Source organism: Vibrio sp. Vb0349 (assembly GCF_033338975.1).
On the sequence record NZ_JAWOTS010000002.1, the window covers coordinates 173015 to 230685 of the forward strand.

The 57671-nt window shown below is 44.2% G+C and carries 43 protein-coding genes and 1 pseudogene (2 of these 44 running past the window's edge); 20 read left to right on the forward strand and 24 right to left on the reverse strand.

Annotated features, from left to right (window positions below; translation table 11 throughout):
* The 8 genes from R7Q47_RS04095 to fabV all read left to right on the forward strand — a co-directional run.
* Window positions 1-223: the end of an MATE family efflux transporter gene (locus R7Q47_RS04095; RefSeq protein ID WP_213901083.1), read on the forward strand. 1154 nt of this gene lie to the left of the window's left edge; only the last 223 of its 1377 coding nucleotides appear in the window; its start codon lies off the left edge, out of view; the stop codon is at window positions 221-223.
* Between the two features lie 187 nt (window positions 224-410).
* A complete protein-coding gene (locus R7Q47_RS04100) occupies window positions 411-1082 on the forward strand; it encodes an ABC transporter ATP-binding protein (protein WP_005378040.1) in 672 nt (223 codons plus the stop codon).
* Entirely contained in the window at window positions 1063-3516 is a 2454-nt protein-coding gene (locus R7Q47_RS04105) for an ABC transporter permease (protein WP_005378038.1), read from the forward strand. The genes R7Q47_RS04100 and R7Q47_RS04105 overlap by 20 nt, the downstream gene beginning before the upstream one ends.
* Window positions 3516-4640: a lipocalin-like domain-containing protein gene (locus R7Q47_RS04110; protein WP_213901084.1), complete on the forward strand. Its 1125-nt coding sequence runs from the start codon at window positions 3516-3518 to the stop codon at window positions 4638-4640. The genes R7Q47_RS04105 and R7Q47_RS04110 overlap by 1 nt, the downstream gene beginning before the upstream one ends.
* Before the next feature lie 330 nt (window positions 4641-4970).
* Complete coding sequence (gene nhaA, locus R7Q47_RS04115; protein WP_005378034.1) at window positions 4971-6122, forward strand: Na+/H+ antiporter NhaA; 1152 nt, start codon at window positions 4971-4973, stop codon at window positions 6120-6122.
* 717 nt (window positions 6123-6839) lie between these two features.
* A complete protein-coding gene (locus tag R7Q47_RS04120; protein ID WP_005378033.1) occupies window positions 6840-7475 on the forward strand; it encodes a TetR/AcrR family transcriptional regulator in 636 nt (211 codons plus the stop codon).
* Between the two features lie 71 nt (window positions 7476-7546).
* Entirely contained in the window at window positions 7547-9829 is a 2283-nt protein-coding gene (locus R7Q47_RS04125) for an acyl-CoA dehydrogenase (RefSeq protein ID WP_130546677.1), read from the forward strand.
* A 174-nt stretch (window positions 9830-10003) separates the two neighbouring features.
* Window positions 10004-11206, forward strand: a complete 1203-nt coding sequence (fabV, locus tag R7Q47_RS04130; protein ID WP_154204677.1) for an enoyl-ACP reductase FabV — start codon at window positions 10004-10006, stop codon at window positions 11204-11206.
* A 78-nt stretch (window positions 11207-11284) separates the two neighbouring features.
* Here the strand turns inward: fabV and R7Q47_RS04135 are convergent, their stop codons facing one another.
* The gene (locus R7Q47_RS04135; protein ID WP_005378028.1) at window positions 11285-12967 is read right to left on the reverse strand and encodes an aspartate:alanine antiporter; all 1683 of its coding nucleotides are present in this window, start codon (window positions 12965-12967) and stop codon (window positions 11285-11287) included.
* A 175-nt stretch (window positions 12968-13142) separates the two neighbouring features.
* On the reverse strand, window positions 13143-13409 hold the full coding sequence (locus tag R7Q47_RS04140; protein ID WP_005378026.1) for a GrxA family glutaredoxin: 267 nt from the start codon (window positions 13407-13409) through the stop codon (window positions 13143-13145).
* Window positions 13410-13786: 377 nt separating this feature from the next.
* On the opposite strand from R7Q47_RS04140, the gene R7Q47_RS04145 reads away from it, so the two are divergent.
* Complete coding sequence (locus R7Q47_RS04145; protein WP_154204676.1) at window positions 13787-15031, forward strand: iron-containing alcohol dehydrogenase; 1245 nt, start codon at window positions 13787-13789, stop codon at window positions 15029-15031.
* A 76-nt stretch (window positions 15032-15107) separates the two neighbouring features.
* Here the strand turns inward: R7Q47_RS04145 and R7Q47_RS04150 are convergent, their stop codons facing one another.
* The 5 genes from R7Q47_RS04150 to R7Q47_RS04170 form a co-directional block, all read right to left on the reverse strand.
* On the reverse strand, window positions 15108-15962 hold the full coding sequence (locus R7Q47_RS04150) for a MurR/RpiR family transcriptional regulator (RefSeq protein ID WP_005378021.1): 855 nt from the start codon (window positions 15960-15962) through the stop codon (window positions 15108-15110).
* 311 nt (window positions 15963-16273) lie between these two features.
* Window positions 16274-17920, reverse strand: a complete 1647-nt coding sequence (gene panP, locus R7Q47_RS04155; protein ID WP_005378019.1) for a pyridoxal-dependent aspartate 1-decarboxylase PanP — start codon at window positions 17918-17920, stop codon at window positions 16274-16276.
* A gap of 211 nt (window positions 17921-18131) precedes the next feature.
* Window positions 18132-18644: a hypothetical protein gene (locus R7Q47_RS04160; protein WP_017634875.1), complete on the reverse strand. Its 513-nt coding sequence runs from the start codon at window positions 18642-18644 to the stop codon at window positions 18132-18134.
* Window positions 18645-18852: 208 nt separating this feature from the next.
* Window positions 18853-19758 carry a lysine exporter LysO family protein gene (locus tag R7Q47_RS04165; protein WP_005378011.1) on the reverse strand — a complete coding sequence of 302 codons (906 nt, stop codon included), beginning with the start codon at window positions 19756-19758 and terminating at the stop codon, window positions 18853-18855.
* A 146-nt stretch (window positions 19759-19904) separates the two neighbouring features.
* Window positions 19905-20825 (reverse strand): HDOD domain-containing protein, encoded by a 921-nt coding sequence (locus tag R7Q47_RS04170; RefSeq protein WP_005378009.1) that lies wholly within the window; start codon window positions 20823-20825, stop codon window positions 19905-19907.
* A gap of 369 nt (window positions 20826-21194) precedes the next feature.
* Here R7Q47_RS04170 and R7Q47_RS04175 point away from each other — a divergent pair, with 369 nt between their 5' ends.
* On the forward strand, window positions 21195-21782 hold the full coding sequence (locus R7Q47_RS04175) for a TfoX/Sxy family DNA transformation protein (RefSeq protein ID WP_005378007.1): 588 nt from the start codon (window positions 21195-21197) through the stop codon (window positions 21780-21782).
* A 192-nt stretch (window positions 21783-21974) separates the two neighbouring features.
* Here the strand turns inward: R7Q47_RS04175 and R7Q47_RS04180 are convergent, their stop codons facing one another.
* The 3 genes from R7Q47_RS04180 to R7Q47_RS04190 form a co-directional block, all read right to left on the reverse strand.
* Complete coding sequence (locus tag R7Q47_RS04180) at window positions 21975-22523, reverse strand: hypothetical protein (RefSeq protein ID WP_005378006.1); 549 nt, start codon at window positions 22521-22523, stop codon at window positions 21975-21977.
* A 291-nt stretch (window positions 22524-22814) separates the two neighbouring features.
* Window positions 22815-23312: a response regulator gene (locus R7Q47_RS04185; RefSeq protein ID WP_017820839.1), complete on the reverse strand. Its 498-nt coding sequence runs from the start codon at window positions 23310-23312 to the stop codon at window positions 22815-22817.
* Window positions 23309-25249: an ATP-binding protein gene (locus tag R7Q47_RS04190; protein ID WP_248487513.1), complete on the reverse strand. Its 1941-nt coding sequence runs from the start codon at window positions 25247-25249 to the stop codon at window positions 23309-23311. The genes R7Q47_RS04185 and R7Q47_RS04190 overlap by 4 nt, the downstream gene beginning before the upstream one ends.
* A gap of 186 nt (window positions 25250-25435) precedes the next feature.
* Here R7Q47_RS04190 and R7Q47_RS04195 point away from each other — a divergent pair, with 186 nt between their 5' ends.
* The 3 genes from R7Q47_RS04195 (at window position 25436) to R7Q47_RS04205 (ending at window position 29351) form a co-directional block, all read left to right on the forward strand.
* Window positions 25436-26704, forward strand: a complete 1269-nt coding sequence (locus tag R7Q47_RS04195) for a DUF945 family protein (RefSeq protein ID WP_318088659.1) — start codon at window positions 25436-25438, stop codon at window positions 26702-26704.
* Between the two features lie 137 nt (window positions 26705-26841).
* Window positions 26842-27936, forward strand: a complete 1095-nt coding sequence (serC, locus tag R7Q47_RS04200) for a 3-phosphoserine/phosphohydroxythreonine transaminase (protein WP_005378000.1) — start codon at window positions 26842-26844, stop codon at window positions 27934-27936.
* 83 nt (window positions 27937-28019) lie between these two features.
* Window positions 28020-29351 carry a D-serine ammonia-lyase gene (locus tag R7Q47_RS04205; RefSeq protein ID WP_248487518.1) on the forward strand — a complete coding sequence of 444 codons (1332 nt, stop codon included), beginning with the start codon at window positions 28020-28022 and terminating at the stop codon, window positions 29349-29351.
* A gap of 97 nt (window positions 29352-29448) precedes the next feature.
* Here the strand turns inward: R7Q47_RS04205 and cydC are convergent, their stop codons facing one another.
* The 3 genes from cydC to trxB all read right to left on the reverse strand — a co-directional run bounded on the left by cydC (window position 29449) and on the right by trxB (window position 34013).
* Window positions 29449-31170, reverse strand: coding sequence for a heme ABC transporter ATP-binding protein/permease CydC (gene cydC, locus R7Q47_RS04210; RefSeq protein WP_248487520.1), 1722 nt, complete (start codon window positions 31168-31170; stop codon window positions 29449-29451).
* Complete coding sequence (gene cydD / locus R7Q47_RS04215) at window positions 31163-32950, reverse strand: heme ABC transporter permease/ATP-binding protein CydD (RefSeq protein ID WP_047100725.1); 1788 nt, start codon at window positions 32948-32950, stop codon at window positions 31163-31165. Before cydD ends, cydC begins: the two co-directional genes overlap by 8 nt.
* Window positions 32951-33053: 103 nt before the next feature.
* The gene (gene trxB, locus R7Q47_RS04220; protein WP_005377991.1) at window positions 33054-34013 is read right to left on the reverse strand and encodes a thioredoxin-disulfide reductase; all 960 of its coding nucleotides are present in this window, start codon (window positions 34011-34013) and stop codon (window positions 33054-33056) included.
* 359 nt (window positions 34014-34372) lie between these two features.
* Here trxB and R7Q47_RS04225 point away from each other — a divergent pair, with 359 nt between their 5' ends.
* Together R7Q47_RS04225 and R7Q47_RS04230 are read left to right on the forward strand one after the other, a co-directional pair.
* Window positions 34373-35029, forward strand: coding sequence for a 2OG-Fe dioxygenase family protein (locus R7Q47_RS04225; RefSeq protein ID WP_005377989.1), 657 nt, complete (start codon window positions 34373-34375; stop codon window positions 35027-35029).
* Entirely contained in the window at window positions 35013-36248 is a 1236-nt protein-coding gene (locus tag R7Q47_RS04230) for a cysteine desulfurase-like protein (RefSeq protein WP_085569570.1), read from the forward strand. Before R7Q47_RS04225 ends, R7Q47_RS04230 begins: the two co-directional genes overlap by 17 nt.
* A gap of 90 nt (window positions 36249-36338) precedes the next feature.
* On the opposite strand, the gene R7Q47_RS04235 is transcribed toward R7Q47_RS04230, so the two are convergent.
* Window positions 36339-37163 (reverse strand): DUF2797 domain-containing protein, encoded by an 825-nt coding sequence (locus tag R7Q47_RS04235; protein ID WP_053303179.1) that lies wholly within the window; start codon window positions 37161-37163, stop codon window positions 36339-36341.
* 335 nt (window positions 37164-37498) lie between these two features.
* On the opposite strand from R7Q47_RS04235, the gene R7Q47_RS04240 reads away from it, so the two are divergent.
* Entirely contained in the window at window positions 37499-38836 is a 1338-nt protein-coding gene (locus R7Q47_RS04240) for a GGDEF domain-containing protein (RefSeq protein ID WP_042522150.1), read from the forward strand.
* Between the two features lie 142 nt (window positions 38837-38978).
* On the opposite strand, the gene R7Q47_RS04245 is transcribed toward R7Q47_RS04240, so the two are convergent.
* From R7Q47_RS04245 to R7Q47_RS04255, 3 genes are all read right to left on the reverse strand, one after another.
* Window positions 38979-40349, reverse strand: coding sequence for an SLC13 family permease (locus R7Q47_RS04245; RefSeq protein WP_248487522.1), 1371 nt, complete (start codon window positions 40347-40349; stop codon window positions 38979-38981).
* A 218-nt stretch (window positions 40350-40567) separates the two neighbouring features.
* Complete coding sequence (locus R7Q47_RS04250; RefSeq protein ID WP_005388862.1) at window positions 40568-41302, reverse strand: vancomycin high temperature exclusion protein; 735 nt, start codon at window positions 41300-41302, stop codon at window positions 40568-40570.
* A gap of 154 nt (window positions 41303-41456) precedes the next feature.
* Window positions 41457-43145 carry an NAD-dependent malic enzyme gene (locus R7Q47_RS04255; RefSeq protein ID WP_005377977.1) on the reverse strand — a complete coding sequence of 563 codons (1689 nt, stop codon included), beginning with the start codon at window positions 43143-43145 and terminating at the stop codon, window positions 41457-41459.
* Between the two features lie 213 nt (window positions 43146-43358).
* On the opposite strand from R7Q47_RS04255, the pseudogene R7Q47_RS04260 reads away from it, so the two are divergent.
* The 3 genes and pseudogenes from R7Q47_RS04260 to R7Q47_RS04270 all read left to right on the forward strand — a co-directional run bounded on the left by R7Q47_RS04260 (window position 43359) and on the right by R7Q47_RS04270 (window position 48382).
* Window positions 43359-45713 (forward strand): annotated as a pseudogene (locus R7Q47_RS04260) (helicase-related protein).
* 288 nt (window positions 45714-46001) lie between these two features.
* Window positions 46002-46379, forward strand: a complete 378-nt coding sequence (locus tag R7Q47_RS04265; protein ID WP_005377965.1) for a hypothetical protein — start codon at window positions 46002-46004, stop codon at window positions 46377-46379.
* 329 nt (window positions 46380-46708) lie between these two features.
* Window positions 46709-48382, forward strand: coding sequence for an alkaline phosphatase D family protein (locus tag R7Q47_RS04270; RefSeq protein ID WP_248487532.1), 1674 nt, complete (start codon window positions 46709-46711; stop codon window positions 48380-48382).
* 78 nt (window positions 48383-48460) lie between these two features.
* Here the strand turns inward: R7Q47_RS04270 and R7Q47_RS04275 are convergent, their stop codons facing one another.
* The 7 genes from R7Q47_RS04275 to R7Q47_RS04305 all read right to left on the reverse strand — a co-directional run bounded on the left by R7Q47_RS04275 (window position 48461) and on the right by R7Q47_RS04305 (window position 54446).
* A complete protein-coding gene (locus tag R7Q47_RS04275) occupies window positions 48461-49564 on the reverse strand; it encodes a phosphoribosylaminoimidazolesuccinocarboxamide synthase (RefSeq protein ID WP_064368087.1) in 1104 nt (367 codons plus the stop codon).
* A gap of 204 nt (window positions 49565-49768) precedes the next feature.
* The gene (locus tag R7Q47_RS04280; protein WP_130546007.1) at window positions 49769-50161 is read right to left on the reverse strand and encodes a SulA-like leucine-rich domain-containing protein; all 393 of its coding nucleotides are present in this window, start codon (window positions 50159-50161) and stop codon (window positions 49769-49771) included.
* A gap of 412 nt (window positions 50162-50573) precedes the next feature.
* A complete protein-coding gene (locus R7Q47_RS04285; protein ID WP_005377960.1) occupies window positions 50574-50756 on the reverse strand; it encodes a hypothetical protein in 183 nt (60 codons plus the stop codon).
* A gap of 177 nt (window positions 50757-50933) precedes the next feature.
* Window positions 50934-51908, reverse strand: coding sequence for a J domain-containing protein (locus tag R7Q47_RS04290; protein WP_213960441.1), 975 nt, complete (start codon window positions 51906-51908; stop codon window positions 50934-50936).
* Window positions 51909-51984: 76 nt separating this feature from the next.
* A complete protein-coding gene (locus tag R7Q47_RS04295) occupies window positions 51985-52644 on the reverse strand; it encodes an OmpA family protein (protein WP_005377956.1) in 660 nt (219 codons plus the stop codon).
* 217 nt (window positions 52645-52861) lie between these two features.
* Window positions 52862-53557, reverse strand: coding sequence for a DUF2786 domain-containing protein (locus R7Q47_RS04300; RefSeq protein ID WP_005377954.1), 696 nt, complete (start codon window positions 53555-53557; stop codon window positions 52862-52864).
* A 208-nt stretch (window positions 53558-53765) separates the two neighbouring features.
* Complete coding sequence (locus R7Q47_RS04305) at window positions 53766-54446, reverse strand: DUF3334 family protein (protein WP_025766833.1); 681 nt, start codon at window positions 54444-54446, stop codon at window positions 53766-53768.
* Between the two features lie 263 nt (window positions 54447-54709).
* On the opposite strand from R7Q47_RS04305, the gene R7Q47_RS04310 reads away from it, so the two are divergent.
* Window positions 54710-57671: the 5' portion of an FAD-binding and (Fe-S)-binding domain-containing protein gene (locus R7Q47_RS04310; RefSeq protein WP_025766832.1), read on the forward strand. The gene runs 74 nt beyond the window's last position; the window shows 2962 of its 3036 coding nt (coding positions 1-2962); the start codon lies at window positions 54710-54712; its stop codon lies beyond the right edge, outside the window.

Sequence of the window (57671 nt, forward strand, 5' to 3'; positions counted from 1 at the left end):
TGGTGTATTACGCGCGGGCGGTGATGTTAAGTTTTGTTTGTATCAAGACATCTTGGCGCAGTGGGTGATCGGGATTCCACTCGCAGCATTTGCAGCGATTTATCTCAATTGGGACCCACAATGGGTTTACTTACTCTTTTTGACGGAAGAAGTTGTGAAGTGGGCGATTTGCTTGCCAAGAATGGTTAGCCGAAAATGGATGAAAAACCTGATTGGCCAGTAAGGAGGAACAGAGTTTATTTTGGCTGCAAAAATCTGCTCAAAACGTCAACAAAATTAGCAACAGAAAGTGAATCGAGTTGCATTTGTACTTCCATAGTGTGATCAAGCATTCAAAATACTTTCTACTAACAGGATTTTAGTGTAGATTCTGATCCCAATTTTTAAACACCATCCGAGCGGCATAATCAATGTTAAAACTGTCAGACCTATGTAAAGGCTATGTAGACGGGGGAGAGTTTCACCCTGTATTACAAGGGGCAGAATTAACATTGCAGCAAGGCGACCAAGTTGCTCTGATGGGAGAAAGTGGTTCGGGTAAAAGTACTCTGCTGAATTTAATCGCCGGATTAGATACTGCTGACTCTGGTGAAGTGCAGTTTCCAAATTTTGCTATGCATGAAGCACCGGAGCATTTAAGAACCCTTTATCGCCGTAACAATATTGGGAATATCTTCCAACAATTCAACCTGCTTCCTACACTTAATATTGCCGACAATATTCGTTTTTGTCGTCAGTTAAAAGGTCTGCCGGAAGATAAAGAGTTGTGGCGTCAAATTCTTTCTGCTTTGGACTTAATGCCATTGCTAGGACGTTATCCGGAAGAGGCGTCTGGTGGTCAGCAACAACGTGCGGCGATTGCTCGTGCACTCTATATGGAGCCAAAAATCCTGCTTGCTGATGAGCCAACTGGTAGCCTAGACGAGCGAAACGCAGAAGCAGTAATGCGCTTACTAACGAGCCTCGCTCGCCAACTGGAGTGTACTTTGTTGTTAGTGACGCACAGTGAAAAAGTGGCCGCCCATATGGAAGGAAAGATTCGACTTCAAGGAGGGCAGCTACATGTTATGGCCCGTAGTTAAGGCACTACTCGGTCATTACCGTCGTTACCCTCTACAAATTATTCTTGTCTGGCTGGGATTAACTTTAGGCGTGTCCCTCCTTGTTGGTGTTACTTCTATCAACCAGCATGCAAAACAAAGTTATGCCACTGGTGAAAAGCTTTTCTCCAATCCTTTGCCGTACCGAATCCGAACGAAGCACTCTGCCAATAAAATTCCTCAAGGTTTCTATATTCAGTTACGTCGAGCTGGGTTTAACCAATGTGCACCGTTTGACGTGCTTCATCTAGATGCTAAGACCGATATGAGCCTGATGTTGGTGGGGATAGATCCTGTCGCGATGATCCCACTACAACAAGGAAAATCGCTAGGTGAGATGCCTGTTTTATCTCTAATGAAGCCTCCTTATCCTATTCTTGTGAGTCAAGATTTGGCCGCTTACATGAGTTGGCAGGATGGGGACTTCATTGAGATGAATGACGGAAGCCGTCTTGGGCCTATTCAAGTAGATAAGGACAAGATGCTTTCGGGTACTCGGCTGGTTACTGATATATCGTTGTTGCGTATGCTCAAGCGGAGCTCAGGTTTGTCTGCGATTTCTTGTGGTGAAATGCCAGAGGAAAAGCTAATAGCACTGAAAAACATGCTGCCAAACGGAATGACGCTCGTTAGGAATACGCGTACAGAGCTTGAGTCGCTAACTAACGCATTCCATATGAATCTCACCGCGATGGGAATGCTGTCGTTTTTGGTCGGGTTGTTTATTTTTTATCAAGCGATGTCTCTGTCTTTCATCCAGCGACAACGTTTGGTAGGTATTTTGAGACAGACTGGTGTTAACGGAACACAGTTAGCGCAAGCTTTATTACTAGAGTTGTCTTTGCTCGTCTTTATTGCGTGGGCGTGTGGTAACTTTTTTGGCTTGATCTTAGCGAATGAGCTTATCCCAGCAGTGTCTTCGAGCCTGAGTGATTTGTATGATGCCAACGTAGGTTTAACCATAGGATGGTCATGGCAATCTAGCTTATATAGCCTAATCATGGCAGCGATGGGTGCGTTGATATCGTGTCTGTGGCCATTAATCCGTTTGCTGAAGTCACAACCAATCCGCCTTTCTTCTCGACTGTCGCTAATGCGATTTGCTGGAAGAGAGTTCTCTTGGCAGGCGCTTGCGGCATGTGCGTTTTGTGTCGCTGCAATAGCGGTATATCAGGCGCCGAAAACACAAGAAACCGGCTTTGCTATTATTGCGCTGATGTTGGTTAGTGTGGCGTTGTTTATGCCATTTATTATGTGGCATATGTTCCAAAGTTTTTCTTATACCATGCGATGGGTTCGTGTCCGTTGGTTTTTTGCTGATGCAGCAGCCAGCATGAGCTATCGCGGTGTGGCTACGATGGCGTTTATGTTAGCGCTGGCGGCAAACATTGGTGTAGAAACAATGGTCGGAAGCTTTCGAGATACAACCGATAAGTGGCTAAATCAGCGATTAGCCGCTGATGTGTACATCTATCCGACCAACAATTCAGCCGCTAGGATGAGCGCATGGCTCCAGAATCAGCCAGAGGTGAACTCGGTTTGGTGGCGCTGGGAAAAAGATATGCCGACCGAGCATGGTGCTCTGCAAGTTGTGAGTACGGGCTCTTCTGAAGGTGAGTTAGACTCACTTACCGTCAAGTTAGGTGTCCCAAATTACTGGTATCAACTGCACGCTACCAAGAGCTTAATGGTCAGTGAGTCGATGGCCTTGAAGCTGGATATCCGCCCTGGCGATTTCATTAACTTGCAAGAACCGCTTGGTGGTGATTGGCAAGTCGTAGGCGTTTACTACGATTATGGAAACCCATATAACCAGGTGATGATGTCGCACCGGAATTGGCTGTATGCATTTGCAGGTACGGGTAATGTTGGTCTTGGCGTAGTATTAAAAGATAACGTCAATGGAGAAGGGCTGAAAAATCGCTTAGAGAATGTATTCCGTCTCCCGCAAGATCGTGTGTTTGATAACGGTAATATTTATAGCCAAGCAATGAGAGTGTTTGATCATACCTTTGCGATAGCAGGAACCTTGGGCAATATCACGCTGATTATTGCCGTGTTTGGTTTATTCTTTGCGACGTTGGCAGGAGAACTTTCACGGCAGCGGCATTTTTCCTTATTAAGGTGCATGGGTGTGTCCGGAAAAGAACTTGTCGTATTAGGTGGTTTGCAGCTATTCGTCTTCGGAGCCATTTCTGCGATTATTGCAGTGCCGCTCGGCTTGGCGCTCGCACATTTGATCGTTGATATTATCATTAAGCAATCATTTGGCTGGTCTCTAGAGCTTCAAACGATTCCATGGGAGTATGCTCAAACCATTGCTTGGGCGATGCTTGCCATCATGGTTGCTGGCGCATTGCCAGTTATTAGAATGATCAAAAGTACACCGATGAAGTCATTAAGGGACGCGTTGTAATGAAAAAAATGGGCTCTAAAAAACGCTTGTTGGTTTCAACGCTCATTGTTGTTACGTTCGCTTTTCTAACTGGGGCTGCTTTTTACTCAACTTTTTGGTTAGAGGCGACAGCAACACGAGAAAGCGAACTTGATTCTATCTTAACGCGTGAAAATCAAACGATTTTCGAGCCTGTACTACCTAATGAGCATGTCTCTTTACCCTCAGACTTTCGCCTTCATCCCGAGTATCAGCATGAATGGTGGCACTACTTTGCGAAACTAAAAGATGAGCAAGGCAAGATCTACAATGTTCAATGGAGCTATTTTAGGGTTGCGACGGACGAGCGAGAAACCAGCGGTTGGCAGAACCCTCAATTGTACATTTCACATGTTGTCGTCAGTCATGGTTCGCATGTATGGAAAGAGCAACGGGTAGCTAGAGGTGGGATAGGCCAAGCTGGTATGATCAATCGTCCTTTCAGGTTATGGATTGATAATTGGACTTGGCGATCACTCGGTGCGACGCCTTTCCCGGGCAACTTGAATGTGAATACTGATACGTTTGGACTTGAGCTCAATACCATGACAAACGGCCCCTTTGTGGTGAATGGAGACAAAGGCTTCCAAGTTAAACATGCGTTGCAATCTGTTGCTTCTTTCAGCTTCAGTGCTCCATTTTTAAAAGTAAAAGGCAGCTTAAGCTTAAATGGTAAGCGGTTCTCAGTGACGGGTTCTGCTTGGGCGCAAAAAGAGTGGGGCAGCGGCTTAATTGGTGAGGGGCAACAAGGCTGGGATTGGTTTGTTTTCAATTTAGATGATGGTCGAGCATTAACTGTTAGCCGTTATCGTCACCATGGGCAAACACCGCACGTGTTTGGCACGTTGTCGACACGCTCAGGTAAAGTCATCAACCTCTCAGACGATGATATCAGTATTAAACCAATGCAAGTGACCAGTTTATCCAATGGAAGAAGGTTACCTTTGCAGTGGATTATCAATATTCCGAAGCATCAAATTAACTTGACTACCCGTATTATCAAGTCAGATATGTGGCTACCCTTTGTAATACCTTACTGGGAAGGGCCTACTTTAGCTTCCGGCTCCAATGAGGCTTGGGGCTTTATGCAGCTGACAGGCTATTGAGTTGTGAAGAAAACCACCCCCTACGGGTGGTTTTTTAGTGCGCGAAGCTTCCTAGCTTTTTCTCAAAAGTACGGGGTTATCATGATGGTACAAGCCGTGTTATGCTGATTTTCTCATCATCTTGATAAATATTTGGTGCGACAAAAACAAATACGATCTCCGATCAAAATTGAGTGTCATGTTGGAAAATACGATGTATAGTAAACTTAACATCGAAAAAACCGAAGTTTATACTCTGAAGAAGCGATTATTCTAAAGTTTTCGACAGCTATACACTCTTATCACTCTTTGTTAATCGTTTATTAAGATAATAAATATAAGGACGAAACCATGAACGATGTCATTCGTGACTTTTTCAAAATGGAATCAGCAGGTGGTATTCTTCTCGTTATTGCAGCGGCAATTGCGATGACCATTGCTAACTCACCGCTGGGCGAAACTTATCAATCTGTACTGCATACTTATGTATTCGGTATGTCAGTTTCTCACTGGATTAATGACGGCCTAATGGCTGTTTTCTTCTTACTTATTGGCCTTGAAGTGAAGCGAGAGCTACTTGAAGGAGCGCTAAAATCAAAAGAAACCGCAATTTTCCCTGCGATTGCAGCGGTTGGTGGTATGTTAGCCCCTGCTCTTATTTACGTTGCGTTTAATGCTAACGACCCAGAGGCGGTTTCTGGCTGGGCCATTCCAGCTGCGACGGATATTGCATTTGCTCTAGGTATCATGGCGCTACTAGGTAAGCGCGTACCAGTAAGCCTTAAAGTATTTTTGTTAGCTCTCGCTATCATCGACGATTTAGGCGTGGTTGTTATTATTGCACTGTTTTACACAGGTGATCTTTCTAGCATGGCGCTGCTTGTTGGCTTCATCATGACTGGTGTCCTGTTCATGTTGAATGCGAAGGAAGTAACGAAACTGACGCCATACATGATAGTCGGCGCGATCTTATGGTTTGCGGTACTTAAATCTGGTGTTCACGCAACACTTGCAGGCGTAGTGATCGGCTTTGCTATTCCTCTTAAGGGTAAACAGGGCGAACATTCCCCACTTAAGCACATGGAGCATGCACTTCATCCATACGTGGCATTTGGTATCTTACCTCTATTCGCATTTGCAAATGCGGGGATTTCGCTAGAAGGCGTATCGATGTCAGGCCTAACTTCAATGCTGCCATTAGGTATTGCTTTGGGGCTACTGGTTGGTAAGCCTCTAGGTATCTTCACCTTTAGTTGGGCTGCTGTGAAAATGGGTGTAGCTAAGCTACCGGAAGGCATTAACTTCAAGCATATCTTTGCGGTATCTGTGTTGTGTGGTATCGGTTTTACAATGTCTATATTCATTTCCTCTTTAGCGTTTGGAAATGTAAGCCCTGAGTTTGATACCTATGCTCGACTAGGTATCTTAATGGGCTCGACGACAGCCGCGTTACTTGGCTACGCGTTACTGCACTTTTCTTTGCCTAAGAAAGCGCAAGCGTAAGATACACACTGTTTAGTAAAGCCTCCCATTCGGGAGGCTTTTTTATGTCTGCAGATCGGCACATCAACCACTTCAGGCTGGTTACTTTTGTGACCAACTAAGGTCTAGCTTATGGAGTTGGGGCAAATCATCGAAAGAGGCGCTTGGCAAATCTATAGGCGAAAAAAAGCCCAGCCGAAAATTTGACTGGGCGGATACAAACATAGGAGTTAATAAGAAAAAAGCAGCAACGTAACAATTAGATGGAAACAAGTTTGACGGCCAGTGAAACTTCAAATGCCCTAACTGTTACGTATATTCAGACCGAGCCTTTTCCAAACAGTTCCATTTTTTTTCAAAAAATTTCTAATTAATGCTTTCTAGCTTCTTACACACCCGAAAGTAATAGAAAAATCGAGATGGATTACCAACTTGGTGAAGTGACTAACTTCGGTGTTTCTCATTTTATATCCCCTAGAACCGAAGATGTATTTCATACTCTCGTCGCTTACTCCGAGCCGTCAAGGCTATTGTTAGCGTTTCAATTGCGATGGTCTGAGAAATTTGATCGTTTTCTTCTGACAAGCTTCACTGGAGTATTCGATTGAATTTCAAAAGATTAGATCACACCTTTTACTGTCTGGTCAGACCAATTGGTTAAAGTGTGATGTTAATCATTTGTTAATCTTAAGTTTCGGGAGTATATTTTCAAACAGTTGTTTAATACGAGTGATTAAAATGGCCCCGAGAACATCAACAAAAGAAAAAATACTCGATGTCGCAGAAGGACTCTTTGCTGAACATGGCTTTAATGATACTTCGCTAAGAACGATAACAGGTAAAGCTAACGTTAACTTAGCATCGGTAAACTATCACTTTGGCGATAAAAAAACGCTGGTTAGAGCGGTTTTAGATAGGTATTTAGAAGCACTAATGCCGAGCATTAAGACTTCATTAATTGAGTTAAACACGCGCGATAGCTACAACATGGACGATGTCTTTGAGTCATTGCGATTACCTTTACGTACATTAAACGATGTACGCCCAAATGGTACTGCGCTATTTATGTTGTTAATTGGCCGCGGTTATACAGACGTTCAAGGTCATCTACGCTGGTTCATTACCACCAGATACGAAGAGGTACTGAACCTTTTCACTTTCTCGATAATGAAGGCGAACCCGGAACTATGTGAAGAACAGTTGTTTTGGCGACTGCACTTCACGTTAGGAACCTGTGTATTTACGATGGCTTCAAGCCAAGCTCTTTCGGAGCTGGCAGAAAGTAAGTTTGAAAAGGAAGTCGATGTGAAATCTGTCGTCGATTTACTGATTCCATATTTGTCAGCAGGAATGTCAGCAAAGCAGTTGGCATAAGACAAATAAGAAAGTTAAACCAATAATAAGATTATACCCCGAGCGGTTACGTGAACAAAAGGATCTGAACTATGAGCTCTCTACGAAGAAAATGGATTAGTGACCCGGCTTTTAAAGTGTTCAAAAAAGTATTGCCACCTCTGTCTAGCACCGAGAAAGAGGCGATGGAAGCGGGTAGTGTATGGTGGGATGCCGAACTATTCTCAGGCAAGCCAAACTTCAAAACATTGCATCATTATCCAACGCCTACACTGACGGCAGAAGAGCAGTCATTTATGGATAATGAGCTTGAAACCCTGCTAGAAATGCTTGATGACCAGAAGATTGTCAAAGAAGACAGGGATTTACCGCCTGAAGTATGGGAGTACCTACGTAAAGAGCGATTTTTCTCTTTGATCATCTCGAAAGCATATGGTGGTCGTGAATTTTCCGCTTTGGCGAACTCAACCATTGTTTCTCGTATTGCGACTCGAAGTATCAGTACCGCGGTATCGGTAATGGTACCAAACTCTCTTGGTCCTGGTGAGCTGCTATCGCACTATGGTACGCAAGAGCAAAAAGATTACTGGTTGCCTCGTTTAGCTGATGGTACAGACATCCCTTGTTTCGCCCTAACTGGCCCTGAAGCGGGTTCTGATGCAGGTGGCATACCTGATCAAGGCGTGGTTTGTTACGGCACCCATGAAGGCAAAGAAGTGCTTGGCGTGCGAGTTAGTTGGAATAAACGCTACATCACGCTTGCGCCAGTTGCGACAGTGCTCGGGTTAGCGTTTAAACTGCAGGATCCTGAAGGGCTACTTGGTGACAAGAAAGAGGTTGGCATTACATGTGCGTTGATTCCCGCTGACCATGAAGGTGTTGAGATAGGCGAGCGCCATGATCCTCTGGGGTCTGCGTTCATGAATGGCCCAACTCGTGGTGAAGATGTCTTCATCCCTATGGACTGGTTGATCGGTGGCGCTGATTACGCAGGTAAAGGTTGGCGTATGCTGGTTGAGTGTCTTTCTGCTGGTCGTGGTATCTCTCTCCCAGCGCTTGGCACAGCGATTGGTCACCTTACTACACGTACAACAGGTGCTTATGCTTACGTGCGTAAACAGTTTGGAATGTCGATCGGTAAGTTTGAAGGTGTTGCAGAAGCAATGGGGCGCATTGGTGGTCTTACTTACCTACTAGAAGCGACGCGTACGCTAACGACGACTTCTCTCGATATGAAAGAAAAACCTGGGATTGTAACCGCGATTGCCAAGTACCACATGACGGAAATCGCGCGTACCATTCTAAATGATTCGTTTGATATCCATGCGGGTCGTGCGATTCAAGATGGCCCAATGAACTATCTTGCTAAACATTACCTTGGTATCCCGGTTGCTATCACCGTTGAAGGCGCGAATATTCTGACTCGTAACCTGATGATTTTTGGTCAAGGTGCGACTCGATGTCACCCATATGTTCTAAAAGAAATGGAAGCCGCGGCGAATCCAGATTCTGAACAAGGTGCGAAAGAATTTGACAACTTACTCTTTAAACACATCAAGCACGCTCTCGGTAATACATTCGGTGCATTTGGTGCAGCACTAACTGGTTCTCGATTTGTTAACGCGCACATGAGTGGCCCAACGCAGCAATACTACAAAGACATTACTCGTCTCAGTCGTGCACTTGCAGTAAGTGCAGACTTTGCGATGTTAACCTTAGGTGGAGATTTGAAGCGTAAAGAAATGATCTCCGCACGTTTGGGTGATGGATTAAGCTATCTATACATGGCATCTGCTGCTTTGAAAAAGTATGAAGATGAAGGCCGTCAACAAGGCGATCTAGACTTCGTTCATTACGCTGTTCAACACTGTTTGTATAACGCTTCTAAGTCATTAAATGAGGCTTACACCAACTTCCCTGTGAAATACGTTGGCGGTGTGCTTAAGGGGCTATTGTTCCCGCTTGGTAATCATTTCAATAAGCCAAGTGATGAGCTGTGTGTGAATTTGGCTGAAGCGATGATGACACCAGGCGCGCAACGTGATCGCCTCACGCATCTGTGCTACATCGGAAAATCAGAGGATGACAGCGTAGGCTTAATGGAGAATGCATTCCTTGCAATGTACGACATTAAACCTTTGGAGCGTAAACTTATGAAGGCTGCGAAGGATGGTAAAGTGGCTCGTAAAGGTCTGCTACATGATCGTTTGCAGCAAGCATTTGAAGCAGGCGTGTTAACTGAACAAGAAATTGATCAAATCATGGCTGCAGATAAATTGCGCTACAAGGCGATTCAAGTTGACCACTTTAGTCATGACTTTTCTGAAGTGCGAACTCATAGCCCAAAAAAGTCGCAGTTGAATCCGGCGGCATAATAGACAACTAATGTTAAGAAAAGCACCTCAATGAGGTGCTTTTTTGTATTCTTGGGGAGTGGATGGTGGGATAGTGCTCCAACCACTTGCCTTTTAAGAGCATTTTTACAGAAATTAGATGCGAAATCCCAACGAAACTTTTATCCTAACAAGGTTTTTTAAAGGAAGTTGAATATGATCATCAAACCTAGAATTCGTGGATTTATCTGTACTACAACGCACCCTGTTGGTTGTGAAGCTAACGTAAAAGAACAAATTGCGTACACCAAAGCGCAAGGTCCAATCAAAAACGCACCTAAGCGTGTTCTTGTTGTTGGTGCATCAAGTGGCTACGGTCTATCTTCTCGTATCGCTGCGGCATTTGGTGGCGGTGCATCAACTATCGGTGTTTTCTTCGAAAAAGAAGGTACTGAGAAGAAGCCAGGTACAGCAGGTTTTTACAATGCCGCTGCTTTTGAAAAGCTAGCGCGTGAAGAAGGTCTGTACGCAAAAAGCTTAAACGGCGACGCTTTCTCAAATGAAGCGAAACAGAAAACTATCGAGCTGATCAAAGAAGACTTAGGTCAAATCGATATGGTGGTTTACTCACTGGCATCTCCAGTACGTAAAATGCCAGAAACTGGTGAATTAGTTCGTTCATCTCTTAAACCTATCGGTGAAACTTACACATCAACGGCTGTTGATACCAACAAAGATGTGATCATCGAAGCTAGCGTTGAGCCTGCAACAGAAGAAGAAATCAAAGACACTGTCACTGTAATGGGCGGTGAAGATTGGGAACTTTGGATCAATGCGTTGTCTGATGCTGGTGTTCTTGCTGAAGGTTGTAAGACCGTCGCGTACAGCTACATTGGTACTGAGCTAACTTGGCCAATTTATTGGGATGGTGCACTAGGTAAAGCAAAAATGGACCTAGACCGTGCAGCGAAAGCGCTAAACGACAAGTTAGCAGCAACAGGTGGTAGTGCCAATGTTGCGGTACTTAAATCTGTTGTAACTCAGGCGAGTTCTGCAATTCCTGTTATGCCACTGTACATCGCAATGGTATTCAAGAAAATGCGCGAAGAAGGTGTACACGAAGGCTGCATGGAACAAATCTACCGTATGTTCAGCCAACGTCTATACAAAGAAGACGGTAGCGCGGCAGAAGTTGATGAGATGAACCGCCTACGTCTGGATGACTGGGAACTTCGTGACGACATTCAGCAGCACTGTCGTGAGCTATGGCCTCAAATTACGACTGAGAACCTAAAAGAGCTGACTGACTACGTTGAGTACAAAGAAGAGTTCTTGAAACTATTTGGTTTCGGCGTTGAATGCGTAGATTACGAAGCGGATGTGAATCCAGCAGTTGAAGCAGACTTCATTCAAATCTAATCGAATCACAGACTAGATAACCAATAAACAAAAGGCGCTCATTGAGCGCCTTTTTGTATTTCATAGTCAAAGTGAGTATTAACTTAGTATTATCAGAATCGTACCAGCTAGCGTCATTAAAATATTCGCAATCGCATAGGTACCCGCATAACCAAGGGCAGGGATGGTGGACTTAGCGTAGTCGTTAACGACATCCATAGCTGGAGCGCAAGTACGGGCGCCAATAATGGCACCGAAGAGCAGAGCACGGTTCATCTTGAGTACGTGTGCGCCAACTAAGTAAGCCAGAACTACAGGCACAACACTGACAATAAATGCCAAACCAATGACTTTTGGTCCTACTTGCGTTAGGTGCTCGAACATCTTTCCACCTGCACTTAGACCAATTCCCACCATAAAGAACATTAACCCTAGATCTTTGACCATATTCAGCGCCCCTTGTGGGACATAACCGAAAGTAGGGTGATTTGCTCGTAAGAAACCAAGCGTAATACCGGACAACAGAAGACCCACCGCATTACCCAAACTGAAAGACACCTGACCGAACGTCATTGTGATGAGGCCAAACAGAATACCCAAAATAAAGAAGCTACAAAAAGCGAGCAAATCGGCCATTTGACTGTGGATCGAGATGAAACCGATTTTTTCCGCCAGTCCATGTACTCGGCTTTTCTCGCCGCTCACTTGAAGGACGTCCCCTTTAGCGAGCACAATGTCTAAGTCCATAGGCATTTCAATCTGAGCGCGAACTACGCGGTTTAAGAAACAGCCAAACTCAGACAAATTCAAATCCGATAAACGCTTACCAGCGATAGCGTCACTTTTTACGACGATTTCTTCTTCAACGATGCGCAAATCAAGCAAGTTACGGTCGAATACTTCTTTACCATTACGGAAGCTAGGGTCTAAGCGAGCATGGCTGTCAGGGAAGCCAACCAGTGCAATTTCATCTCCCTCTTGCAAGATAGCATCACCATCTGGGTGGGCGAGAATACCATTGCGACGGATTCGTTCAATGTAACAGCCAGTTTGACGATAAATACCCAGTTCTCGCAAGTTTTTACCATCAGTCCAGTCAATTAGCTCTGGGCCCACTCGGTAAGCTCGAATAATGGGTAAATACACTTTTCTCTGGCTTGAATTTCCAAGGCCACGCTCTTGTGCGATTTGCTGCGCGGAATCAGAAAGGTTTTGTTTTTGCAGTTTTGGCAACAATTTAGCAAACATGATCATGCTAATTAAGCCGACCAGATAAGCCATCGCGTAGCCTACGGATAGATTTTCTAATACCAGAGAAAATTCCATATTCCGCGGTATAGTCGCAAGGCCAGAGTTAAGAGCATCTTGTGCACCAACCAGTACTGGCGTTGCGGTCAATGCGCCTGCCATCATACCGGCGGATAAGCCAAAATCGAGGCCGAAATAGTGACTCAAACCATACGTTAAGCTGACCGCAGACACGAGAACAGTCATGCTTAAAATAAAATAATGCTTACCATCTCTGAAGAATATACCAAAAAAGTTTGGTCCAGCTTCAATGCCAACGCAGTAGATAAACAGCATAAAGCCAATGGTTAAAGCTTCTGCATTAAATGAGAAACCAAGGTGGCCCATTACCAAAGAGGTAATAAGAACGCCAATAGAGTTGCCTAATTGTAATTTGCCAAATCGAATTTTTCCGATGGCAAGGCCAATGGCTAATACGACGAAGATTAGAAGGATAGGGTTTTGCTCAAGAAGGTATACGACGTCTATGTTCACTGTGTGGCTCGGTAGAGTGTGTGCCAAAAAAGATTAAGAACTGTGAATTGTAACTAAATATAGCAAAAAGATAAGTGAATTTTTTTAGGTTTTACCATTAGTTGACTTAACGTAATAACCAGCTGAAAAATAATAAAAAAGCCGCATGAAGCGGCTTTTTTGAAAACAGTCTTTATTACTCGTCAAATAGACCTAGGTGCTCTTTCGCGTATGCTTCGAATTCGTCGCAGCCACCGATGTGCTCTTGGTCGATAAAGATCTGAGGAACGGTTTCAACTGGTTTACCAACTGTTTTCTCAAGATCTGCTTTAGAAATACCCTCAGCGTGAATATCAACGTAACGGTAGTTGAAGTCATCACGTTTTGCTTTTAGCGTTTCTGCGTGCTCTTTTGCACGAACACAGAAAGGACATGCAGGGCGACCAAAGATAACAACGAACATAATCTTATTTCTCCTAAATCTATTCTTTTTTGAAAGCGTACAAAACATAGCGGCTGAGTGCGCTTTCTTTTGTTGGAGTAACTATGCCCGATCCAGATACGGAAATAAAGCGGCAATTACCTCTTGGTTCTATAGGTGAAATCTATCGAATAAAAACTAAACGCGCGTGCTTATTTTACGGCTCTGAAGTATGTGAAGTGACGCATAAAAAACATACATTCTAAAGGGTTAATGATGGCAAGGTGGAATTGGTCAATTTTTTTTGTTTAAAAAAATAGCAATCTATTTTGGCTATACGCAAATAACTTCAACTCTAACATAAGTGTTAAATCAGAGGGCGAGAGGTTATTTGGGTATATTCTTTTGGGAGGGTGTGTATGTTTCAGTTTATGACTGCAACAAGGATTATATTTGGTGAAGGTGCACTTCAATCTTCATTGTCCGTTATTAACCAATTTGGCTACAGTGTTTTGCTGGTCACTGGGCAGGATACCCAACGAGCCGCCCCCATTATCCAATATCTTAAAGCTCAAAATATGCGTTACCAGCACGTAGCTATCGTTGGTGAACCATACATCACGATGGTAGAAGAGACCGCAGTGCTCGGTAGAAAATTCCAACCTGATATGGTGGTTGCGATAGGTGGTGGCAGCGTCATCGATATGGGCAAAGCCTTAGCTGCCATTATTCCCAATCAAGGCAATGTTTACGATTACGTAGAAGTGGTAGGAAGAAGCGTCCCTTTAAAAGCAAAGCCTCTTCATTTTATTGCGATTCCTACGACAGCAAGCACCGGTTCAGAAGTGACCAGAAATGCTGTGCTGAAATCTGGACAAGATAAAGTGAAAGTGAGTCTTAGAAGCCCTGATATGCTCGCAGACGTTGCCATTGTAGACCCGACACTTACTTACGGGACCAACCAATACACATCTGGACGTGGCGCAATGGATGCGTTCACTCATTTAATGGAAGCATATGTGTGTGGTGAGCCAAACCCTCTTACTGATATGGTCTGCGAAGAGGGGCTACGCCGCTTAAGCCGTTCAGTGATTGCCGCTTGTAAGCAAGATAATCATAAGGCGCGCTCTGATTTATCGTTCGCTGCATTGCTTGGCGGTATGGCGATTACTAATGCCAAATTAGGTGCCGCTCATGGGTTAGCATCGGCGTTAGGAGGCAAGTTAGACGCCCCCCATAGCGTTATTACGGCTCGCCTAGCTCCACACGTGATGCAGGAGAACATTAACGCCGCTAAACTCGCGGGTAGGAATGATGTGATAAGTCGTTATCGCAAGTTGGCCCAATTAGTCACTGAGCGAGTAAACGCGAACGAACACGATGGAATTCTTTGGGTAAATATGGTGCTAGATAAGTTAGCGTTACCGCTACTGGCTCAATTTGGAGTATGCCAAACCTCTTTTGAGCAAGTGGCGAATGATGCGCTTAAATCAATGGCAATCAAAGGGAATCCTTTACCCCTGAATCAGGAACGTTTGATACACATATTGCAGCAAGTCTGTGATTGTAGCGGAGAGTGCGCAGCTGAGAGTGCACAACATGTCAGTTCTGTTGAAGTACTGGAATTAAGAACGGACTTATCGAGTGTCAACGACTTAGGGTGATTGCTTTCTTAGCTGCATTAAAACAAAAGGGGAGCCTTGAGCTCCCCTAGATAAAGTATTGACTAAGCTTTAGTGCTTAGTACTGGCTTAATTTGTCATAGCGACTGTCTTTCAACGCATCTTTTACGCGTTTTAGGTTCTCACGGAAACCTGTACCACGGCGAAGAGTGAAGCCAGTTGCTAGCACATCAATCACTGTCATTTGTACAACTCGGCTTGCCATTGGCATGTAAACGTCGGTATCTTCTGGAATATCGAGCGTGATGGCCAGCGAGCTTGCCTTTTCTAGAGGAGAATCCTTCGCTGTAATCGCAATAACCGTTGCGCCATTTTCACGAGCAAGGTTCGCTATTTCTACCTGACTCTTTGTTCGACCGGTATGAGAAATAAGAACCACAACATCATTATCACTGCAGTTGATACAACTCATGCGCTGCATAACAATATCTTCAAAACAAGTAATTGGAATATTAAAGCGAATAAACTTGTTTTGTGCGTCTCGGGCAACAGAAGATGATGCACCAAGGCCAAAGAATGAAATGCGCTTCGCTTGCGTTAGCAAATCGACCGCACGGTTCACTTGCATTGGATCTAGGCTATTTTTCGCGACATCTAAACACGCCATCGTCGATTCGAAAATCTTATGGGTGTACGCGTCTGGGCCATCGTCTTCTTCCACATTACGGTTAACGTAAGGGGTGCCGTTGGCTAGGCTCTGTGCCAAGTGAAGCTTAAAATCTGGAAAGCCCTTGGTGTCCAGACGACGACAGAAGCGGTTTACAGTGGGCTCACTAACGTCGGCCATTTTAGCCAGCGTTGCAATGCTTGAATGAATTGCAGTTTGTGGAGACGCCATAATTACTTCCGCAACTTTGCGCTCTGACTTACTGAAATTCTCCAGGTTTTTTTGAATTTTTTCTAATGTATTCATAGTGTTCACGAGGGTATAGAGAACAACTCGCTGGCTCTGCTAACGAAAGGAAACACGAAGATTCCGGAGTAGAGTGGGGCGTTAACGAAAACAACCAGCGCCATAGAATCAGTATAAACCTGATCTTCAATCAGTCTAAACCAATAACGGGTACTATTTAGTGAGAATTTGACAGGCCTCAAACAAAATGTTGTAAAAACTACAGAATTGGATGTGTAAACGAAGTTTTGTTGCGCTAGTCGCACGATAATGATGTTTGAGTTACATCAAAACGAAAAAAAATTTCAAATTGATGTAACTCGATCTGGCTGTTAAGACGATTGAATATCAACAACCAGCTGTTGAATTCTTTTCATCAAATTTGGTGCTTGCTTGGCGATTTCGCGTTGTTCATCAAGCACTGAGCTCAAAATTTCTTTTGTGGTCAGTGGATTTGCCAAAACCACTCGAAACACTATCGTATTCATGCGTTGCCATTGGTCTGGGTTCAGTCTTGTACGTGAAACGAACGATTTGCCCGTTTCGCGCTGACGCTTTTGAATAAACTGTGTTAACTCATTGATCAGCTCATTCAGTTGTTCTTTTTGTGAGCCTTCTGCTTGTGCTAATGCTTCACGGATGAATGGCGGTAAATAACGGTATGTGAGCAGACAAAGCTCTGGTTCAGAAACTAACTCGAAATCATCTTGCTGTTTGATTAAATCCGCAAAGTAGCGAGCTTTTTCAATGCTTTGGTCAATCAGAAGCTCATAACCTGGGCGACTTATGATGTGCATTGCGGCGTAGACCAACATCGCCATGCCCGAACGTGAGCCTTCTAGTGTATGGCTGCCTAGGTCTTTTGAACCTTTGCGCAATATATATTGAGCGTGATGCTCTATGGATTTCATTGCGTCAGGGTCTTTGAACAGAACCATACCGGCGCCCATCGGGATGTAGAGCTGCTTGTGTGCATCAATAGTTACTGAGTCTGCCATTTCCACACCTTTAAGAAGATGACGGTGATGGTTAGACATAAGTGTTGCGCCACCCCATGCGGCATCCACATGGAAGTGACAGCCGTGAGCTTGGCAGACTTCAGCGATTTCAGGCAATGGATCAACATTACCTGTCTCTGTTGTGCCAGCCACACCAATAACAGCAATAGGCTTGATGTTTTGTTTTTCGAGCTCAACAATTTTCGCTTTCAGGTCGTTGACAATAATACGGTTGTTGGCATCGGTTTTAACCGCAACCAAGCCCTCTTGGCCTAGCCCTAATACATCGGCTGCTTTCTTAAGGGAGTAGTGACCACGCTCAGACACTAGCACCGCTAAGCCATCATAGCCATAGTGCTTCATGGCTTTAAAAAGGCCTTCCTTTTCCACGCCTTTAAATGAGCCATTGGCTCTTAACGCTTTGTTACGTGCTACCCAAAGCGCAGTGATATTGGCAATGGTGCCGCCGGAACAAAATGCGCCTAATGAGTGGTTTGCACTGTGCATCCACTGATTGTAAAACGTATCATTCTGACCATATATCAAGCGATGCAGCATACCCAAAACTTGACGCTCAAGTGGTGTAAAGGCTTTGGAAGTCTCTATTTTTACCAGGTTTTGGTTTAAGGCGATCATGATCTTTGACAGTGGCATCAAGAAATAAGGCAGTGCCGATGTCATATGACCAATGAAGCTTGGTGAAGATGTGTGAACTGAGTGCGACACCAAAGTGTCGAGTAAGTGCTCTGTATGATCTGACACGAACTCTGGCTGCTCAGGAATCTGAGCAGAAGAAAAGTCTTTTTCGATTTCGCGTAAAGGCTTTTCTTCTGCCACGATGTGTTCACGAAGAAATTGATTTAGATTTCGCGAGAGGCTCTCGTCAATTTTAGTTAACGTTGAGTCCGGACCTTCTGGGACAGTGAAGATCTTTAGCAAGCTCTCAAAGCTAACATCAGCGGTTTTTTGTTCCTTAACCATAGCAAAGAATCTTTGTAGTTATTTTGGTAATGCGAGCGGCACAATCTAAACTAAAACGGGCGCAAAGTCCCGTTTTAATTGTTGAAACCCAAGTTGTAGAAATGAAAATTTTAGGTGAAGGTTACGATATTCACATTAAAAAATTCTAGATTGAGTACGTTAAAACATTCTAGTGTTTTCGAATGCTAATCAACGACTAATGCGAGCAATCTTAGTCACATTTCTGCTTTTCAATCTTTTCTATTGACTGATTGTACTTATTAAGTGCGGTATCAATTTGTTGGGGGTGACTAAGCAGATCAGCGAATGCTGAACGAAGCTCGTAGTTTTTTGGGTGGTTAGTTGATTGACGGTCGCTAAATGTCTGTTTTGCAACTTCACCTAACTTATCGCTTCGGGTCGCTAACTGCTTAACGTCATGTTGCTCTAGTTTTAACCATGCTTCGATTGGCTGTTCCGTCGCAACGCGGCTAGGGTCGTTCTCTAGAAAGTAGTGAACCGCTTCGCGGTTTAATTCAAAGTGATGTTTACGTCCATCCAAGAACCATTGACTAACTTCTTTCAGATCTGGATATTGGGTAACCGTCAAATCAACAAGATCTTGATACCACTGTAGTGAGGCATCGACGTAGCCATCGTATTTGCTAGCAAGACATTGTTGATCTGCGGCAAGCGTAAAAGTTGAGCTTGTAGCGAGGAGCGCTGCAACGACAAAGCGTTTCATTCTTCTTCCTTCTGGTTGTTATCCCTTTATTAACGCAATGCACATCAGTTGATGTTTCTCCCTTCTTTCTATTTGGTCGTGACAAATCGTTGGGCTGAATGACGAAAAGAAAGAGGGGTCTTGCCAAAAAATATTGACCACTTTGACGTTAACTGGGTATTTAAATTTTTGCCGTATTGTAATGGATGTTAAAGCGAAAACCTGAGATCTAGCTAGCAAGTGATACAAAGAAAAGCATCATAACTGGTACCAATAAACTCAAAATAAAGCCGCTAACGATAGCAACAGGAACACAACGCACACCACCGGTGGTTTGAATAACGGGTAGGGTGAAGTCCATTGCTGTTGCACCGGCATAACCAATTGCGGTGCACGGATAGCTACGAATAAAGAGAGGAATGGCAACCAGTGCGACTAGCTCTCTCATCAATTCAATCAAGAACGACGCGCCACCAAATACCGGACCAAAAGCGTCACCCATTAAAATACCTGCGAGTGAATACCAGCCAAAACCTGAAGCCATTGCGAGTGCTTGATAAAGAGGAAGATCCAAAAGCACCGCTGCAAGAACGCCACCAAGCATACATGTTGCGATGACAACAGCCGCAATGGCCATTCCTTGTTTATTTAATAGGATTTGACGCAGAGTAAGTCCACTATTACGCAGCTGAATACCAATAAAAAATAGAAGTAGAAAGAGTATCCATTCGCTTGCTGTATCTACCCAACTCAAATCAATGGGTAACAGCAGGCCAACCACTAACCCTCCGCCAACGACCACGATAAGCTTAACTGACTCTAAAGCCATCGAAGATAACGGTAGCTTCTTTTGATTCTGATTGGTCTGGAGTGGAATAATTTTATCAATAATAGGCAGAGCCAACAGGTTGCAGGCACTTAGACACAAAAAAAACGTACTCGCATAGAGGAGAATACTTTGTAAGTTGCTGCTTAAATTATCGAGCGCCGCTAAGCTAAGACCCATCAACGACAAAATGACGTAAATAAGGTAGGACGTTGACTGATTGATCTTCTCCAATAACGAAGATCGAGATATAGGAATTAGATACCCCACCACAAGCGGAGCGAAAATAAATAGCATCCCTGAGAACATAAAGCTCAATGATTCCTTTTTGAGATAACATCAACACGCATAAATCAAATTATCTATCGGTTGAAATTAGAGACATTTCACCACACACAGCTCAGCCTTGAGCGAATCGTTTTATCGCGGATAAGGTATTATCAGAAAGCGATAAATTACAAACCGCTAGCATTGAGTACAGCACGGATTTGATCATTGAAGTCAGTATCACTCATGTTACTAAGTTCATACAAGACTTCTGCACCAGTTAAGTTGAATTCAACTTCATGTTCGTCAATGCGTTCATCGTGATTGCGGAACATCAATAAATGATGCGCAATTCTAGCGATGTCGAGATAACTCACTTCTGGTCGCGTTAATTCGTATTTTTCGTTTGAGGATACTTCTCTGAAGTCGTTGTCAAACCCCCAACGCTCAAGTACCAGTTTACTTGTGGCAGAACAACGTGTTTGGAAGATCTGCAATGCAATATCTGGGTCTAAGTAATTGCCCCTATCTAAGTACAAGTGGTACTCATTAATTAGGCAAAATAACCCTATATCGGCTAATAGACCGACCAATAACGCCTTTTCTTGCTCTAGATGACCATAAGTGCCTGGCTCGTGGCTACGAAACGATTGAACCAACATCACCATGACGGCACCGAGCTCACGAGATATCGCCGCACTCTTCACCAAGATGGCATTGCATTCTTTAGTGAGATTAACTGAGTGTTTAAGTTGCTCGATCGCTTGTGCGGTAACAATATCACGTACACGAAGTATTCCGAGACGAGATACCGCTGTAGTTAAGTCGTTGCAGGTGATATTTCTGCGATTGAAAATCACAGAGTTAGCGACTCGTAAAACGACCGCTGCTAATCCGGGATCTTCCAATAAACAGTTAGCAACATCGGCAATCGTGGTGTGTTCTTCGACACATAACTGCTGAATTTTAAGCACGACATCAGGAATAGGAGGTAACGAAATCTTACCCGTGGCGATGGACTGTTCTACCAGCTGAGCAAACTCGGATTCCAGTGCGTTTATAAGCTTATCTTTATTATTTGGCAGCCAAAAAAATGATAAATGTTCCATTGTGACGCTGTACTTGAGATCTTTCGTACAGTGTACCCTTACAGCGTATTCTTTATCAATTAAATGCGTATTATGTGCCCGTAATTGCCAGCGAGATCATAATGATGGCGTGTTTTAGGCATGCTATGCGTCAAAAAAATATCACCACACAAACAATAAGTGTGAAACTAATCACGTATGCAGAATTTATACTTTTTTATATGTGACCTATGTCCTAACTTATTTTTCAACGTTAAGTATGATTAAGCAAGTTGGTGAGCACAACTCACAAAAATATCGCCAACAAATCGACATTTATAATTCGCTATAAGCTGCTGTTTATCTGGTGACATCGCTAATCGGGGTAATTTATTCAGATTAAAGAGGTCAATGGACATGACAGACCAAGCTTTTTTTAAATATGTACGCACCTTCAGTGAGTACCAAAAACGTTCTATGTTCGGTGGTATTGGTTTATTCACCGATGATGCTATGTTTGCGCTTGTCAGCAATGATTGCTGCTACTTACGTGGTGGTAATGGACTAGATGAAGTGTTTACTCAACTGAGCTGTGAGAAGTATAAGCACGTCAAAAAACAGACGACGGCAACCGTAAATTATTATGATGTAACCGATTTATTCGAATCCGGATATGTAGGGCTTGATGAACTGGTACAGAAATCAATTGAATACTCAATTAAGGAACGGAAATATCAAAAGTCCTCTGCCAGTAGACGCTTAAGAGACTTACCCAACATGCAACTAACCCTTGAACGTATGGTCAAGAAAGCCGGTGTTGATGACGTAGAAACCTTTTTAGAACTTGGACCTGTAAAAGTCTTCAACAAAGTTAAAACGGCTTACGGTAATGATGTTGATGTAAAGCTACTGTGGAAATTTGCTGGTGCAACTGATGGCGTACATTGGAAACTGATCCAAGAGCCGCGTAAAAAACAGTTATTGGCACTGTGTGACTAGGCGAAGCTGATCGCACAATGATTGACTCGTTTCGATGGAGTTAGCGGGTCGTAAAGGCAAGTGTGAAAAGCGGAAAAAGGACGTTGAAGTTTTTTACCACTTCATTGAGTTAGTCATTAAATTAGACAAAAAACCGAGGCAGAGACCTCGGTTTTTGTTTTTTTAATTTGCTCTTTTCTTACAGCACAAATCTTAAAACTTAAAACGCGTAGTAAACATTACCTGATCACCGTAAAAATCGTTGATACGTGCTTCAGCACCCAAAGAGAAAAGCTCTGTTGAGTGGAATCGAGCGTAGGCAGAGCCAGTCCAATCGTCATCGTTATCGATAGAAACGTAGCCGACTTTGCCGCCTACTTCTAATTGAGGGCCCAACCATTGGCGAACACCTAAGTTCAGCTCCATACCAACATCTGTGCTGCTCTCGTTCGAAGGTTGCACAACGCGCATTAGCATTTCACCAGTAAGATCTGCCCAGTTGTTTAGCGGAGAATGGAAGCCAAAGCCTGCAGCTGAGTCAAAATCACTTTCAAACTCAGAGTCAATACGAGCAATAACATGCGCGTTCGGGTGAATTGATTTGCTGAATCCAGCACCAAATGTCACAGGACTTGCGCCAATACGTGCTTCGAAATAGTCGTAGCTAAAGTTGCTCATAGTTGCTGGCGCATTGCGATCGTTTGCAGCTAGGGCATGGCTTGATGCCACTAGTAAGGCAGCGGCTAATAGTGTTTTACGCATAACTAACGATAAACCTTGTTCATTATTTCCATGGATTCAAGCAACCACTTGAACCGTAATCTGATTTGTCCGACATCATAATAAAAAGGAAGGTCCACGACCAACAAAAATGTGTCGATGTTTTGTCAATTAACTTAATAGTTCCTTGGTTTAAGCAAAAACTACGCCATATACGTAGTGTCCGAGGATTTCACTCGGACAAGTAACGATGTTTTTCTAACCTCGTTCTACTATGCGAGGTAAGGTGGTTCAATGACCATCGTTGAGTTCAAGTTAGAACTAAACACTTTATTACTCGCCAAAGCTTGCTCTTCTATCTGCCATGGCGTTGAGGATTGCCTCAGAATCAAGGATTTGAGTCCAGGATAGCAGGTTATCATCATTCTCAATCACAAACGCGGTAAGCTGAGACACGATTGCCTTTCTCAACGCTTCGCCTTTCCAAGGTTTGGCAATGTAATAATCGAGACTCGCGTTATTTACGGCTTCTACGGTGTCTTCCAAACCGGCTTGTCCTGTGAGTAAAACTTTGCGCGCTGCTTTTGTGTCACCATTTTGACTGAGTTCGATTAAGAAGCTGATCCCAGTTTGTTCCGGCATAATGTGGTCACATAAAATGAGAGCAAGCTGAACTTCTTCTTCCGCCATCTCCTCAATCACTTGCCGAGCTTCAGTCACTGATTCCGCTCCTTCGACAACAAAGTTCTCCTCGAAGGGAGCAAGATCTTGGAGCACGCTATCCAAGACTTCTCGTTCGTCATCGACACATAAAATTAGATACTTGGTCATGTTTCATCTCCTTCTTCGATGACTGGTAACCAGACGGTCATTCTTGTGAACTGGCCGATCTCTGATTCGACGTCAATCCACCCTCTGTGTGCTGTTACGATTTGCTGGCAGATGGACAGCCCGATGCCTAAGCCAAAGTTACCTTCTTTTTTTGTGGTGAAGTTCAGCTCGAAAATGGCGTCTCTTTGCGATTCAGGAATGCCACATCCATTATCTTCAAATGAGATAACGGCATAATGTGTGTGCTCTTTTTCTACAAGGCGTGTTTGTATGTTTAACACACCTTTCTCTGGAAATGCGTCAATGGCGTTAGAGACCAAGTTCGTCCACACCTGTTGGAGTGCGATCGGTTGACAAAGGATGGAAGGCAAGTTTGCATAGTCGGTTGAAACTTGGTGCATTTTTAATTTGTTCTCGAAAATCACCAAGGTGTCTTCAATACCCTCATGAATATCGGCATAGTGCAGGGTTTCATCATCTGACCGAGCATATCCTTTCAGGCTTTTTACCATATCAGCAATTCGTGCTGCACAGACATTAATTGAGCGAAGTGTAGAACCTGCTTTGTGGTATTGCTCTAGTGTATTGAGAGCATGATAAGACGCTTGCTGCTTTCTCATTAGTTGGGTAAGTAGCTCTTGATCGGACTCTAATCCAAGGCTCACCACTTTTTTTGCCAATGCTCGGTCTGGAAAAGTATGGCTAAGCGCTTTTACGCGTGATCTGAGCTCGGCGGTTGAAGCGGGTTTTGAGGTTTGCGCTTTGCTCAGTAATTCAATGCCTTTGCTTTGTATATCGGAACTGGGCGCATCGTTAAGTAATCGTTCTAGCGTATGCGTTAAATTCTCTACGCCCCTTAATATCGCGGCTACTGGATTGTTTAGTTCGTGTGCCACTCCCGCAACCAATTGACCAAGCATCGCCATTTTTTCTCTTTCAATGAGCTGCTGGTGGGCTGATTCTAAAGATTCGAGCGTTTTTTGAAGTTGCAGTTTGGTGTTGATGCTTCTTTGCAATCGGCGGTTGAAGTGGCGTAAGAGCAAGTTTGTAAAAAGAGGCAGTAAGTTTGAGTCGCTTTGCATCACTTTATTGAATACGTTGCGATCGAGTTTGATAACTTCTGTTTTGGTTAGTGTCAGAGCTGTCGAGAAAGAACATTCCCCAGTAACAAACGACATGCCTCCGACAATATTCCCTTTGTTATGGCGTACAACCTCTCGCTGCATGCCTTGCTCATCGCGCTTGTACAGAGCCACTTCACCTTCGGTGATAAACCACAAAAAGCAATTTGGCTCGCCTTCCACGGTTAATAAGTGTTCAGGTGAGTATGTACGGCACGCTCTTGTTTCGTCATTATCTTTGAAAAATTGCTGGAGAGCGGAGATCACTTGCTCGGCTAACTCGGCATCAGACATCGAGTGGTAGTCGTGTAAGAATCCGGCTTGATAATGGCTCATCTGGTTATTGATGTGCGCTCGCAACAAGCTGTGATGATCCAATATCTGACTGTAACTTAGCAGGTCTTCTTTGCCATTTCGCAAGATAAATTGGGTCAGCTCTTTTTGCACTGTGTTAAATAAGACGTGATCTGGCAAAGGTTTAGTGAGGCAGTGGTCGAGCCTGCCCTCATTAACGGCAGTGAGAATTGCCTCTATATCAGACGAGCAGCTAATAAGAATTTTTCTTGCTTGCTCGGTATGTGGCATCCGGTCTAAACCAATAAGAAAATCCACGCCGTTAAAATGAGCGTGATGGCTCGCTATAACTAAAGCAACAGTCTGTTCTCTTTCTTCTAGATACTCTAAAGCGCTTTGAGCCTCTTCTATCGATTCGACAGAAAAAATATCAAACTTACTTGAGAAGGCAGACAGCTCCAATCGAAACTGTTCAGCACTGATTGGGTTGTTGTCGAGACACAACACAGCATAACGATTCACAGATGTTTTAGCTCCGGTTAAAACTTCGCCACGCAAACTTTAACAATAAAAGGACATGATGAGTGGGAGCCAAGTATGATTCCTGATTAATGGACTAGAATAAGCATCAATAGTCTGATTTGTCTCAATGTTTTCTCCGCAGGTGGTTTGGGGTAGACTGACCGAAAATATCTAATAAGTGACGTTATGCAAAATCTTAAAAAAATCGGCGCCATTGGTGGTGCTATCTCATTAGCACTGTGTTGGCCATTGGCTGTCGGACAAATTGGTCAGTCCATCATTGAAGATGGTATTACCAATATGAATGATGAAATGATTAAAGGCGAAGTGGTCGAGTATCAGCGTGGCTATTTGTCTTCAGTCGTGCTGACTCGTTATTCAGTTGTTGATCCTGAGCTTAAAACGCAGTTAGAGCGTGATGGTATGCCAACGACGTTTGACGTAACCAGTGATGTTAGCCACGGTCTAACAAGCCTAACAGCAGATTCAAAATTGGTGGACAATGACTTTTTGCCTCTCACGATGCATAGCCAGACTCAACTAAATGGCAATACAGCATTTATCCTCGACCTAGACAGTTGGCATTATCGTAACGAAGTGCAAGGTGTTTCTGTTTCTACAAGCCCTGCAAAAGTAACAGGTGATGTGACGGTATTGGGTGATCTCAATTACCAAGTTTCCGTTCCTTCTGTTCAAGTGGATTTTGAAAACGGTGAAGAGCTTCATCTGAATGCATTGACAGGGCAAGGTAAAGGAAAGCAAGCAAAAGGCTACTGGTTAGGCGAGCAGTCTTTCTCTCTAGAGAAGCTGGATGTGGTTGATGCGAACTTGACGCCTGTCTTTTTGATTGAAAATGCGAGCTACCGTGGTAACACTATGATGAATGAGTCTGGTGATAAGCTGAACAGTCAGCTGAACCTAGATGCTAAGAAACTGCGTTTAACTGATGGTACGGATGTCGATAACTTTAAGTTGGATTTCTCAATTGCAGATGTGGATAGCCAGTCATTTGACCAAATTATGTCTATCTATCAAAGCTCTCCAATGTTAGACGAGCAGGAAATTGCGAGCTTATTGCCGCATGTTGACACGCTGTTTAGCAAAGGTTTTGATTTATCCGTGAACGAGCTTTCACTCGCGTTCGGTGACGGCAAGTTCCACAACGAGTGGCAACTATCCATCCCTGAAGGTACTGAGCATATTACTCAAGAACCAATGAAGTTGGTGACGGCCACTACTGGTGAACTTAGCACTTACTTCTCTGATGAATTAGTAACGCATTACCCATTTATTCAAGAAGGGATTGATGAGCTCCTTATTATGGAGTTGATCGAAAAAGTAGAGGGCGGTTATCAATTAAAAGCAGAAATTGGTGAAGGCAAATTGAAGTTCGAAAATGGGCATGAGTTCCCATTGGTGGCTCTACTTATGCCTGCTTTGATGCAACAACAGTAATTCGTGTTGTTGCGAATTTGTTCCAATTCAACGCTTAGTCTTTAAAAAGAGGTCGTAAGACCTCTTTTCTTGTTTTTATCACTGCGAAAACGTGATATTAATTTCGTAATATTCACATAGCAGGAGCAATGAGCATCATGGAACAAAATACGGACAACGTATTTAACTTCAGTGCAGGGCCAGCAGGTCTGCCTAAAGCAGTTATGCAGCAAGCACAACAGGAACTAATCGATTGGCAAGGCCTTGGTACTTCGGTCATGGAAATCAGCCACCGAAGCAAAGAGTTCATCAAAGTTGCAGAAGAAGCCGAGCAGGATTTACGTGATCTTCTGAATATTCCGGACAACTATAAAGTGCTGTTCTGCCAAGGTGGTGCTCGTGCTCAGTTTGCTGCTGTTCCTCTAAACTTACTTGGTGATGCCGATACGGCAACTTACATCGATGGTGGTTATTGGGCTGAAAGCGCGGTAGCTGAAGCGAAAAAATACTGCGAACCAGACGTGTTTGATGCAAAAACAGAAATCAACGGGAAAGTCGCGGTTCTACCTGCAAGTGAATGGAAAATTGCTCCAGAAGCGGCTTACGTTCACTTCTGTCCAAATGAGACCATTGATGGTATTGAGATTAACGATCTTCCTATTACCGACAAACCGATTGTTGCTGACATGTCTTCGACAATTCTTTCTCGTGAAATCGATGTGTCTAAATACGGTGTGATTTACGCGGGCGCTCAGAAAAATATTGGTCCTTCCGGCATTGCTATTGCTATCGTGCGCGATGATTTATTAGGTATGGCGAAGCAGGTTCTACCAAGTATCTTGGATTACACTGTTTTGGCAGAAAAAGAATCAATGTTCAACACGCCACCAACCTTTGCATGGTACCTGTCTGGTCTTGTTTTCAAATGGCTGAAGGCACAGGGCGGAGTAAAAGCGATTGAGCAAGTGAACCGCGCTAAAGCCGCGCTACTGTATGATTACATCGATCAGTCTGATTTCTACCGTAATGGCGTGCACTCAGCAAACCGTTCTTTGATGAACGTGCCATTTCAACTTGCTAAGCCTGAACTGGATGCAACCTTCCTTGAGCTAGCAGACTCTAAAGGGTTGAAAGCGCTAAAAGGTCACCGAGCAGTTGGTGGTATGCGAGCATCCATTTATAACGCAATGCCGCTTGAAGGCGTTCAAGCGTTAGTAGACTTCATGCAAGAGTTTGAGAAAAACTACGCGTAAACTCAAACTGATAGTTGTTCTCCAAAGCGTCGCTATTGCGGCGCTTTTGTTTATCTCAACTCACATCATTCCAGGAAGGTAAAATGACCAAGGCAAATATTGAAGCGCTGACTAAGCAGTTCCCACTCTTAGCAGCACTTATTGATCTTGAAGAGGTTTGTTGGTTTAACCCCCATATCACTTCCTTGGAGGAAGGCTTACCTCATGTCGGGTTAGATGAAAAAGATATTCAAGCGGCGAGTGAACGGCTAGCACGATTTGCGCCTTATTTGATGAAAGCGTTTCCCGAAACGGAAACGTCGCGTGGCATTATTGAGTCCCCAGTTGTGGATATTCCCAATATGAAAGTGCGTTTGGAGCAGCAATACGACACACCAATATTGGGCCATTTAATGCTCAAAAAAGACAGTCATTTGCCAATTTCTGGTTCGATCAAAGCGAGAGGTGGTATTTATGAAGTGCTCACTCATGCAGAAAAGTTGGCGTTTGAAGCCGGCTTGCTCTGTGAAAACGATGATTACAGAAAATTGTTCAGCAATGAGTTTCGGCAGTTTTTTAAGCAGTACAGTATTGCGGTTGGCTCAACCGGCAATCTTGGTATGTCCATCGGCATCATGAGTGCGAAGCTGGGTTTTTCAGTTTCAGTCCACATGTCTGCGGATGCGCGGGAATGGAAGAAAAATAAGCTCCGGTCGCATGGTGTTAATGTCGTAGAGCACCAAGAAGATTATGGTATTGCTGTCGAGCAAGGTCGTAAAGAGGCAGAAAAAGATCCCAACTGTTTCTTTATCGATGATGAAAACTCACGGACGCTGTTTCTAGGTTACTCTGTTGCGGGTGAGCGTCTTAAGCAGCAATTTGATGACTTGGGAATCGTGGTTGATGAGCATCATCCATTGTTTGTTTATCTTCCTTGTGGTGTTGGCGGTGGACCTGGTGGGGTGGCATTTGGCTTGAAGGTAGCATTTGGCGAGCATGTCCACTGTATTTTCGCAGAGCCAACGCACTCACCGTGCATGCTGTTGGGCGTACATACAGGCTTGCATGACGATATTTCGGTACAAGATTTGGGTATCGATAACATCACCGCCGCTGATGGTTTGGCAGTCGGGCGTGCCTCGGGATTTGTCGGAAGAGCGATGGAAAGGCTACTTGATGGTTTTTACACCATTGATGACGCTCGTATGTATCACCACTTGGGTGAGTTAAGTGAACTGGAAGGTATTAATCTAGAGCCTTCTGCATTAGCCGGTATGATTGGTGCAGTGCACGTCTCGAATAACCATGCTTACCAGTCTCGAATGAAATTTGACGAAGAAAAACTCAAAAACGCAACACATCTTGTTTGGGCAACAGGTGGGGGCATGGTTCCGAAAGATGAAATGGCGGCTTATCTCAAAAAATCTGGTCGGTAAATCAGCACTGTATACGTGCTTAATTAGGTAACTAATAATACAGGAATCACAAAAGGGCTCATCGTTTGATGAGCCCTTCTCGTCACTGAAAATCGAATTATAGAGATTGTAATAGCTGGTAGTAACGACCTTTTTGAGCGAGTAGCGTTGGATGGTCGCCTTGTTCGATGATCTCACCTTGTTCCATCAAACAGATGCTATCCATACTTTCTAGCTCTATCAGTCGGTGTGTAATGAATACTACTGTCTTATTAGCAAAGTGTTCATTGAAAAGCGCCATCACTTTTTGTTCCGTACGCTTATCGAGGCCTTCAGTCGGTTCATCTAAGAGTAGGATTGGGGCATCACGTAGCAATGCTCGAGCAATACCGATTCGACGTTTCTCACCACCAGATAACTGACGACCGCCGTCGCCTAACCAAGCGTCTAACCCCGGCTCTTCAAGAAGTCCGCCAAGCTCGACTTTTTGTAAAATAGTAGACAGTTGCTCATCACTTGCATCCGGAGCGGCCATGAGTAAGTTGTCACGTAGTGTCCCGTTTAGTACATCTACGCGTTGACTGACCACAGTCATTGCTGCCCGCAGGTCCGACTCGCTCCAATCTCGCAGTTTTGTACCACCGATTCGAACTTCACCTTGGTTAACATCCCAGTAGCGGCAAAGAAGCTGAATCAGTGTTGATTTACCTGAACCTGTTTGACCTACAATTGCAGTTTTAGTGCCCAACGGTAGTGAGAGTGACAAGTCTTTCAGCACCTTTTGCTGACCGTCAGGGTAAGTAAAATCTATGTTGTCGAATTCAATGTCTAACGTTGTGTCTTTATGTTTCGACTGCTCAGGGAAGACAACGTCAGGTTCAGCCAAAATTACTTCATTTAAACGACGAGCAGAAGTCAACGTTTGACCGAGATACTGGAATGCGCTCGCGATAGGCATCAGAATCTCAAAGCTCGCCATGGTTGCAAACGCAAACAGCGCAATCCAAGGATCAGGAGCACGACCACCTACGCCGTCTGCAGCAAACCAAAGCATCACAACCAGTGTAATGCCGTTCACCAGCATAAGCAGGCCTGAAGCCATGCCCGTTAAATTCGCGTTCACAAATTGGTTAGACAGCAACTGCTTCTGCTTCTCTAGAATGAGATTACGATAACGTTCTTCTGCTCCAAAGATACTCAGTTCACTGTAGCCTTGAAGCCAGTCCAGTGTCGCCACTCGCAATTGCGCTTTATGATGAGTGAGATTCTCGCCATTGTTTTTACCCAGTTTATAGAACAGTACTGGCCATACAAACAACATGACGGTAAGAATCGAGCCAAGCAGTAGGGCGAGATGCCAATCAAAGAACGCCAGGACAGCCGCTAAACTCAATATGCCAAAAACACCAATCACGACAGGGCTGATAAGTCGAAGGTAAACGTGATCCATCGCATCTACGTCCGCTACTAAGCGGTTGAGCAGATCGGCATCACGCATCGTAGAAACACGACCCGGAATCAGTGGTGCAAGTTTCTTAAAGAAGAAGATACGTAGATCGGTAAGCAGCTTGAACGTTGCATTGTGGCTAACGACACGTTCTCCCCATCGACCTGCGGTTCGAGCCATTGCAGCGCCGCGTACCCCGGCACCTGGTAACATGTAGTTGAAGGTCTCACGAGCAACCGTCAAGCCTGCCACCGCTGCGGCTGAAATAAACCAACCTGATAGCGTTAATAAGCCAATAGACGCCGCTAAGGTCAGAAATGCCAGTAGCATACCTAGCGAAAGACCAAACCAGTGTTTTTTATAGAGTTTTAGATAAGGGAGTAAATCACGCATCTAAGTTCCCCTTGTCTGTTTCACGTTGTGCGAGGTTCGCTTCCAACATGTCTTTAAATAAGCCATCTTCTGTCGACAGTGTGGCGTAATCACCACGTTGAACAATCTGGCCGTCCTGCATAACAAGAATTTGCGATACGTTTTGTAAAGGCGCAAGTTGGTGAGTAATCATCAAATTCGTTGTGGCATGCGCATACTTGTTAATGCCTTCCATCACGAGTTTTTCACTGCGAGCATCTAAGCTTGCGGTTGGTTCATCTAATAACCAAAAACGACCATTTTGTAGCATGGCGCGAGCCAGTGCTAAACGCTGCGCTTGGCCGACAGATAAACCACCAGAACGATCAGATATCGGATAATCCAACCCATGCATTTCAACAAATTCAGCAGCGTGAGAGTCATTCAACACAGAATGTACGTCTGCATCCTGAATATTTTGCTTACCTAGTGTGATGTTATCTCGAATGCTACCGTGTAATAGCATCGGGTTTTGACCAATCCAGCTTACTGCCTCTCGCCATGTGGCTAGATCCAGTTGCGACAATTCGCAGCCATTAATTTTTAAGCTACCTTGATAAGGCATGAAACCGAGGATTGTGTTTACCAAACTTGTTTTACCTGCGCCACTTGGTCCAACCAACGCTGTACTTTTGTTGGCTTCAAGAGAGAAGGATAGGGGACCTGCGAGCTGCTTACCTTCCGGACTAAAAATGGTTAACTGGTCCGCTTCAATATGGATAGGGCTGTTTTTATCTAACGCTTGGGTACCATCTTTGATTTGATCGACTTCCAAATCCAGAAACTCGACAATGCTTTCTGCTGCGCCAACCGCTTGCTGTTTCGCATGATAGAACGTGCCCAAATCACGTAATGGCTGATAAAACTCTGGAGCAAGAATCAGAATGAACAAACCAGCAAAGAGCGTAACACCTGCGCCGTAGTAGCCGAAATCGAGCTCCCCGATATAACTAAAGCCAAAGTAGACAGCGGTAATTGCGATAGAAATAGAAGTGAAAAACTCTAACACCGCAGAAGACAGAAACGCGATTTTCAGAACGTCCATGGTACGAGTACGAAAGACTTCCGAAGCACCCTTAAGAGTTTCAGTTTCAGATTTTGTTCTATCGAATAAGCGAATGGTCGTCATTGCTTGCAAGCGGTCATAAAAGTGACCCGACAAACGCTGCATTGCTTTAAAGTTTTTACGGTTTGCTTCTGCGGCTTTCATCCCAACCAGTGCCATGAAAATAGGCACTAGTGGTGCAGTGACCAGGAAGATCAAGCCTGCTGCCCAGTTTACTGGGAATACGACAACCAAAATGATGAAAGGCACTAGTACCGATAATGACATTTGAGGCAAGTAGCGTGAGAAGAAATCTTGCATATCTTCTACCTGCTCTAAGATGAGCGTTGCCCAACTGCCAGCAGGTTTGCCTTTGATGTAAGCTGGCCCAAGTTTATGAACTTTATCTAAAATGAGTTGGCGAATATAAACTCGAATTTGCTCCCCGCAACGGTAACCGGCAAGCTCTCGACCCCAGGTACAAGCAGCTCGACCGATAACCGTGCCACCGAGCCCAACAAAATGCCAAATGAGGTCGGCTTTGTCGACTTGGTCAATGATTAACTGGTGCAGAATGGAGGCGAGCAGGGCTGCTTGAGCCAATAAAAACACGCTTGAAAGTACGCCTAGGCCTATCGCAATCATAAGCCAGCGCTTGGCTAACTTACTTTGTTGCTTCAGCCACTTATTCAAGCTGCTTTGCTTTTTCTTATCCATCGTGAAGGCTTAATGATAATTGTTTTAATGAGGCGGTAGTATACAAAAGAAAACCCAGCGGGAATACCGCTGGGCTTTAAGGATATGACACAAATGTGAAAAGTTATTTGTCACCAAGTGAGTCTAAGAAACGTTCAGCATCTAATGCAGCCATACAACCTGTACCTGCAGAGGTGATCGCTTGACGGTAGTTGTGGTCCATTACGTCGCCAGCTGCAAATACACCTTCGATACTAGTTTGTGTTGCGTTGCCTTCAAGACCTGATTGAACGATGATGTAGCCATCTTTCATGTCTACTTGGCCTTCAAAGATTTGTGTGTTTGGCTGGTGACCAATTGCGATGAATGCACCCATTACATCGATATCTTCTGTCGCACCGCTGTTCACGTCTTTAATGCGGACGCCCGTTACGCCCATATCGTCACCCAGTACTTCATCGAGAGTGCGATCGGTATGAAGAACGATATTACCGCTTTCAACTTTATCCATCAGACGTTTCACAAGGATCTTCTCTGCGCGGAATGAATCGCGGCGGTGGATCAGATGAACTTCTGACGCAATGTTAGATAGGTATAGCGCTTCTTCAACAGCCGTGTTACCACCGCCCACAACTGCAACTTTCTGATTACGGTAGAAGAAACCGTCACAGGTTGCACAAGCAGAAACGCCGCGACCTTTAAATGCTTCTTCAGACTCAAGGCCAAGGTATTTTGCTGATGCGCCGGTAGATATGATTAAGGCATCACAAGTGTACTCACCTGAGTCGCCTTTTAAACGAAATGGGCGTTGTGATAGCTCTACTTCATTGATGTGATCAAATACGATTTCAGTTTCAAAACGCTCGGCGTGTTCTTTCATGCGATCCATCAATGCTGGACCTGTCAGTCCCTCAGCATCGCCTGGCCAGTTTTCAACTTCAGTTGTGGTGGTTAGCTGACCACCTTGTTGCATTCCCGTCACAAGCACAGGGTTTAAGTTTGCACGCGCTGCGTAGACGGCAGCTGTGTATCCTGCAGGACCAGAACCAAGAATTAATAATTTACAGTGTTTTACGTCGCTCATTATGGCTCCAAAAAGGGCGTAACATTTCCCTCGATTGTATGGAAATTCTTAGTGCTTTAAAAGCATAAACAACGATTGTGATCGAATAATTGGTTATAGATTAGAACCCACTAAATATTGATTGAGAACGTTGACTTCTAGCATAAAATTCTATTCGTAGTAGAGAAGTCTAGTTTCAAATATTGTCAAAGCGTAAAACTGAAACATGGCTCTGTTTTTGTGGTTTTATTTGGTTTGTTATGTTGTTTTAGTCGTTTTGTTGAAGCTATCAACGTTAAAAGCTGGTAATTGCAGAATATTTGCGTAACCTAGAGTGTAAATTAAATGTTAATTAATGTGCCTCATTAAAGGAGCAAATGATGTTACATTCACGTGAGAATACTCTACATTTAACACAGCTCAGCATGGCAGCAATTGAGCAGCTTTCCCCATCGTTTGAAGAACTGCCTCGTACCGAACATGCAGATGGTCAGTATCGACTACGACGTTATTCTGTGGTTGGTTTTGATAACGGCAAAGTCATCGACTTAAATAAAAATAGCTTTGTTCAATCCTCTGATATCAACCGATTTCAAGGTGATGTTGTAAGACAATTCGAGCCAATTGAGAAGGATATTCTTACCAGCGATGGCTTTCGAGAAATGTGTGAATTGTTTGTCAATGCGAATCATCTGCCAAACGGTCAAGAAATAGAAATCCACCAAATCCGTATCAGGGCACTGGAAGAAGAAACACAAGTAGCACCTGAAGGTGTGCACCAAGACGGTTTTGATCACATTGCAATGGTTGGTGTGGGACGCCATAACATCATCGGTGGCGACATCATGCTGTACAGCAGCCATAACCAAGCCCCATTTTTCCGTAAAGTGCTAGAAACCGGAGAGGTCGCAATCTTGGCTGATAGCAAGCTGTGGCATAACGCGTGCCCAATCCGCTCTGTTATTGATGACGAAGCGGGCCATATGGATGTATTTGTACTCACGGCTACGGATAAGCGTAATGAACTTCAATCTTAATCAGATCAGAGAGCAATTTCCGGCGTTGGCTCAATACCACAACGACAAGCCCGTGACGTTTTTTGATGGTCCAGGTGGCTCACAAGTGCCTCAATCAGTACTAGACAGCATGGTAGGGTATTTAGGTCGTTTCAACGCTAACTTAGGCGGGCATTATTTTTCTAGCCAAGTGACCGTTGACGTAATGCAAAATGCGCGTGAGTCGGCTCAGGCTCTACTTAATGCCCCTTCATCTGGCAATATTGTCTTCGGTGCCAATATGACCTCACTAACCTTTCAGCTTAGTCGCGCGATTAGTCGAGATTGGCAAGCAGGAGATGAGATCATTGTTTCCGCTTTGGATCACTATTCAAATGTATCCAGCTGGCAGCAAGCGGCAGAAGATAAAGGCGTTACGGTTCATCAAGTTCGTATCAACGAAGAAGATTGTACGCTGGATATGGAGCATTTAAGCCGCCTTCTTTCTGATAAAACGCGCCTTGTCGCTGTGACTTATGCATCGAACACGACGGGCTCTATTGTGGATGTACAGCAAGTAGTCAGCATGGCGCACAATGTTGGGGCACAAGTTTATGTGGATGCCGTCCATTATGCGCCTCATCATTTGGTTGATGTTCAAGCGTTAGGTTGTGACTTTTTAGCTTGCTCAGCTTACAAGTTTTTCGGACCGCACGTTGGTATTGCTTACATAGCCGATCAGTGGCTCCACAGTATTCGCCCTTACAAAGTCGAGCCTGCCACCAACATAGGCCCAGGTCGATTTGAAACAGGAACGCAAAGTTTTGAAGGTCTTGCTGGTGTCGTTTCTGCGGTTGAGTATCTGGCTCAATTTGGTGAAGTCGGTTTACCTCTTCGCCAACGATTGGAGCAAAGCTACCAACTGTATGAACAACATGAGCAGCGCTTGAGTGAGCGTTTCTTACAGCGTTTGAATGCATTAGATGGTGTCAATCTATTCGGTATCGCAAAGGAAGATAGCCAACTCCGCACGCCAACTTTTGCGCTAACGTTTGACCGATATTCTCCAGAATTCATCGCGAAAACACTGGGTGAACATAACATCTGTGTATGGAATGGTCACTTTTATGCGTTGGGCTTAGTTCGTCAACTTGGTTTAGAAGAATCGGGTGGTGTAGTGCGAATTGGTTGTATGCATTACAACACAATAGAAGAAGTCGATATGTTATTCGATGTGCTTGAAAGCATCCTTGACGCATAACTAACGATTTCTTCCTGATAGAAAAACAAAAGCTCGGGTCAAACTCGAGCTTTTTTCGTTTTTATTTGAATCAACGCGTTTTACAAGCGATTACGCACTAACTTCAACTTCATAGGAAGTGAATTTTCTTACATTAATAACGCCGGTATCAAAGATGAGGTATTGACCTTTGATGCCTTGCAAAGTGCCAGTAACAACCGGGTTTTTATCGAAGTTATGCGAAGTGATCTTCGTTGGGTGCTGTTGTACCGGGTAGCTAAGGTCGGTAATGCTTTCGTTTAATACTTCAATGGCATCTTCGCCGAATTGCTGTTTTATCTCGGCAATTTTCTCTTCGACTAAAGGCAATAGCTCAGCAAAACGGTCCTGCAATGCCATAGGTTCACCGTCACCTTTAAGCAGTGTGCGCCAATTGGTCTTGTCTGCGATATGTTTCGCCAGTTCAACTTCAATTAAACCGGAGATATGGCGAGTTTTTACTTTAAAAATTGGCAAACCCTGAGTCGCGCCTTGGTCAATCCAACGAGTCGGGATTTGAGTATGACGAGTGATACCAACTTTTAAGCTGGATGTGTTGGACAGGTAGACAAAGTGATCCACCATGCAATTCTCTTCACCCCATTGTGGTTCGCGACAAGTCCCTTGATCGTAGTGGCAGGTCTCTGGCTTCATGATGCACATGTCGCAGCTTGCTAGCTTTTTCATGCATACAAAACAGTGGCCTTGCGAATAACTCTTTTTCGTTTTCTTTCCACATGAGCAACAAAAAATATTGCCAGTGTGAGTCAGTGTGAGCGTTTTACCCAGAAACGGAGTTAAGTCGATCTCTTCCTCACCGACAGGAAGACGGTAGTTGACGGCACCGTCCAGAGAAGCACGCATTTTGTTTAGCGTGCCAGTTGCAATTAATGACATGACATTACTCATTATTGTGTTTTTGCACAGTATATACTGAAGTGGAGAAGAGATGCAGGGTTGACAGGAGCTTTAAAGTAAATGTCTTGCACTAAATTATTATGCATCGTGTTTTATTTTCTAAAAGTTATGGCTGTGAAATGCTTCGCAAATAGAAGTTGGGCTGCATTTTTTAGAAATTTTAAAACGTGATAACGCTTCAAAATCCGTTATTATGTGTCGAAACTAAGAATTAATTTAAAAAGTAATTTTATTTCTTGATAAATCACCTTTATTTCATTTTTGAAATTATTGAACCTCACGTATTGTATATAATCTCAGCAGGTCACTTGCCCATGAAGTGGATCCATAACTTTATCTTTGCTCTTTCTATTTGCACTATCAGTTTGGTTGCCCTTTATAGTGTGCTTGGCGATACGCGAAAGCTGACCATTACACCTGAGCATTTCAATATCTATGCAACTAAAGATGCCAGTGAAGGAGGTGTGAGTGAGGCAGATATCACATACGATCGGCAAAGCCTAGTTCTTAGCTGTGAACTAAAGCAGAGCTCGTATGCTTGGCCTTATTGCGGAATCTCGGTTTATACCGATTCAGCAACGCCAACACAGGGTATTGACCTTTCCAACTACCATACGATTCGATTGAAGGTGCGATATGAAGAGGCAGGAATAGGGGCTAACCCTAGCCACGACCTACGTTTGTATCTTCGCAATTATAATTCTGAGTATTCCAAACCGGACGACGAGTACACCATTAAATATAATGGCATGCAGTTTTCTCCGTCGGGTTCGATCGATATTGTCGAAATTCCGATTAAAAATCTTCAGGTGATGACCTGGTGGTTAGCAGATAACGGAGTCGCGATTGAACACTCTGCACCTGAATTTTCAAACATCACACGTATTGATATTGCAACTGGGTCTGGTGCGGCACTTGGTAAACATAGAATTGTGATTGATAAAATTGAGTTTGAAGGCGCTTACCTTGCGCAAGAAACATTGTTGTATGCATTATTACTCTCTTGGATGGCGCTTGGACTGGCTTTTTCACTGCATGAGTTACGAAAAAATAGAGTGGCTTATGAAAAAGCGCAAAAGCGTCACCGTCATTTGGAAAAGGTGAATGATACTTTGCGAGCTCAAAACTATGAGTTTGCAGAGTTAGCGCATCGAGATGCTTTGACGGGCGCGATGAACCGATATGCTGTGCAACACTGGCTGGAACAACAATCTCGTCAGGTTCGCTGGGGGCATAACACCTTCAGTATTCTCTATTTGGACTTGGATAAGTTTAAAAAGGTGAACGACAAATTTGGGCACCAAATGGGGGATGACATATTGCGCGAATTTGTCATGGTGGTAGCGACTTCTATTTACTCAGACGATCGACTCGTTCGTTGGGGCGGCGAAGAGTTTGTCGTATTTTGCCCTGATACCAATATTGAACAAGCGCTAGAGAAGGCAGAAATGATTCGCAAAAATGTGGAGGATCATTTGTGGGTGCACGGTGAATCATTAACTTGCAGTATTGGCATTGCCCAAATGCAGAATGAACGCGTCTCAGAAACCATGGCGAGAGCTGACGAAGTGTTGTATCAGGCGAAGCGCAATGGTCGCAACCGAGTGGAAGCTCATTATGGTTTACTTGCTTGCGAAAAGAAGCAAGCCTGATAGCCGTTCACTGAAAGGAAAGAAAAAAGGTGGCCAACTGGCCACCAAGAGGGAAACTGCTGAACACCACTTAGGGGGGAAGTTTGGGTTATCGATACGATTACCGTGAGCAGCAGTGTAGTGCTAATCGAACTTGCTATTTTTACCAGAACACCCAAGCGAAAAGCGTTAGTGCAGCAATACAGGCAATGTTTAATACGAAACCAATTCGCATCATTTCTTTTTGCTTGATATGACCCGTACCGAACACAATCGCGTTTGGAGGTGTTGCAACTGGTAACATAAATGCACAAGATGCAGCGACGGCAATCAGTGCAGAAAGAATAACCGGAGACATGCCTAAGGCTTCTGCAATGGTCGCAAATACAGGGACAAGTAGTGCAGCACTGGCGGTGTTACTCGCAAACTCAGTTAAGAAGACAACAAAAGCAACCACTGCAAGAATCGTTAAGAGAATACCAGCTTGCTCAAGGAAGCCTGACAAGCTATGAGCCAAAAATACGCTTGTTCCGGTTGTTTTTAGGACGTTACTCAGACAGATACCACCACCAAATAGGATTAACACACCCCAGTCGGTTGTTTTCTCAATATCTTTCCACTCGACGGCGCGAGAAGCACCAAGTAGAAGGATGGCGCCAATAGCTACAAGAGTATCGAACTTCGCGAAGCCACCCAGCATAGCGTTAATAGGCTTACTGAATATCCACAACGTCACGGTCAGTAAGAAAATCGCCAACGTAATCATTTTGCCGTTTGTCCATTCGACTGGTTGATGGTCAAGGTCAAACTTGTGGCTAAGGTCAGGCTTAGTCATCGTGTACAATACGAGGATAGCGATTGGCATTAATACTAGGGAAATAGGTACACCAAACTTCATCCATTCAGTGAAGCTAAGGCCAACTTCAGCTGCTGCAATTGCGTTTGGTGGGCTACCAACCAGTGTTGCAATACCACCAATTGAAGCACTGTAAGCGATACCGAGTAGAACAAACAAAAAGGTGTTGTGGTTTTTCTTGGCGTCTAGCTTTGCCATCACACCCAGCACAAGCGGTAACATCATCGCGGCGGTGGCGGTGTTTGAAATCCACATTGACAGGCCAGCACTCACACCAAATAGCATGAATACAGCGACAGACATTTTTCCTCTTGCCAGCAATAGTACTTTATCTGCAATAGCTTGATCTAACTTTTGTTTATGTAGAGCCGCAGCTAGTGCAAAACCACCCAAAAATAGAAAAATGATGGAGTTGGAAAAGTTATTCAGTGCGGCTTGAGTGTTGAACACACCCAAAAATACCGCAAGTAGTGGTATGAGCAGCGCAGTAATGCTGACGTGAATCGCTTCGGTTAGCCACAGAATAGCAACAAAAACTAAGATGCTCAGGCCGGTTACTACTTGTGGTTCAAAGGGTAAGGTATTAAACAAGATAATGAACAATAGGATATTCGCGTTCAAAATCATGCTGTTGCGAGTGAAGAACCAATTCTTCAATGTCACAGCGAGTGCGGTCATGGGTAGTGCTCCTTTTGCATTGCCTTTTGTCGGTTTTTTATGGCAAAGTAACTGACTTGTAGTTATTTATTGATGAAATGTTACTTTGAATGCGAAAAAGAGTTTTGCCTGAATCGTAGAGCAAATTAGAAAGTGTGATGTTGAGAATTGGAAATGGGTAGAAAACTACCCATTTGTTTTATAGAAATGTTACTAGGCTTGTGAGCCACGTTATTCCTCTATTCGACGGGGACTTGAAGAGGCTCGTTAGCTGCTTTATTTGGTTCTTTTACTGCAACGATAGGTTCTTGAGGGCCAAGAAACTTAGGCTGCGTATTGATAATATACAGGTCTAAAAACGCTTTCACACGGGCTAGCAGTTCTCGAACACGCATCGATGTTTTTTGCTTGTTGGCCGTCGGCCCTGCTACCGCGAGACACTGTGCATCAATGCTGTAAGCATCAGCGATGAACAGTGCGCGTTCGCAGTGAAAGCGTTGAGTCACAATCAGAAATCGCTCCGAAGCAAAAATTTTTTTTGCTCGTACAATCGAATCTAAGGTACGAAAGCCAGCATAATCAAGGTGAATCACTTCTTCAGGCACGCCTGCTTTAAGTAAGTCGCGTTTCATTGTCCACGGTTCGTTGTATGAACGGTGGGCGTTATCACCACTCAATAAAAACTGTTTTACTTTGCCTTGGTTGTAAAGCTCAATCGCCGCATTAATGCGATGAGTGTAGTAAGTGTTGAGGATCTTTCCGATGTATTTACTGGTACCAAGAACTACGGCAACCTCATGTTGAGGGATTTGCTCGTATTCAGTGAAAATGCTCTCTTTGGCTTGTAAAACCACCCACCGGTCGATGGCAATAACAGAAACAAGCAGACTAAGTGCAGAGATCGACAAAATCAAAGCAAATCGCTTCCAGGAAAATTTCAGCTTCCACTTTGATCTTATGCGAGAAAACAACAAAACGTTTTATATCCTTAACTAAAAATGTAGTTCTCATCATATCTGATAGAAACAAAAAGAGAGAAGCCCATTTATGCCAAAATCTGGTTAGGATGATAAAAAAATAAAAGCCCCTACATGGTAGGGGCTAATTATTAAACGAATTGTCTCAAGCTTAGAACGCAGTGCGTTTGTAGCGGCGGTAAACAGGTTGCCAGAACGACTGTTCAATCGCCACGTTCAATGCTTCATCAGTAATTTCTAATGCGACACCTTGTTCAATTGCCTTTTTACCAACGGCAAATGCGATTTTTTTCGACACCAAGTGGATCTCTTCCAGTGGTGGAAGTAGTGCACCACGACCATTGATTGCTAGAGGAGAACATGTTGCTAGCGCGCGACTTGATTCCATTAGCATCTCGTCAGTGACACGTTTTGCATTGACAGCAAGTACACCAAGGCCAATGCCTGGGAAGATGTAGCTGTTGTTACATTGTGCAATAGGGTAAGTGCGACCTTCATGAACCACTGGCTCAAATGGGCTACCTGTTGCAACCAGTGCTTCACCATTTGTCCAACGAATGATGTCGTTCGGTGTCGCTTCCACGCGGCTTGTTGGGTTCGACAGTGGGAAGACAATCGGACGCTTACAGTGTTTATGCATTTCTTCGATGACTTCTTGGCTAAATAGGCCAGGAGCACCAGAAACACCAATTAGTACCGTTGGCTTCGCGTTACGCATTACATCGAGTAGTGAGAAGCCATTTCCTTCATTTTCCCACTCTTTCGTATTGGTATGCTTTTGCACCAAGCGTTGTTGGAAATCAAGAAGGTTAGGCATGCCTTCTTGTAACAGACCCCAACGGTCAACCATGTAAACTTGTGAGCGAGCTTGCTCGTCAGAAATTCCTTCCGATACCATTTGTGCGATGATCGCTTCTGCGATACCACAACCAGCAGACCCTGCCCCTAGGAAGGTAATACGTTGTTTAGAAAGCTGAGTTCCTGCTGCTTTACAGGCGGCAAGTAGGGAACCAACAGTAACAGCTGCAGTACCCTGAATATCATCATTGAAGCAACACACGCGGTCTTTGTAACGCTCTAGAAGAGGCATCGCATTTTTCTGAGCAAAGTCTTCGAACTGGATCAAAGCATCAGGCCAACGGCGCTGTACCGCTTGGATAAACTCTTCTACAAATGCATCGTATTCTGCACCCGTAATACGAGGATGACGCCAACCCATGTACATCGGATCAGCTAAGCGTTGCGGGTTATTGGTACCCACATCAAGCACGATTGGTAGCGTGTAAGCAGGGCTGATACCACCACACGCGGTATATAGTGACAGTTTACCGATAGGAATACCCATGCCGCCGATACCTTGGTCACCCAAGCCAAGGATACGTTCGCCATCTGTCACAACAATCACTTTAACGTTGTGGTTTGCTGCGTTGTTCAGCAAGTCGTCAATACGGTCACGGTTCGGGTATGAAATGAACAGACCACGACCACGACGGTAAATGTTAGAGAAGTTTTCACATGCTGCGCCAACAGTCGGCGTGTAGATGATAGGCATCATCTCAGAAATGTGATTTTGCACTAGGCGGTAATACAATGTTTCGTTGGTGTCTTGGATGTTACGCAGATAAATGTGCTTATCCATATCGCTTTCGAAACTTTTGTATTGCTGGTAGGCACGTTCCACCTGCTCTTGGATAGTTTCGGTCGACTCTGGAAGCAGACCTTCTAAGTTGAATGAACTACGTTCTTCAGCAGAGAATGCACTGCCTTTGTTCAAAAGAGGGGTTGCTAAAAGAGCCGGACCCGCATATGGAATATATAGTGGGCGTTTATCGTTGTTCATTGGGTGCCTTATGTAGGGTTGAAGGATGCGCACCAAATTTTAACGGGTTCACTATTTAGTTGTAAACATGCGTTGATGCACATCAATGTAATGTCGCAAAAAAATTCAGATACCGACGAAAATATCGGCAATATTGGTTGTTTAGAGATACCTAAAGCAGGATTTTTTTACTTGGGTATAATGTTTTGCATCATCAAATCAAGTCCAATTTCTATGTTTCAACTACCTATCGACAGCCTGCAAGCCGAGTTTGACCATCATGTAAGCCTTAACCATCTTGTGGTGGAAGCCGAAACCGGGTCGGGTAAATCTACCCGCTTGCCCATGTGGGCGGCAAAACACGGACGCGTTCTGGTTATTGAACCACGTCGAATTGCTTGTACCTCGCTGGCTGAATTTCTTGCGGAGCAATCTGGAGAGCCAATAGGTCGCAAAGTCGGTTACGCGATCAAGCTTCATGCCTACTTTGATGAAAAAACCGAAGTTGTATTTGTGACTCCGGGGGTTGCACTGCGTTGGTTTTCGGAAAACAAGCTAGCAGACTTTGATGTCGTGATAGTGGACGAATTTCACGAGCGACGCTGGGATATTGATCTATTAACCGCCATTTTGAAGCAAGAAAATCAACATCGATTGATCGTCACTTCCGCTACCTTAGAAGGCGAAAAGCTTGCTCGTTACCTGAATGCTAAGCGTCTGCGTTCGGAGGGACGTTGCTTTCCAGTCACGGTGACACATCGTTCTACAGACAGCCGCTATTTACCGAACAAAAAGGGATGTGAACAGGAGGTTGTCGGAGCGGTAAAAGAAGTACTGGAAGATGAAGATGGCGATATTCTTGTTTTTCTCCCAGGACGTAAAGAGATCGCCCAATGCGCGCAGATGCTACAAAGCAGCAGTGATGTCATGGTGGTTAAACTTCATGCCTCGGTCAGTGATGAAGAACGACATCGTGCGCTGACGGTACAAAAGCAACGGAAAGTCGTATTGGCAACCAACGTCGCGGAAACCTCTCTGACCATTCCTAATATCCGTGTGGTAATCGATAGTGGTTTAGAGCGCAGAACTGTACAACGAAATGGAAGTACAGCACTGACATTAACCAACATTTCTAAGGCCAGTGCCGCGCAGCGAATGGGGCGAGCAGGTCGCGTTACCGAAGGGGCTTGTATTCGTCTATATGGTGAGCACGCGCCTTTAGAGTTGGTGACACCTCCAGAATTACACAGAGAAGAGCTCGTCGAGCCCATGCTGGCAGCGGCTTGTTGTGGGTACCGTCTCTCAACACTCGATTTTCTCGACTTAATTCCCCCAAAGTCGCTAGAGGCATCTCATTCGACGTTGTTATCTATGGAAGCGATTGATGAGGATGGCAATGTCACGCAGCATGGGAGAAAAGTATATCCACTACCCATTGATGCACTGTTTGCCGATCTTGTTACCAGAATTCAAGCGAAGCCAGAGAAGGAAGCAATGATTGATTTGGCTGCCGCCTTATCTGTGCCTGCATAGCTCTATCAGCGACAAAGTGGCGAAGTCGCTGAGCTTCTATCTCAAGAGGAGCCATACGGATGTGATGCCTCTTTGCTTATCCGTTTGGTTCGGGGGGAGCGATTTCCGGGCATTGTCATTGATGCCAGCGCACTCGAAGAGTCACAAGGTTTAGCGAAACAAATGCGAGAAGTATTTGAATTGCCGGAACTTGACGTTGCCTCTCGATATAAACGTGAAGCGCTCTTTTTCTCCATCGCCTCATTGCATCCTGAGCTTGTGTTTGTCCGACGAGCTCGTCGAAGGGATGCTCTAGGAAATGGCGTAGTCGAGATGCTGGTTGGGCGTAACAGCCGCTTTCCTGACAAAGAAGAAGCGGCAATCGTGCTAGATAGCCATAGCGTGCCAGGACGAGGCGTTAAGCAAACACTGAACCTCGCATCGGTTATGATGCCTATCCCGCTGACATTATTACGCGAACTTGAATTTGGGGAGTGGCAACAAGGTGAGACGAATTATGAAGAAGAGACGCCAAGAGCAACAATGCACCTGGTCTACGCCGGGCGAACAATCTGTACTGAACATCAAGCGTTAAAAGGTGATGTTGCTGTTCAGTCTATTGTCGAAATGATAGAAGACGAGACACTGTTACCAGGTTTTGCTTCTCAAAGAAAACAGCAAATCCAACACTGGAAACTCTACAACGCATTGGGCCTTAATGTCGAAGGAGAAGAGGTTAACGACTTGGCCTCCTTGACATTTTCTAGCTGGTTAAAGGATCAGTTGGAAACATTAGGCGTTGAAAACACCGATGATATGGCGTTGTTTGAACCAGAAGACTTAAAATTTAACGGTGTTCCAGAATGGGAATACGACGATTTCACGGAGCAGTACCCTTTAGAACTTTCGCTGCCAGAACTCCAACTAGATGTCGAGTATTACGCGTCTCGCAAGCTGGTACAGGTCGTTTATCGAGAGGGAAACCGTAAGGGAGACCCGAAGCGTTGGGAGCTGCCACGCTGGGCTGGTTGGAAGATACAGTATAAAAAGGCCAGTCGAGTGATTGATGTGAAGTAGGTCGGCGGATGACGTTGTGACAAGAATTGATATTTTCTTGGTGAATCTATAATGATTTCATATTGATAGCGTTACTTGCGTGTTGTTTTTAGTTTCTTAATTGAAATATTAATCAATTGAATGCTTATATATGGCGAAGCTGTACATCAGTTGTTACAAAGCTGGTTTTAATATTTCCTTTTGTATGTAAATTAGGGCATAAAAGACGAATGTTTTATATCCCATTGCTATATCAAAACAGTTGAACGATATTTGGTATATCTCATTTTCGAGTGTCGGGGGCATAGAATGGATCAACAAGGAAAGACGTGCATTGAATTCGACTACACTAGCTTTTTAGGAGCGACAGGTAGTAAAAAATGGACCTTTTTAGAGGCATTTGCCACCATCGCGCCTATTTTCGGTTTGATGTGGAAACAGAACATTGCGGAATTGAGCAAGCCTGAAGATCGGTTGTGGGATGCCGCATTAAAATCGATGTCTTCTCGTAAAAGTGATGAATCCAATTTGGTCCGCTTAACCCAGCTAGCTAAACATGAAGGGATCAATGAATTGCGAGTCGTTATGCCATATTCGCTCGATGTTCAGCAAATCGAGTACATAGAATCTCGCAGTCAGTTGAAGGTGGATACGTCAGAACAAGATGTCCTGAACATCAAGTTTTAGGCTGAGCATTTCCACTTCATCGATGTACCACTTAACAATAGTGCAATGAAAAGCGACCTCAAAGTAGGTCGCTTTTTTATTTTGAGGTTTTTGTCACAGGTCTTGGAAGTGTGATGAATATAGAGTATTTGCACTTAAATTAACAAAAATGTAACGTTTGGAAATGCAATTGTCATAACTAGCTTCTAACTTTGTGTTTTTAGGACAAATTACCGACTAAGTGGTTGGTACTGTAAGTTCGAATTAACGTCCCTTATTGGCACACAAGGATGATTGAGTCACCACGTCATTTGGGCATAAAAACAAACACAATAAGAAAGGAAGTCAATATGTCTTTGTCTCGTCGAGACTTTATGAAAGCTGCCTCTTCAACGGCGATTGTTACCGGGCTGGTGGGCTGTGGTAGCGATGCTAGTGAATCTGTTGCGGTTACCTTTGAGCACGGAGTGGCGAGTGGAGATCCTACTCAAACACAAGTAATCATTTGGACTCGTGTTACAACCTCAGCGAGCTACGCAGATGTAAGCTGGCAAGTTTCATCTAACGAAAATTTTACTGATATCGTGCAAAGTGGCACTTTTGCCACAGACACGAGCCGAGATTTCACGGTAAAAGTTGATGTTCAAAACCTCAACGCAAATTCTCGCTACTGCTATCGATTCATGGTTGGAGATGTCACTAGCGAAGTCGGGCAAACTCAAACATTACCAGAGGGTGGTGTAGAAAAGGCATCCATGGCCGTTGTTTCTTGCGCAAACTATCCTGCTGGTTATTTCCATGTGTATCGAGAGATCTTAAATCAACATGAGCAAGAACCGTTTGATGTGGTACTTCATCTCGGTGATTACATTTATGAGTATGGGGCTGGTGGCTACGCTAGTGAAGATGCTGAGGCACTAGGGCGAGAGCCAAGCAAAGGCACTGAATGCATTACCTTAGATGATTACCGAAAACGGTATGCGCAATATCGCCAAGATGCTGATCTGCAAGCGTTACATGCGAGCCTACCAATGATTGCAGTCTGGGATGACCATGAGCTTGCAAATGATAGTTGGAAAAATGGTGCGGAAAACCATCAAGAAGAGGAAGGCCGCTTTAATGATCGTCGTGCAGCTGCGGCTGCCGCGTGGACAGAATGGTTGCCCGTTCGTGAAAACACTTTCTCAAACATGCTGATTTACCGTCAGTTTTCGTTTGGAAGTTTAGTCAATTTGATGATGCTCGACACGCGACTTGTGGGGCGTGATAAACCGTTGGATTATTTCTCGCTCAGCTCACCAACGATGGAAGCTATTGGCGGTTTAGTTGCCCAGTCGCGCAGTCAAGACCGAGAGCTGTTAGGCGGTGACCAACTCGCTTGGCTGATGGATGAGTTCAGTACGCACGACGCAACTTGGAATGTGCTAGGGCAACAAGTGTTAATGTCTCGTATGGAGTTGCCAAGTTCGGTTATGACCGCGATGTTTCAATTGTTTACTGCCACTGAAGAACAAAAAACAGAGGCGTTATTAGCGGTAAACTCTGCGATTACGGGTTATCTCTCTGACCCAAGTTTAGATACCATTGCTTTGCCATATAACCTAGATGCATGGGATGGCTACTACGTTGAGCGAGAGAAAGTTTATCAACTGGTCAAAGCCAGCAGTGGTAACTTTGTCTGCTTGGCCGGAGATACGCACAACGCATGGGCAAGTGAGCTTAAAGACGTATCTAAGCATCCTATCGGGGTAGAGTTTGCGACTAGCTCTGTGAGTTCCCCTGGGTTAGAGGCCTACCTCGCGTTAGACCCTGTCGCGATCGCTCAAATGGAATACACGCTGCCGCACTTAGTGTCAGAATTACAGTGGGCAGACATCAAACAGCGTGGCTTTATGCGCGTTACTTTTACGCCCGGCAAGGCAGAGTCGACCTGGTATTTCGTATCAACGATTAAAGACAAAACATATCAGGTGACGACCAAGTCAGCCTCTACAACAGATGGCACTACGTTAAATATCGGCTAAACTGAGCCTAATACGAAAAAAGTCCGCAAGCTAGTGCGGACTTTTTATTGGAAAGCGTTTAGCAATCTAGCGACAGTGCTAGTCAATCAATCCGTATTCTTTGCTCAGAACTTCGATGATTTCCGCTTTCGGATTCTCACTCAAATGAATCGGCTTGCCTGTAATCTTCTCGGCAATACCAATGTAGGTGCTCGAAATCGCCATCAAAGATTCGACGGGTAAAGCATTATCACGAGCGAGTGCTTCACGCTCTGGCATACGTTCTTTATTTAGCAAGATATCTGGGTCAGGGAAGTGGTTAAGTAGGAACTGGCGGAAACCTTCTTTTGAGTTCTCTACGATGTGACCTGCTTGGTACTCTTTAGCATCCCATATACGAGATGAGTCTGGTGTACCCACTTCATCCATGTAAATCAGCTTTTCATTGCCAGCAGCATCATGAACATAACCAAATTCGAATTTGGTATCGACAAAGATTTGGTCAATTGCTTCTAATGCTTGGCTGATAACGTTAAAGCCTTCTTTCAGCAGTTTTTCGTAGAGTGCGATATCGTCCGCACTTGAGAAGTTAAATGCTTCGTAGTTGTCTACGATATTTTGACGAGTAATATTAACGTCATCGGCTTCTGGCACACCGGGAATGCCTTTTAGAATGCCTTTTGTGGATGGGGTCATTAGCAACTCTGGCAGTGCTTTGTCTTTTTCTAACCCTTCAGGAAGTTGGATTCCACAAAACTCGCGCTCGCCATTTGCGTAAGCGCGCCACATCGAACCCGTGATGTATTTGCGGCAGATGGCTTCGATTTTTACCGGTTTGGCTTTTTGTACAATCCAAACAAAAGGGTGAGGAATGTCTAGAATATGGCTATCTGCTAAGCCATTTTCTTTGAACAGTTTGAACCAGTGATTAGAAATCGCATTAAGCGCAGCCCCTTTACCCGGGACACCATTAAGACCACCTTCAGCATGCCAAATACAATCGAATGCAGAGATTCGGTCGCTAATCACCATGATAGCCAAAGGCGCATCTGGAGCGACATTGTATCCTTTTTCTTTGATCAGTCGGGCGCTGTCTTCTTCAGTTAACCAGTAAACTGAACGAACTTTTCCACTATGAACGGGTTTATGGGTGCGAATTGGCAGGTCGTCATTGACGGCAAGTACTTGATTAGCAAGGCTCATTGCGACATTCCTATCATCTTAATCAAACGTCAGAAAGAGAAGATATTCAGCAAAATGTGGGCGCTGAATAAATCGAATGTGGGCATCATACCAGAACTATTTTAACTCGCCAGAGAAAAAGCAAACGTTTGCCTGTTTTCTTTAATACAAAAAAATGCCCCCTTAAAAAGGAGGCGAGATGCAGGATGGATAACGTCGATCTTGTTAGTGGTACTTATTAACTCTGCCTTCGACGAAAAAGACTTCACACTGATAACGTTGAGCAATATCGCGAAGCATTGATTGATTCATTAGGGCAATCTTGTTCGATGCGACGACAGCGCTAGCGTTACCAGACTGAATAGCTTTAATCACGATTTCCACTTCAGAAAGCTGTTGAGACGGCTTCATCTGAATGATGTTTTTACAGCAAATATTAGAAGCAGTGAGTTGTTCAAAGTCTGGACGAGGGCAGTCTGCTGTAAACAAAATCCATTGTTTCTGCTGCGATAAAACAGCCAGCTTAGATAGAAGCTGATCCGAAACGGCCATGGGCTTAGTTGCTTGTGCCAATACGTTGTAGCGAGAGTATGTATGAGATTGACTTTGTAACTGCATCTTACTGTTCCTTTATACATGCTGTATGCCTATACAGTAGTTTGTTTTGGCGACCTGATCAACAAGTTTCTCAAAAGTTATTTGCGGTTTTTTGAGAAGGAAATAAAAGGATTTTATTTTAAGTGATTGAATTTATTTGTTTATTTTTCATTTCTGATATGTCTAACATCAATTTAAAAATGTGAGGTGAGTAGAAAGTTGGACGAGAGACATACAGGGGTTTACTACTGTATATACAGGTGTTTTTCACGGACAGTGGTTTGTATACAGTGGAAGAGGGCTGATAACCGATGCGACATGCTATGTAGGATAGGAGGGAATACGAGATAGAGATTGGAAATAGGCTTGGGCGATCAAAAAAGCGCCTTATAAAAGGCGCTTTTGAAAATCAGTTCCATTGATTCCGTCTTGCTTAGCTCGCTCGTTGCAAACGTTCGCGCATTTGCAATTCGCCTTGGTTAAATAGGCGCACGTCGATTTTCGCCATATCGTAACAAGCTTTACATGAGTAGTGGTGCTTGCCATCTAAATAATCGTGACGAGTTACAAGACTAGGTTTTTTACACCAATCACAGGTGCCTTCTTCAGTGAACATTGATTTTCTCCCCACCTAGATTAATTTGAGTCGTTAGGTGTTATTTTGCGCCGGGCATTATGGCATAAAAGCGCGACTTAAGTTAAATGTCTGTTAATTTCTTTGAGAGGGAGATCGATTGCGGTGTTTGATTATATGGGAATAAAAGCATGGCAGCCAAAGTATCCTGACCTATTTTTACTGTTTTGTAACATTTTGTGAGACGAGCTTAAAGGCATGATTGAGTCGCTTCATTTCTTCTTCACTGCCCCTTGTGTCAGGATGATAAAGCTTTGATAATTGTCTATAGCGTAGCTTGATTGCCTGTAAATCAGGGATGGTTTGTGGTGTGTAGCCAAACATAGCACACGCGACGCTTAGCTTATGGTTTTCTGCCTGAGTTTTGGATTTCTTAAATTCTCTGAATACTTTCTCTAACTGACGCTTCAGTTGCTTGTTCGTAAACTCTAGCTCTTTTATTTTTTCCGCCATTCGTTGATTTTGGCTTTCCTCTTTGGCTTCACGCGCTTTTCTATTCTGCTTGAGTTTTTTGATCACGAGGAAACTTAAGCCGCTGATGATGAGGATCGCCGCTAGCCAAATCAGCCATAGAAACTGCGAGTGTTTTACTTTGGGGGTTGCAACTGTGCTTTTCTCTTCTTGTGTTTGCTCTGCTTTTTTATCGAGCGACTTTATTTGCGAGACTTGTTTAGCTCGTAGTTGGTTGAAGCGCAGCTCTAACAGTTGATTATAAGCTTGTTCTGCTGCTGGATTATGCTGAGAAGCCATTTGATACAAGGCTTCAGTCAATTGAGAAGTTGTGACCTTACCTGGATTGCGCTGAATAAAATCGGCGAGAAGAAAGCCACGATCGGTTGGGTCATTGAGTGCGATAGAGGTTAGCCAATATAACGCTTGTGTTTCATTTTTTTCGCCATTTATCCCTTTAGCAAAGTCGTTCGCGAGCTGTTTTTGTGCAGGGAGGTAGCCTTGGTTGGCGGATTGCTCTAGCCAGTAGCGCGTTTCTGGTGAGGCTTCAGCTTCGTTTGATGCCAATAATTGTTGTGCGTACTCGTATTGTTCGATGGGGTCATTTGGAGCTTGAGAGGCAAGTGAGTAGCCAGAAAAGCTGAGGCTAAATAAGCAGAGTAGGGCAGACGTTTTGACAGACATTAATATGTCAGGCCTAACGATAATGGTTAGGCCTGCTCCGGTAATTTTTTATTATTACCGTTATGGTGCAACCAAATTACTTCAGTGGCAAGATCTGGATTTCAACACGACGGTTGCACGCACGACCTTCAGAAGTTTGGTTTGAGCAAATTGGGTTACGTTCGCCGTAGCCGCGTGCAATTGCACGACCAGGTGCAACGTTTTGAGATACTAGGAATTGACGTACGGACTCTGCACGGCGCTCTGACAACGTTTGGTTGTATGACTCACTACCTGTGCTATCCGTGTAACCGTCAATAACGAGACTGGTATCTGGGTACTCAACTAGGATGCGAGCAACACCGCGTAGAGTATTATGGATACTAGCATCAAGCTGGTAAGAGCTTGAAGAGAAGCCGATACCGTTTTCCATACGCAGTAAAAGCTGATTTTCACCAACACGCTGAACTTGTACGCCAGAGTTTAGCAAAGCGCGACGTAATTCCGCTTCTTGTTGGTCAAAGTAGTAACCAACGCCAGCGCCAGTCGCTCCGCCTGCGGCTGCACCAATGAGTGCATGCTGACGACGTTCTTTAGCATCATCACCCGTTGCTAGGCCGATTGCTGCGCCAGCGATCGCACCAATAAGCGCGCCTTGCGTGGTGGAGTTAGTTTCGTATTCACCCGTTGTTGCATTTTGGCGTTGAGTGGCTTGACAGCCAGTAAGAGCTAGCACTAGAGCTAGTGCAATAGGCATCTTTTTCAAGGGAAAATCTCCGTATAAAACTGAGGCGAAACCATGCCTCATAATGGGATGCGAATTATGAATAAACAAGCATTAATATTTGTTATGAGAAAGTAAGATTGATAAGAGTTTCTGTAAGAAAATTCCTATCAATACTGCCAAAGCTCTCAAAGTAAGCCCCATAGACATCGAAGTCATTGCTGCTTATGTGAATCCTTTACCATCCTGGCTATTTCGATGAATCGCCCAACATTTTGCGTGCTTGTTCGCCGCCCACTCCACGGTTAACTGAAACCTTTCTACCTTTCTTTAAGCCCACTTCGTAGTCTTCAGTTAGGTTTTTCATCGCTTCTTTCAATTGCTTCTTGAACGTTTCGCGGTCAATGTTTTGGAATTCTTTATCAATATAGTCATTAATTTTATTGGCCGACTCTTCATCTGGAGAAATAATTGGCAATTTTTCAATCGCGCCTTCCACCCAGCCAGATACAAATGAGTTCACACGGCGAGTCACTTCCTGAGAAGAGGTGCCGGTGCCAGCAAAGCTGTTTCGGAATTGTCCGGTACTTTCGTTCATCTCGCGATAAACAATATCGAAAGCAAATGCAGCAAAAATAGCGCGATCTGCTTCACCGATAAATTCGACACGTTTGAGCCCTTTGTGATTCAACAATACTGCTTCGACACCGAATTTTGTGTTAATGCCGCGAATCACTCGCAATATGGTAGAACTGATGTTCGCTGGTAGCAGATGAGAAGATTGTGTTTTTCCCATTCTGATGAACTCAATATCGTCTTTATCGAGACCATATTTAAGCATGAGGCGATGTGCCATTTTGATAGCATTGGCAGCCTCATTAACATTAGCGGAATTGCCCAGTTCTAAGCACTTGGCGATTTTTTTCAGAGCTTTTTGTTTATCCATCGACAACCAGTAACGAAAGCAGAAAATTTATGAAGTCAGACATATTACCTTTTTTGACATAAAAACGAAATACAAGGTGGGACTGAAGATAATTTCAGCACATAAAAAGAAGCCTCGCATTAAGCGAGGCTGGCGTTTTAGTTCGTCGTAATCAGTATGAAGTCGTACTTGTGTCTAAGAAGCCATTCTTCATTAAGATTCGTTAGAATTACAACCCGAGCTGGTTGAGCAAGTCATCGGCATCATCGTTTGATCCCGACGATCTAGATTCTTTCTCAGCCAACTGTTTACGTGTGGCCTCTAAAATGTCGTCTGGGTTTTCGTCTTCAGCAACTTCAAACTCTTCCAGTTGGATGAACTCAGTTTTATCCATTGCTAGTTCGAGATAGAAAATATTGTTGTTTTCGGTGGAGAACGTCACTCTGCGCGCTTGAGGGCGGTCAAGGTTGGTATCAACTTGTAAGATAACTTGCTTATTCAGCGCCAGCATTTTTGGTTGGTTTTGTGTGATGTTCGTTTGCAGGTCTTTACGAATTTTATTAGTGAAGTCTCCGACCAGTTGATTCATGAGTTCACCCAGAACATCGCCTACCTCGTCAGAAGTATGAGATATTGCCAGTTCTTCTTCTGGCATGCCCATATTACGCATGTAGTTGGTGTAGATCTCCAGTGCGGCTTTTGCCGTAAAATTAATCACAACTAGCCCGGTAAATCCGCCATCAAACAGAACAAAACAGCCAAAATCTGGTTTGAGGCTAGTCTTGTGGATTTTTTGCACCATTGCTGAATAATTTACTTGAGAAGATGTCGCCGAAGTAAGTACGCCAGAAACAGACTGGCAAAGTTTGAGAAGGATATCTTCAGTGGTCACAATTTTATTTTTTTTCATTCTGAAAACTCATCTAGAAACGCGATTCGTTCCCCAATGTAAGGCATCAAGCGTGAAAAAATAAAGCATAAGTTTAATTATTGTATCGAGATTCTGATTTGCTCGTCTTTTTAAATGTTGTAAAGTGACGAAATTCAAAGAATATTACTTCACTAACTCTTTTGTGGTGTTATTTTTCGCTTAGCGCCAATTTGTATGAGAAGTGAGCAAATAATTACACAACCCGCAGCTGATCGGATCAGCGTCGTAGGGGCAGGAAGCAAATGTTACCAAGATTACACTCGCAAACTGATGTCGATCCTCTTGTTCTTAGTTTTCTGAAAGAGCTTGAGCACGCCGGATTCACTGGTGATATCGAAAGCCAATATTCAAGTCGACTAGCGGTTGCCACTGACAACAGTGTTTACCAGCAACTTCCTCAGTCTGTCGTTCATCCCAAAACGACAGAAGATGTTTCTCTCCTCGGGAAACTGAGCAATAAAGAAAAGTACGAACGAATTACCTTTTCACCTCGTGGTGGCGGCACAGGGACCAATGGTCAGTCGCTTACCAAAGGTATTGTGGTGGATATGTCTCGTCACATGAACAAAGTGCTTGAGATTAATGAGAAAGAAGGCTGGGTTCGTGTACAAACTGGTGTAGTGAAAGACCAGTTAAATGACGCTGTTCGCCCTTATGGCTACTTCTTCTCTCCAGACTTATCTACCAGTAACCGTGCAACGATTGGCGGCATGGTCAACACCGATGCTTCTGGTCAAGGTTCTCTGAAATACGGAAAAACATCCGATCATGTTTTGTCGCTACAAGCGGTGTTTGCTGATGGTTCAATTTTAGAGTCGGACTTGTCTCATGGTTACCCAAAAGAAGGCGAGTTTGCTGCCAAGGCGCTACGTGTAACGGAATCCGTATGTCGTGAAAAACGCCAGCAGATCGTAGATAAGTTTCCTCCTCTTAACCGATTTTTAACGGGCTACGATTTAAAAAATGCCTTGAATGAAGAAGGTGACCGTTTCGATATCACACGAGTACTGTGCGGCGCTGAAGGTTCATTGGCATTCATTACCGAAGCGAAGCTTAACCTGACGCCAATTCCGAAAGCGCGTACTTTGGTTAACGTTAAATACAACAGCTTTGATTCTGCACTGCGTAATGCACCGTTTATGGTAGAAGCGAAGGCGCTGTCTGTAGAAACCGTTGACTCAAAAGTGCTTAATCTCGCGAAGCAAGATATCGTTTGGCACACCGTGAGCGATTTACTTACCGATGTTCCAAATAAAGAGATGCTTGGTATCAATATGGTGGAATACGCAGGTCAGGACGAAGAGGAAGTTGCTGCTCAGGTTGCAGCATTGACCGCCAAGCTCGATACCATGTTGGAAACAGAAGAAGCGGGCATTATCGGCTACCAAGTTTGTAACGATGTAGCGAGCATTGGGCGTATTTACAACATGCGTAAAAAAGCGGTGGGTTTGTTAGGCGCAGCAAAAGGTCGTGCTAAACCGGTCGCATTCGCTGAAGATACCTGTGTGCCACCAGAAAACCTGGCGGACTTCATTGTAGAGTTTCGAGAACTGTTAGACAGCAAGTCTCTGAATTACGGCATGTTTGGTCACGTCGATGCTGGGGTGCTTCACGTACGTCCTGCGTTGGATTTGTGTGACCCGCACCAAGAAGCATTGATGCACGAAGTTTCTGATGAAGTGGTCAAGCTGGTGGCGAAATACGGTGGTTTGATGTGGGGTGAACACGGCAAAGGTTTCCGTTCAGAATATGGCCCTGAGTTTTTCGGCGACGAGTTGTTTACTGAACTGAGACGTGTGAAAGCTGCATTCGATCCACACAACAAAATGAACCCGGGCAAAATCTGTACACCGCTGGATAGTGATGCAGAGCTTGTCAAAGTTACCGATACCAAACGTGGTTACTATGACCGTCAGATTGACGTTCAAGTACGTGACAGCTTTAAACAAGCGATGGAATGTAACGGTAACGGTTTGTGTTTTAACTACGATACTAGCTCGCCAATGTGTCCATCGATGAAAGTAACAGCCGATCGTCGTCATTCACCGAAAGGTCGTGCGGGTTTGGTTCGCGAGTGGTTGCGTCAGCTCACTGAGCAAGGCATTGATATTCTTGACTTAGAAAAGCAAACACTAGAAAACAAAACATCAATCAAAACCATGGTTGACCGCGTACGTCATTCTATCAATCGTCGTCACGAGTATGACTTCTCTCACGAAGTGTATGAAGCGATGAATGGTTGTTTGGCGTGTAAAGCGTGTGCGAGTCAGTGTCCGATTAAAGTCGATGTTCCGAGCTTTCGCTCGCGCTTTTTAAACATCTATCACTCTCGTTACCAACGTCCTGCAAAAGACTATCTGGTTGCGAACATTGAGACTATGCTGCCGATGATGGCGAAAGCGCCAGGTGTCGTAAATGGTGTTTTGAAGCAGTCGTGGGTGAAAAGTTTAACGGCATCTACGGTCGGGTATGTCGATGCGCCGTTGTTATCAGTACCCACCTTGAAACAACGAGTAGAGTCGCTGACAACGCCTTATGATCTGCAAGCGCTCAGTGGTTTGTCTTCGTCTGAAAAGAGCAAGCATGTTTTAATTGTTCAAGACCCATTCACTAGTTACTACGACGCTGATGTCGTTGAAGACTTCGTTAAGTTATTGAAAAAGCTGGGTATGAATCCGGTGCTTCTGCCGTTTAAGCCGAATGGTAAAGCACAACACATTAAAGGGTTTTTACGTCAGTTTAAGGACACAGCAGCCGACACAGCGAAGTTCTTGGCGATGGTAGCGGATTTGGATATCCCATTAGTTGGCGTCGATCCTGCTTTGGTGCTGTGTTATCGAGATGAATACACTGAAGTGCTTGGCAGTAAGCGAGGTAATTTCGATGTACTAACAGCCCACGAATGGCTTTACCCAAGACTAGAAGCGTTTGAAAGCGGAGAGCATAAGGCGCAGGAACCTTGGTATCTGTTTGCTCACTGTACTGAGAAAACCAAAATGCCAAATGCGGAAAAAGAGTGGGGCGCTATTTTTGCTCACTTTGGTGCAGTTTTGAATACGGTACCTGTTGGTTGTTGTGGTATGGCGGGTACGTTTGGTCATGAGGTTGATAAGTTGTCGATGTCGAAAGACATTTACAATTTAAGCTGGAAGCCGAGCTTAGATAAGTTGGATAACGAGAGATGTTTGATTACAGGCTATTCTT

What these genes read in the sequence shown, in the direction of transcription:
- R7Q47_RS04120 (WP_005378033.1), top strand. Translation starts at nt 6,840, where the DNA reads ATGGCCCCGAGAACATCAACAAAAGAAAAAATACTCGATGTCGCAGAA.
- R7Q47_RS04295 (WP_005377956.1), bottom strand. Translation starts at nt 52,644, where the DNA reads ATGCCTATTGCACTAGCTCTAGTGCTAGCTCTTACTGGCTGTCAAGCC.
- R7Q47_RS04255 (WP_005377977.1), bottom strand. Translation starts at nt 43,145, where the DNA reads ATGAACAACGATAAACGCCCACTATATATTCCATATGCGGGTCCGGCT.
- serC (WP_005378000.1), top strand. Translation starts at nt 26,842, where the DNA reads ATGGAACAAAATACGGACAACGTATTTAACTTCAGTGCAGGGCCAGCA.
- R7Q47_RS04105 (WP_005378038.1), top strand. Translation starts at nt 1,063, where the DNA reads ATGTTATGGCCCGTAGTTAAGGCACTACTCGGTCATTACCGTCGTTAC.
- R7Q47_RS04165 (WP_005378011.1), bottom strand. Translation starts at nt 19,758, where the DNA reads ATGTTCTCAGGGATGCTATTTATTTTCGCTCCGCTTGTGGTGGGGTAT.
- R7Q47_RS04265 (WP_005377965.1), top strand. Translation starts at nt 46,002, where the DNA reads ATGGATCAACAAGGAAAGACGTGCATTGAATTCGACTACACTAGCTTT.
- cydD (WP_047100725.1), bottom strand. Translation starts at nt 32,950, where the DNA reads ATGGATAAGAAAAAGCAAAGCAGCTTGAATAAGTGGCTGAAGCAACAA.
- R7Q47_RS04180 (WP_005378006.1), bottom strand. Translation starts at nt 22,523, where the DNA reads ATGCGTAAAACACTATTAGCCGCTGCCTTACTAGTGGCATCAAGCCAT.
- R7Q47_RS04290 (WP_213960441.1), bottom strand. Translation starts at nt 51,908, where the DNA reads ATGTCTGTCAAAACGTCTGCCCTACTCTGCTTATTTAGCCTCAGCTTT.
- R7Q47_RS04275 (WP_064368087.1), bottom strand. Translation starts at nt 49,564, where the DNA reads ATGAGCCTTGCTAATCAAGTACTTGCCGTCAATGACGACCTGCCAATT.
- R7Q47_RS04235 (WP_053303179.1), bottom strand. Translation starts at nt 37,163, where the DNA reads ATGTCATTAATTGCAACTGGCACGCTAAACAAAATGCGTGCTTCTCTG.
- R7Q47_RS04280 (WP_130546007.1), bottom strand. Translation starts at nt 50,161, where the DNA reads ATGCAGTTACAAAGTCAATCTCATACATACTCTCGCTACAACGTATTG.
- R7Q47_RS04145 (WP_154204676.1), top strand. Translation starts at nt 13,787, where the DNA reads ATGTTTCAGTTTATGACTGCAACAAGGATTATATTTGGTGAAGGTGCA.
- R7Q47_RS04100 (WP_005378040.1), top strand. Translation starts at nt 411, where the DNA reads ATGTTAAAACTGTCAGACCTATGTAAAGGCTATGTAGACGGGGGAGAG.
- fabV (WP_154204677.1), top strand. Translation starts at nt 10,004, where the DNA reads ATGATCATCAAACCTAGAATTCGTGGATTTATCTGTACTACAACGCAC.
- R7Q47_RS04195 (WP_318088659.1), top strand. Translation starts at nt 25,436, where the DNA reads ATGCAAAATCTTAAAAAAATCGGCGCCATTGGTGGTGCTATCTCATTA.
- R7Q47_RS04300 (WP_005377954.1), bottom strand. Translation starts at nt 53,557, where the DNA reads ATGGATAAACAAAAAGCTCTGAAAAAAATCGCCAAGTGCTTAGAACTG.
- R7Q47_RS04160 (WP_017634875.1), bottom strand. Translation starts at nt 18,644, where the DNA reads ATGAAACGCTTTGTCGTTGCAGCGCTCCTCGCTACAAGCTCAACTTTT.
- R7Q47_RS04305 (WP_025766833.1), bottom strand. Translation starts at nt 54,446, where the DNA reads ATGAAAAAAAATAAAATTGTGACCACTGAAGATATCCTTCTCAAACTT.
- R7Q47_RS04150 (WP_005378021.1), bottom strand. Translation starts at nt 15,962, where the DNA reads ATGAATACATTAGAAAAAATTCAAAAAAACCTGGAGAATTTCAGTAAG.
- R7Q47_RS04140 (WP_005378026.1), bottom strand. Translation starts at nt 13,409, where the DNA reads ATGTTCGTTGTTATCTTTGGTCGCCCTGCATGTCCTTTCTGTGTTCGT.
- R7Q47_RS04270 (WP_248487532.1), top strand. Translation starts at nt 46,709, where the DNA reads ATGTCTTTGTCTCGTCGAGACTTTATGAAAGCTGCCTCTTCAACGGCG.
- R7Q47_RS04205 (WP_248487518.1), top strand. Translation starts at nt 28,020, where the DNA reads ATGACCAAGGCAAATATTGAAGCGCTGACTAAGCAGTTCCCACTCTTA.
- nhaA (WP_005378034.1), top strand. Translation starts at nt 4,971, where the DNA reads ATGAACGATGTCATTCGTGACTTTTTCAAAATGGAATCAGCAGGTGGT.
- R7Q47_RS04225 (WP_005377989.1), top strand. Translation starts at nt 34,373, where the DNA reads ATGTTACATTCACGTGAGAATACTCTACATTTAACACAGCTCAGCATG.
- R7Q47_RS04230 (WP_085569570.1), top strand. Translation starts at nt 35,013, where the DNA reads ATGAACTTCAATCTTAATCAGATCAGAGAGCAATTTCCGGCGTTGGCT.
- R7Q47_RS04240 (WP_042522150.1), top strand. Translation starts at nt 37,499, where the DNA reads ATGAAGTGGATCCATAACTTTATCTTTGCTCTTTCTATTTGCACTATC.
- cydC (WP_248487520.1), bottom strand. Translation starts at nt 31,170, where the DNA reads ATGCGTGATTTACTCCCTTATCTAAAACTCTATAAAAAACACTGGTTT.
- R7Q47_RS04175 (WP_005378007.1), top strand. Translation starts at nt 21,195, where the DNA reads ATGGACATGACAGACCAAGCTTTTTTTAAATATGTACGCACCTTCAGT.
- R7Q47_RS04185 (WP_017820839.1), bottom strand. Translation starts at nt 23,312, where the DNA reads ATGACCAAGTATCTAATTTTATGTGTCGATGACGAACGAGAAGTCTTG.
- panP (WP_005378019.1), bottom strand. Translation starts at nt 17,920, where the DNA reads ATGGTTAAGGAACAAAAAACCGCTGATGTTAGCTTTGAGAGCTTGCTA.
- trxB (WP_005377991.1), bottom strand. Translation starts at nt 34,013, where the DNA reads ATGAGCGACGTAAAACACTGTAAATTATTAATTCTTGGTTCTGGTCCT.
- R7Q47_RS04245 (WP_248487522.1), bottom strand. Translation starts at nt 40,349, where the DNA reads ATGACCGCACTCGCTGTGACATTGAAGAATTGGTTCTTCACTCGCAAC.
- R7Q47_RS04170 (WP_005378009.1), bottom strand. Translation starts at nt 20,825, where the DNA reads ATGGAACATTTATCATTTTTTTGGCTGCCAAATAATAAAGATAAGCTT.
- R7Q47_RS04125 (WP_130546677.1), top strand. Translation starts at nt 7,547, where the DNA reads ATGAGCTCTCTACGAAGAAAATGGATTAGTGACCCGGCTTTTAAAGTG.
- R7Q47_RS04285 (WP_005377960.1), bottom strand. Translation starts at nt 50,756, where the DNA reads ATGTTCACTGAAGAAGGCACCTGTGATTGGTGTAAAAAACCTAGTCTT.
- R7Q47_RS04110 (WP_213901084.1), top strand. Translation starts at nt 3,516, where the DNA reads ATGAAAAAAATGGGCTCTAAAAAACGCTTGTTGGTTTCAACGCTCATT.